Genomic DNA, 57,121 nt, shown 5'->3' on the forward strand with positions numbered 1-57,121 from the left:
TTCAGCCGACTCAAAATAACTTTGCCACTTTGCGAGAAGTTGGCAGTCCTTGGGAAAGTGCAGCCTTTCCGAATGCTCGCACCGGAGTACGTGCTCACATTCAATTGTTGAAAGCTTATGCCAGTTTAGAGCCATTCAGCCAAGACGTTGTGACGCCCCGATTCCGCTTTATCATCCGTGGCAGCGCCCCGCGAATTCAGCAGTTGAGCTTTTACTACTCTTCTGATCCTTCTTATGCAGAAGAAGTATTAGCAATACTGCAACAGCTTTATCAATATCAATTTGCGCGATCGCTCAGTCGGCAGAGCGGATGATTCAGATCAGAATGATCTTTCGGCTGATATGATGGCTCACATCTTACCTTCAACTCTTGGCGGCTGTCATGCGATCGCTTTATTTTCTCCTTCCTGGAACCGGAAAACGTTTTGCCTGCGGGGGTCTGTGGGCGGAGTTAAAGGCGTTTGAGCTTGCCAAGCAGATTTGCCCGGCTGAAATCGTCACATACCGCCAGCGTGAGCAAAATACACGTTTTTTAGATGATGTCCTTCAAGAAGATCTCAAGGATGTCATCTTTGTGATGAGTTGGGGATTTGATGTTGCGAAACTCGCAAAACGCTTGAAAAAGCACAACGCTATCTATCACGCACATAGTGCAGGATATGGTTTTACAGTTCCATCCAATGTCCCGATCGTAACTGTCAGCCGCAATACGTTAGGCTATTGGGGACAACGTGCGCCGCATTCACTAATTTACTATTTGCCAAATCAGATCTCTGATGAGTTTAGCAATCAGAATTTAAATCGCGATATTGATGTTCTAATTCATACTCGAAAATCATCAGAGTATCTCTTAAACCAGCTCATTCCTACTCTTCAAAAACGCTGCAAAGTGGAAATAATTAATACTCACGTGGATAGTCTTGCAGCCGTTTTCAATCGAACGAAAGTTTACTTATACGATTCTGCGGAATATTGGGCGCAGCAGAGAGTCAGCGAAGGCTTTGGACTGCAACCGATGGAAGCGATCGCATGTGGTTGCCAAGTATTTTCCAGTGTCAACGGCGGTTTATCAGACTATCTCGACCCAGGATTTAACTGTTATAAGATTGCGGCTTATTCGACTGAGTTTGATGTGCAGCGAATTTTAAGCGCGATCGAGCGACCTGCGCCTGTGATTCCTGAAAGCTTTTTGGCAGAATATCGCGGTCAAAATATTCTCGATCGCTTAGCAGTTATTTTGCGCGAAGTGAACGAGTTTTTTGATCACAAACAGACGCATCCCGCTACGATTGAACCATTAACGCGATCGCGCTTAGCGAAACTCGCTCTCCAGCGAATCATCGCTAAAATTCAGAAGAAGCTTCAGTAAAATCATGCCTCCAAAATTGCTCATTCAACTGGTTCGTTTTGGCTGGACAACTCTATGGCGAATCATGATGTCCAAGCTTGCGCCAAGAGACGCATCAGGTGCTTATATTCGTCCTGAGAGTGAATTTCGGAGCCAAAGCCTGATCGCCGCGCCAGGACGCTATCGATTATTCGTAGGTCTGGGTTGTCCTTGGGCACATCGAACTTTAGTGACTCGCGCATTGAAAGGGCTAGAAGACATTATTTCAGTCTCGATCGTGATTCCTTCTCCAGAAAATGGAGGCTGGATTTTAGAAAAGCCTGAGCTAGGCTGTACTACGTTGGCAGACCTCTATCGACGCGCAAAACCAGGCTATCAAGGTCGATCGACAGTTCCGGTCTTATGGGACTGTAAAACCAATACGATCGTCAATAACGAAAGTTCTGAAATTATCGTCATCCTCAACTCAGCCTTTAACGAATTTGCAAAGCATCCAGAACTTGATCTATATCCAGAAGCCTTACAACCAGAAATCGATAGCTGGAATGAGAAAATCTATCACGCAGTCAACAATGGCGTGTATCGTTGCGGATTTGCTCAAACTCAAGCAGCTTATGAAACTGCGTGTCGAGAATTATTTTCGATGTTAGATACGATCGATGAAGCACTTTCTACTCGTCGATATCTCTGCGGTGATACTTTAACCCTTGCAGATGTTCGCCTCTTCACTACTCTGTTTCGTTTCGATGTCGTTTACTATAGCCTTTTCAAATGTAGTATTCGCCGTATTCAGGATTATGATCATTTAAGTATCTATCTGAATGATTTCTATCAGCTTCCAGGCGTAGCAGAAACCTGTGACTTAGAATCTGTCAAACGAGACTATTACGGCAACTTATTCCCACTCAATCCTGGTGGAATTATCCCTTTAAGTGCTCAAAATCTTTAGCACTACAGATTGTCAAAAGACTTTCAGGACTTCAACTCTCTCGTTAGGAAGACGGTGTGCGATCGCAGATTTTCTAGGCTGGAAATCGTCGATCGCACCCAACGACCTATGCGAATTCATCATCTTAACTGTGGCTGTATGTGTCCTATCGGTGGAGCGTTGTTTGATGGTTTCAGTCGGGGTTTAACGTCACATCTTGTCTGTCACTGTTTGTTGATCGAAACGAACCAGGGGCTTGTTTTGGTGGATACTGGCTTTGGACTGCGTGATATTCAAGCACCTCGCAGTCGGCTCAGCCCATTTTTTATCGCGTTCAATAACATTCAATTCGATCGTCAATACAGCGCGATCGACCAAATCGAACGTCTAGGATTTTCGCCCGAAGAGGTTCGTCACATTATTCTCACGCATCTCGATTTTGATCATGCAGGCGGCTTAGAAGATTTTCCCAATGCAACTGTGCATGTGATGCAAACTGAGATAGAAGCCACTCGAGATCGCCAAGGTTTTATTGCTCATCGTCGCTATCGCCCCGGTCAATGGGATGAAGTAAAATCTTGGAAATTCTATGCGGCGAACGGCGAGTCTTGGTTTGGATTTGAAGCAGTCAGAGACTTAGAAGGATTGCCACCAGAAATTCTATTCATCCCCTTAACAGGACATACGCGAGGTCATGCTGGAGTCGCGATCGAGACTTCCGAAGGTTGGCTGTTACATGCAGGCGATGCTTACTTTTATCGCGATGAAATGAAGCCAGAGTATCACTGCACACCTGGTTTAAAGGCTTATCAATGGATGATGGAAGTCGATCGTAAAGCGAGATTGCTTAATCAAGATCGCCTGCGTCAGCTCACTCTGAGTAACGATGCCAAACTCTTTTGCAGCCATGATGCGATCGAGTTCAAAGCTTATGCTGAGCAATCTGCGAATGAGAATCGTTCAAGTAGCAGTGTATCTGGGCGATCGTGAGCCTTTCGTGTCTTAGAGAATGTTTGAAAAGATATCGTTCATTGCACTCACCCACCCCCGGACTGGAAGTCGGGGCTAGTTGAACGAAGTCCACTAAAGGGACTAAAAGCCCATCAAAATCAGGTCTTCAGTCCTTTTCAAAGGACTTCGCACCGTTAGCCCCGGACTGGAAGTCCGGGGCGAGATAGAACGGAGCAAGGAAACGATTGATACTTCTCAAACATACTCTTAGCAAATCAATAAAAAAGCGATCGCTCCACAAATGAAGCGATCGCTAACCTTTACTCAATCCAACCTAACTACACCGAAGCTTGCTGTCGCTGATACAACGACCAATACAAACCTTTCTTGCGCAGTAATTCTTCGTGCGTGCCTTTCTCAGCAATTACGCCCTTCTCCATCACCAGAATTAAATCTGCTTTCTTCAAAGGCGCAAATCGGTGAGCAATTAAGAAGACCGTTCGATTGTCCGAAATCGACTGCAAACTCTGTAAAACCTGTTGCTCGGTTTCACTATCTAAAGCACTGGTCGCTTCATCGAGTACCAAGATCGGGCTATTCGATAAGAACAATCGCGCCAAAGCAATCCGCTGCCGTTGTCCCCCCGACAGTGCAGTTCCCCGCTCTCCTACATTCGTCTCATAGCCCTGCGGCAACTCACTCACAAAATCATGCGCCGCTGCCATTCGTGCCGCAGCTACAACCTGTTCAGCCGTAATATCAGGACGACCCAAACTAATGTTGTCGATAATGTTGCCATTGAAAAGAAAATCTTCCTGCAACACAACTCCCATCTGACTCCGCAGCGAGTGCAGATCGGCACTCTTGATATCAAAGCCATCGACGAGAATCCGTCCGGCTTCTGGTAAATACAACCGCTGCAAGAGCTTTGACAGCGTACTCTTACCAGACCCACTTCGTCCCACAACGCCAACCAGCATTCCCGGTTGGACATCAAAGGAAATTCCTTTCAGCACAGGCTCTTGATTCGGGTTGTAGCGGAAAAAGACTTGATCAAATGAAACTTGCCCTTTCAACGTCGGCAACACCAACCCTGATCCCGGTTCTGCTTCCGGAGCAACATTAAGAATGTCGCCAATTCGATCGACCGACAACAACACCTGCTGCAAATTCTGCCAAAGCTGAACTAATCGCAACAAAGGCCCTGTCACCCGTCCAGACAACATCTGAAACGCCACCAACTGACCGACCGTGAGTTCTTGCTTAATAACTAAATGCGCCCCCACCCAGAGAATGAGTAAATACGAGAAATTGGTGAGAAAATCTCCCAAATTATTACTAATGTTCGAGGTCGTAGACGCTTTGAAACTCGTGCGAATATAGCGGGCAAATAACCCCTCCCAGCGATCGCGCGAAGGCTTCTCGGCACTATGCGCTTTCACCGAGTGAATCCCCGTCACCGTCTCCACGAGAAACGACTGACTATCCGCATTGCGGTTAAACGTCTCATTCAACCAATTCCGCAAGATTGGAGTCGTCGTTAACGTTAACGCTGCATACAACGGCAACACCGCTAAAGCGACCCCAGTTAACGGAATGCTGTAGAAAAACATTAAGGCTAGATACACCACAGCAAAAATCGAATCAAGCACAACCGTTAAAGCTGTCCCCGTCAAAAATTGCCGAATGTTCTCAAGTTCCTGAACCCGCGCAACGGTATCTCCGACCCGTCGCGACTCAAAGTATGCCAAAGGCAACCGCATCAAGTGACGGAACAACTGAGCCGACAGACTTAAATCTAATCGTCGAGCCGTGTGCGTAAAGATAAACAACCGCAGAATACCAAGAACTGCTTCAAACAACGCCACCGCCAGCAACGCCATCGCCATCACATCTAGTGTCGGAATGCTGCCCTGCACCATCACCTTATCAATGACGACCTGCGTAATTAGCGGAGTCGCCAAGCCCAATAGCTGCAACGTAAACGAAGCAAACAACACCTCGCCCAGCAGCACCTTATACTTCCAAACCGCAGGCAAAAACCAAGCGAGATTAAAGCGCTCTTGCTTCTGAACCGTCTCGACCTGCCAGAGTTGCCCGTCCCAGAACTGCTCCACGGTCGATCGATGAATCGCTTGCGGTGACATGATCGGATCATGTGGATCAGAGATCACAAAGCGATCGCCCCGCACGCCATACACCACAACCCAATGCGGCTCCTCAGTATCCCCCCACAGCATCAGCGCCGGAAAATCCAACAAGCGCGCATCTTGCCAACTCGACTGAATCCGGCGCAATTGCAGCCCGAGTTTCTCCGCCGCATCGACCACATTTGTCGGACGCTGCCCCCGCAACTGTCGCTGCACCCACTCCATCTGAACTGGATTCTGCAAATGGTTTGCCACCATCGTCAGACAAGCCGCCGCACTATTCATCCCAGGCACAAACGGGAAACCCGTTATCGTCTGCGGAGAAAGATCCGTTTGGGGCACGTAGCGCGCCCGTTGAATTGCCCAAAAGCGATCGATATCAGGAGTTTGTAACCCCTCCCACATCTGAGCGCTCCACAACACCGCCTGCACCTCACTGCTAGCAGCACGAGCTTTCCAGCCTGACAAATCCAACAAATCCCCAATCCATTCACCCGGATTTAAGACTCGTGAACTGTTGTCTTCTCCAACTAGGCGCACTTTTCCAGCCAGGATTAGCAATTGAATGCCCGCATCCTCACTCGACCAAAGCACGTCTCCTAACTTGTAGTGACGGACTTCGGCTCTTGATTTAAATTGCACCTGTTGTTCAGGATTGAGAAAACATAAGGGTGGAGATTCCCAGGGCAGATTGGCAGCAATATCGTTCGTCAGCATGAGCGCAAATGAATTTTAGGGGCTGAAACCGTCGGCAAGGCACTCTAATCTATCCGAAAAGAGCCGTTTATTTATTCAAGTCAGTCTAGTCGCTAACCTGAAGTTTCACCGTCATTTTTTGAATTTTTTCTGCAATCCAACGATCGAATAATTCCGTCGTCAGCATTTGCTTGAGTTGAGGATTGTCGAGCGTTGCCGGGAGAATATCTTCAACCCGAAACAAAGCCCAGCGTCCCTCTAATTCAATCGGGCCGACTAAATCACCTTTTTCAGATGAATCGATCACAGCCCTGACTGTATCCGGCATTGTCCCACGACTGACCGGACCCATCATGCCATTTGCAATACGATCATCGGCAATTGAATGCTCGCGCGCTAACGCTTCAAAGTTTTCTCCCTCGCTAATTTGCAGCTTTAACTCTTCTGCAATTTCTTTGCTTTCGACAATAATCCGAGACAGCACGACGCGATCGAGAAACACTTTGCGCTCAATAAAATACTCTTGCAGTCTTGGCTCGGTTGCCACGATCTTCAGCTTTTCATTCTTGAAATTGGTCGCAATTTGCTGATGGAACGTGGTGTAATCCAACCCGTTGCGACTGAGCCATTCTTGAAAAACGTTCGGATCGGTCAGTTTCTGTTGGAGGCGAAAATCGACCACAGCTTGCTCGATCACGGCTGGATTGATCTCCAGATCATCTCGATTTTTTACCTCGGTTTCCAAGACATATTGCCGGAGGATATCACCAATAAAGCCTTGCAGCTTACCGGAGGTTTGTAAATAGCGAAGGCACTCTCGGAGGCTGAGAGACTGCTCATCGATCGTCAGAAATGCGTTATTTTCCATAAGGTAATCCGTGCTGATGCAATATCCAAATCGATGGTAACGTGCCTAAATCTACTGAAATTTTGCCGCAAGTCCGTAAAATCTCAGCGATTTACCGCAAACCATTGCGATTAAACTAAAACTTTGTTCATCTAGAGTCCGCAATTTCAACTAATTCCCTGCCCCAATCCATGAAACTTTAAAAAAATACGCAGAGTAGGGAACCCTACATCGGCAAAATTTCACGTGTCCATTCTTCATCACAATCACGATCGCGGTAAAATCATAAAAAGATCTAAAGTCCGACCGGAAAACCGGGTTTTGTGGCATGATCAATCAGTACCTATCTGCGATCGACAGGAAATATAAAAGATTATGGCTCTCCGTTTAGGCGACACAGTTCCCAACTTTACCCAAGACTCGTCTGAGGGAACGATCAATTTTTACGACTGGGCAGGGGATAGCTGGGTTGTCCTCTTCTCGCACCCCGCTGATTACACCCCGGTTTGCACCACCGAACTCGGTCAAGTTGCAAAAATCAAGCCTGAGTTTGACAAGCGCAACGTCAAAGTGATTGCCCTCAGCGTCGATGATGCAGAATCCCACAAAGGCTGGATTAGTGACATCAATGAAACGCAAGCCTGCAGCGTCAACTATCCCATTTTGGCAGATGGCGACAAGAAAGTTTCCGAACTGTACGACATGATTCACCCGAACTCCAGCACGGGTTCGACGCTGACGGTTCGCTCTGTTTTCATCATCGACAACAACAAGAAGTTGCGTCTGACCTTCACCTATCCGGCAAGCACCGGACGGAACTTTGACGAATTGCTGCGGGTGATTGATTCGCTGCAATTGACTGATAACTACAGTGTAGCTACGCCTGCAAACTGGGTAGATGGCAATGACTGTGTGGTTGTGCCTTCGATCCCAACCGATCAGGCTCGTGAGAAATTCCCGAAAGGTGTCACTGAAGTGAAGCCTTATCTGAGAATGACTCCACAACCGAACAAATAAGCTTTGATCGCTGTGATTTTCAAGCTGGGTAAGACATTACCCAGTTTTTTTACGCCTCTTTCTTACACCTCAGCCAGGTTTGCGATCAAACGATCCACGCATTTTGACAACAACGTTTGCTCGTCTTCTGAGATATCCTGCATCATCATCTGTAATAATTCCAAGGCAGCCATCGGCAAAGTTTGTCTGAGTTCTAGCCCAGCATCAGTGAGCCAAATGCGCCAAATGCGCCGATCCTGAGCGTCACGCTCTCGCCGGATTAGCCCCCGCTCGCTCATGCGATCGAGTACCCCGGTGAGTGTGCCACCGACTTGTTGCAAATTCTCGCCAATGCTGGAGGTCGCTTGTCCATCCTCTTGCCACAGACAGCACAGCACGACCCAATGAAATGGAGTCAGACCAAAGGGTTCAAGAAGATCTTGAAACCGACGAGTGCCCAATTGAGCAATGAGCTTCATCCGATATCCCAAATTATTCGGCGCAAAAATCGCTTCCCACCCTTCAGCCGGATGGATGATCGGTGACTCTCCGAGATTTGCAATCATGCGATCGACAATCGTTGACAACTGTTCGCGATTTGGTATCGAAATCCCTTGCAGCGCCGCATCGCGAAGCTCAGTTGCAAGAGGCGGCAGAATTTCTTCAAATTTTCGTCCAGCATCGGTGAGCCAAATGCGCCAAATGCGCCGATCCTGAGCATCACGCTCTCGCCGAATTAGCCCTCGCTCACTCATGCGATCCAGAACTCCGGTCAGTGTGCCGCCAACTTGCTGTAAGCGATCGCCAATACTCGAAGTCGCTTGCCCGTCTTCTTGCCAGAGGCAGCACAGAACAATCCAATGAAACGGCGTAAGCTTATAGGGGTCAAGACGCTCCTGAAACTTGCGATTTGCGAGTTGCGATAGTAGTTTGATACGATAGCCAATTCCGTGCGGGGCAAGCAGGCATTTGAGATGCATTGGGATCGGTTCAACCTGGGAAGAAATCATTGATGTTAACTAAACTAAAAAGCGCTGGATTAAGGGATGGACTTGGGGTGCAAAAATCGGAGCGTCAGACATCAAGGGCAGACCGTAGCCGTTAAACAGCTAACCGCTGAGTAGAGAAATTTTAACGCCATAGGGGTCTGTATGCACAAAAGCGTTGCATAACTTTGACAGACTGTCGTATCCAAAACGGATATTGTAATTATCACCAAAAATGATTGATTCAGTCAGGTCTGCAACGCTTTATTACACGAAGTGCGTTGTAGACAAGGTTCAGAAATTCTCGCTTCGCTTTAATTAAGCTCAGTTTGTACATCTTGCCCTTGCAGAGGTTTGAGCGCGATCGTCGGCGGCTCAGTTGGAGGCAAAGACTGCGATCGTAGAACAATAGCCCCAATGATTAGCGTCAAAATGGGTATGCCGATCGACACCACACTCTTCAAGCTACTATTCATCCCCAGTAAATATTGAGCGCTACTTGCCAACCCAAACGCCAGAGTTGTTAGTCCAAACAGTCGCGCTTTCGGGATCAAGGCAGCAAATGTAATCAAAATCGAACAATACCAAGGCATTAACCACGAGGTCGCAAGAAGCATGAGGACTAAAGTTGTCCAGCCCATATCTTCTAACAACATCTGTGGCGTATTGTTCCAGCGTTTGTCGCTGCGATGGAGCTGCCAACCATAAAAGCCAAAAAATCCCGCCAGCGTCAGATTGGACAACAGGGCGAGAATCACGCGCTGCTGAGTAAGATCTAAGCGATCTGGATGAAAAATGCGAACGAGATCGAGGAAAAATTTCGCGATCGCCATCAGCGAAGACTGATACTGCCCCGACACACCCGGATTGAGGATACTTTGCCAAGCCGCTAGATTCGGCATGACCGTGAACACCAGCCCCGTGACAATTGCACCAGATGCCACAATCATGCCGAGCAGCCACCGCCAATGTCCTTGACGCAGTAAGGTTACAGCCACCCAGGGAGTCCAAATTATTGGTAGTGTTTTACTTAAAAAGCCACCCCAAAGGGCGACAAACGCCATCCAGTATTGCTGTCTTGCATAGGAAACCGCAAACAGCACGATGCTCGTCGAGACAAAAATATCAACATGCGCCGAACTCACCTGTTCCATTAACAGCAAGGGGTGGAGTAAATAGGCGATCGTAATCCTGCCACGCTCCGGAATCGGCAACCAACGCCAAATTAAATAGCCATTCAAGAGATGCAGCAGTAAGCAAATTAGCTTAAAAATATAAAGTGCCACGATTGGACTCATCGTGACAAAGACGGCTGAGAAAGTGAAAACAGCTTGAGAAATCAGTCCATACGTCGAAGTTTGTGCCCAATCGACATAAGGCGACAGTTCGGTAACGTATGCCCCGGCTCGGATCAAATAGGGATTGGCTCCATTGAGATTCATCAATCCCGAATGCAAATAGAGATAAGTATCATTGCCGAGCGGATAGGCAATGAAGGCAAGCATCCAGAAGGCAGAAGTCCGAATTAAGATTTGGCGAAAGCTCCAAGTGGAATGTATCCACGAGGTACTGAGAAGATTTGCCAGCCAGATCAGATAAATAATCGAAAGTGCCAGATAACTACCGCCGATCGCGAGTTGCGTTTTGAGGTCTGGAAACGTTGCGAATTTTCGCCCACCCGCCAGAACGTAATAGAATTTATCAATTCCTAGGGATAAAAGAACAACACTTAAAAAGGTTGTAAGGATTAACGCGATCGCCGTTAGTATTCTAGTTTTATTCACGGAATTTTAAGATCGAGTAAATTCTCCTTAATATACTACTTCACGAATTTGGTGGCATCGCGTTTTAGAATTGTGAGCTTAGGAGTCAGAGAAACGTGAGACAAAATCGCTGGGTACAGAAGTTGAGCATTGCTGGCGTTGCATTGATTGCGTTTCTAGCTGCAATGTTTTTGCTACTATGGCAGGCGACGAGTTCTCGTGGAGTCGCCAAGGTCTGCATGCCAATCTATGCGGCAGATGTGATGTGTTACGGACAGCGACAATTGATGACTTCACATAAGCCGACGACGATCACCGTCAGTCCTTTGGGTGGAATTTTAGCGGCAGGTTATGAAAGAGAGATCGAGCTATGGGATCTCAAGACTGGCAAAGCCCTACCCAGGTTACAGGATCACACGGATTTAGTCAGCGCGATCGCGATTAGCCCAGATGAGAAAATTTTGGCAAGCAGTAGTTTAGATGGAACGATCAAGCTCTGGGATTTACCCCATCATCGTTTAGTTTCGACCCTGAATGCGGGACGGGCTTCTAATTTAGCGTTTAGCCCGGATGGGCGCATGTTAGCGAGTTCGAGTGGAGTGCATCGTTGGGCAGATGGGGTGTTTAGTCCGCTGGGGGTGCAGATGTGGGACATTGCGTCGCGGCAACGGGTGTATGGTTTGGGGACTCAGCCAGTCCGCGCGATCGCGTTTAGTCCAGATGGGCATCTGTTAGCGGCAGGAGATCGGATGAAGACAGAACTCTGGCAGGTTCGAGATGGCGAACGACTGCAAACTCTGAATTCAGGCGAGGTGACAGGGCTAGTCTTCTGCCAAGATGGACAAACATTGATTACAGGAAGTAGTAAGCTCAAACTCTGGGATTTGCGGAATGGCAACCTGCTGCATGAGTTTGATGCGGGAGCTTCGGATATGGTACTCAGCCCGGATGGACAGACTTTAGCAACTTCATCGGGGGGATCGGTGCATCTGTGGCATCTATTTACAGAACAATCGTTGGGATCGTTGTATGCAACGTCCTTTAGTAGTTTGTTTGTGGAGTTTGCCTTGAAGGGACAAGCGATCGTGGCAGCGGGAACGGATGGAATTTGGCTTTGGCGAGATTTGCATTCTGAGACGGCAACTCCCTAAGTTTCATGAAGGGACTTGAACCAGAGGTTAGGGTTTGAATTAGCTCAGATAAAAATGGCTTGAACGAGTCTAATCACTCGCTCAAGCCGCAGATTTGAAACATTCGAGAAATAACCGGACGTTTACTGACAATTCAGAAGATTGCTACCAGGAACATTCACAAATCCGTTAGAAACCCAACCTGAAACGGGTTTTGCAATCTGCACCCATACCCGTCCACTTGCATCTGTCTTGGATGTCGTTGGCGTGGTTGAAACATTGACTTGAGAATTGAACGCAACACTCCCTACAACCGCAGTTGACACATCTGGCCCTTGACGCACGATCAAACCTTGCGTTTGTGTGACACGGCGGCAGGTCGATGGGGAAGGATTTGGATTCGGGTTCGGATTTGGATTACCACCAGGGCAGAGTCTCAGCGTTACCGTTTGCACAAAGCCTTTAGAGGGAGCGCTCACAGCAAGAAAACCATTTTCAGCTGTATTTTCCGCGATCGTCATTCTTTGGTTTTCAGGGACAGCGCGAACAACAGGACTAGCAGCAGAACGCTCTGCGAAAATGGCAGTAGACTGCTTTGCACACCGAACTTGACCGACGAGTTGTGCTTGAGCAGCAGGCATGATGAAAGGGGCTGTCAGTCCAGCAATTGTTAGGGCGGAAACCGAATGCTGCCAAAGATTTAATTTCATCGTATTAAACTCCTCACCTAGGGTAGAACCCTTTACCAGTGGACTATTTCGGGAATTATCCCACGGATAGCTCGAATTCTTGGCTTTTTCATAATGCTTTTAAACATTTCACAGAGATACCTCTCTTAAAGCGTAGTCATAATGAATTCAACTTGGTTATGATAGGGAGGTTATTCAAGGAATTTCATCTGATGGTCAAAGTTGTTGGCATTGCTGGAAGTTTAAGACCGGGTTCTTACAGTCAACTCGCTCTGAAAGTTGCGATTCAACGGGTTGCCGCTTTGGGAGCAGAGGTAGAAATTTTGGATTTACGATCGCTGAATTTGCCGTTCTGTGATGGTGGGAAGGACTATTCGGACTATCCTGATGTGGCAAAAATGAAGCAGGTCGTCAGCGAAGCGGATGCGATTATTTTAGCGACCCCTGAATACCACGGCAGTATTAGTGGCGTGCTCAAGAATGCGCTGGATCTGATGGGGTTTGTCGAGTTTACGGGCAAGGTAACGGGTGCGATTAGTGTTTTGGGCGGGCAGTCGAATAGTAATTCGCTCAATGATTTGCGAGTGATTTTGCGGGCGATTCATGCCTGGACAATTCCGGAGCAGATTGCAATCGGGCAAGCTTGGCAGGCATTTGGGGAAGATGGCAAGTTACTCGATGAAGACCTTTCGCAGCGGTTTGATGCATTTGCTCAGAGTTTAGTAGAGAACACTCGCAAACTTAGAGGTTAATTGCGATCGGGTTTGAGTGGTGAATGTTCAAAAGAGTGGGGGTAGGGAGCTAATTAGGAAACAATTCCCCACTCCCCACTCCCCACTGATGCGACAGAGATTTCATAGATTGATTCGTCGAGCGATCGCTAACGGTAAAATTAAGACTGTTCATAAACTTAGTTTTTGATATGACCGTAACCAGTGAACCCAAGCTCAGACTCGCTTCTCGGCTTGTGAATGGAATTTTATCGATCAAACCTGTGTTTGATTTGGCGAGATATCGTGCTCGAACGATGATGATCAAACGGGCAGAATCGATCGGGGTTCCCTGGACGAAGATTGTGGCTGATTTGCAAGCTCGCGATTGGTCAACGGAATTTAATCAAGTCAATAATCCTGATTTGAAATATCCAGAGTATTATGTGCGTTCTTTTCACGCCTACGAAGAAGGGAATTTAGGGTGGGAGCCTGCCACCGAAGTAGAAGTGGCTGCCTATGCGGTTCATGCAAGGATTTGGAGTGATTCGGGAAAAGATGGCGATCCCCGATTGCGTCAGAGCTATCACAACGTTTTGCAAGCTGAAATTTCTGAATCTCCAAAAGCGATCGTGGATCTCGGATGCAGCGTGGGAATGAGCACCGTTGCGCTACAAGACGCTTTCCCAGGTGCAACGCTCACCGGAGTTGATCTTTCCCCTTATTTCTTAGCCGTTGCGAAGCATCGAGTCGGAGAACGGGAAAACATTAACTGGGTACATGCCGATGCCGCAGCAACAGGTTTACCCTCTGGCTCGTATGACTTGGTTTCGGCTTGCTTGTTGTTTCATGAATTGCCGAAAAGTGCCGCGATCGACATTCTCAAAGAAGCCAGAAGATTACTTCGTCCGGGTGGACATCTTGCCATCATGGATATGAATCCCAACTCTGAAATTTATGCCAAAATGCCCCCGTACATTTTGACATTACTCAAGAGTACAGAACCTTATTTGGATCAGTATTTTGGGTTGGATTTGGAGAAAGAAATCGTTGAAGCAGGTTTCTCTAAACCGACTTTGACCTGCAACACTCCGCGCCATCGGACTTTGGTTGCCCAAGCTTGCTAAAGGCGCTAGTTTTCCTCTCAAGCCGCAGGAGTCGCGATCAGGGATGAGACGGCTTTGACCAATACATCCGGTTCCGTTGGCTTTGAGAGGTGCATTTGAAAACCTGCGGCTAAGGCTTGCTGCTGATTGACCTCGCCAGCGTAAGCCGTTAGCGCGATCGCTTTAATCGTCCCTCCTTGCTCTGGTGACTGCTTTCTAATTTGCTGAATCAGAGAATAGCCATTCATTTCTGGCATCCCAATATCGCATAACAAGAGATCAGGAATCGATTGGCTCATGAGACACAGTGCCTCTGCTGCCGAAGCTGCGACTGTCACTTTTGCGCCTGCTTGGATCAAGACAAATGATGCCAACTCTCGCATGTCTGCATCATCATCCACCACCAAGACGCAAATCCCGGTTAAATCTGCCGCAGCTTCTATATTCTCGATCTCAGAAGGGGTGTGCTCGATGTGGTTGAGCGGCAGACGAACAACGAAAGTCGCGCCTAGATTAGATCCGGGACTCTCTGCCCAGACGCTTCCACCATGCAATTCAACGAGCTGACGCACGATCGCCAGCCCCAACCCCAATCCCCCAAATTTTCGAGTCGTGCTGCCATCTTCTTGGCGGAAGTAATCAAATACATAAGGTAGAAACTCTGGATGAATGCCTCTGCCCGTATCTTGAACTTGAATGTGCACATGAGCGCCAACCTGCTCTAAGCGCACCTCGACTTGCCCGCCTGATGGCGTGAACTTCACAGCATTTGACAAGAGATTCCAAACGATCTGTTGGAGACGGTTTGTGTCGCCTAAAACGGCTCCTGAAACCGGATTGAGCAGGGTTTGAATGTGAATCTGTTTCGCTTCAGCCGCTAGGTGGACAGTTTCTAAAGCCGCCTCAACCGTCGTCGCCAGATTGACAGGCGCAATGTTTAACGTCATTTTTCCTTGCAAAATGCGGGAGACATCGAGCAAGTCTTCGATTAATTGCGCTTGCAGTTTCGCATTGCGTTCGATCGTTTCCAAAGCTTGGTTCGTTTTCGTGGCATCTAACCGTTTGCACCGCAGCATTTTTGTCCAACCGAGAATGGGATTGAGGGGCGATCGCAATTCATGCGACAACACCGCAAGGAATTCATCCTTGATCCGGTTTGCCGATTCTGCTTTGGTGCGATCGCGTTGGGTGGCTTGATAGAGTTGGGCATTGTCGATCGCGAGCGAGGCACGACGCGCCAATTCCTCAGCTAATTGCAAATCTGTCATCGTGTAGCGTCGTCCAGACTCAGCCGAGATAAAAGAGATGACCCCAATAATTCTCGCCTGAGTTCGGAGCGGCACAGCCATCACAGAACTAAACCCGACCTGCCGTAGAATCTCTAAATGCTCTGGATTACGAGCAGCCTGAACGAGCATTTCATCTAGGATCTCTGGCACAAAATCAGGCTCTCCAGTTCGCAGGGTTAAGGCTGCACCACGAGCCGCATTCGGGTCGAGTGGATACTTTTCTTGCAGCTGATGTGCCCATTCCAGTTTGGTAGGATTGATGTGAGCAACGGCAATCTGGTCAATGGTGCCATCCTCCTCAACGATGTGAACCGTACACCAGTCGGCTAATTCCGGGACGGTTAGCTGTGCGACTCGCTCCAACGTCGTTTGATAATCTAGGGAAGACGCTAGCACTGCACTAGTTTCGGAGAGAAACTGTTGGGCACGTTCTAACCTAACGCGTTCCGTGACATCGACCACATAGATCAAGACGCTTTCCACCTGGTGACTCGCGTTGACAGTCGGTAGATAGTAAACGTTGTAGTAACCGGGACGACGATCGTTGCGCCCCGGAGGATTTACGGCAAAGTTGGGTGAAATGAAGGGATCTCCCGTCGTGTAAATTCGCTCAAAGATTTCCACTAATCTGGGGTCGGTTTGACCAAACAGCGTCGAAATTGAATTGCCTAAATGTTGCTCACGGGTTAATCCGTTAATTTCAGCTAAGGATTCATTGATGGCAACATATCGTTGCTCGGCATCCAGTAAAGCTAAGCCAATCGGAGAGGTTTCAAAGATAGTCGCCAATTGCTGCTGTGCCGCTTCGGATTGGGCGCGAGCAAGGCGTTCGCGCTCTAACAGTTGTTCCCGTTCCTGCTCGGCTTGCTTGCGCTGCGTGACATCCAACACCAGCGACAATACCGACAGCATCCGTCCCGATTTATCTCTGAGACTGGAGTTGTACCACTCGCAATGCACCACGTTGCGGTCTTTCGTGTAATTGCGGTTGTACGAGAGAATATGCGGTTCCTCGCCATAAACTAATCGCTGACAGACATCAGCAACCGATTCCAGGTCTTCTTCAAAGACAAACGGAATCTCCATTAAATGTTTACCCAGTATTTCCTCAGCTTTCCAGCCCAAAATGCGTTCTGCACCAGCAGACCACCGAAGGACTCGAAAGTTATCGTCCCATTCCACAACTGCCATCGGCGTATTTTCGACGTGGAAATTGAGCTTTTGTAGCGTTTGATGCAAGGTCTCTTCCGCTTGCTTGCGCTCTGTAATGTCAATCACAACGCCAATCGAGTGCTTCGGTTGTCCTTGCGCATCATAGGAGAACTGTCCTCTCACATCGACCCAGTGAATCAAGCCGTCTGGCAAGCGCAGGCGATATTCGTGATGGTACTCTGTTCGTTCCGCGATCGCTTGCTGCCACTTTGTCTCTGTTTCTCCCAAGTCATCCGGATGCACGCGACTTGCCCAAAGTTCGTAGCTAGGCTTATCCTCATCAGGCTGTAGCCCCAGAATCGTGAAATGTCCTGATGACCAGAGGAGCGTATCTGCTTGCAAATCCCAGTGCCAAGTGCCCATCCGTCCCACTTTCAGCGCAAGTTGTAGGTGAGCTTCACGCTCTCGCAATTCTGCTTCTGCTCGCGATCTCTCTACAGCTAGCCAGGTTTTTTCAGCGATACGTTCCAGTAATTTCCCGTCTTCTGATGTCCACTGCCGAGGAGTAGCATGGTGCAACATCAACAATGCAAGGAACCGTCCTGCCTTCACGAAGGGGACGCACAGCAACGATTTGGTTTGTATTTCAGCAAAAGCAGCGGCTCTTGCTCCAGCAGTTCGAGAATCGCGATCGACATCATCAATCACAATCGTTTTGCCTTGCTGCAATTCAGCAATAATCTCAGACCCAAACAAACTCATCGGCAGTCTACCAACGACGCTCCTGACTTCATTGCAGTAGTCGCGATCGACAAGAACATATTCCTGGATTGGATCAATTTCACCATAAGTACAGCGAGTGACATTGAAATGGTGCCCAGTGGAGCTAACCACCTGCCACATAATTTCTTCAGAGTCTTGCAGGGCACGAATTGCATCATTCAATTCGATCAAGAACTGCTGTTGTCTTTCTTTGCGCTGAAGTTCTACCAGTAAGGCTTCTGCCTGCTGACGGGCTTGTACTTGAGCCGTAACTTCGATTCCATGAATCAAGATGCTATCGATACAACCATCAATGTCTCTTAGCGGCAGAAACACGAAATTGAAAAATCCTTCGACGACATTGCCGTCCCCATTCGGGTTCCAACGAGACAAGTACTCATCTCCTTGAATAATTTCCCCAGTCTGATAGACCCGATCGTAAATCTCAGAATATCCCTGAGCTGCCATTTCAGGAAATACTTCGTGTGCTCTCTTCCCCAAAATGTCTTCGGAACGTCCGGAGACAGCCAGAAACTTAGAGTTTGCCAGTTCAAAGACGTGATCAGAACCCGACAACACGGCAAACATAGCAGGCACTTGCATCAGAATGTCTCGCAGTCGCTGACGTTCATTTTCAGCTAATCGACGGCTAGCCTGCTCTTGTTTGAGAAGTCGATCGCGTTCAGCTTCGATTTGCTTGCGTTCGGTAATGTTGAGCGAGACCCCTAGCATCCGAATCGCATGTCCCGCATCATTGAGATAGACGCGCCCCTGACTTTTGAGCCAGCGAATTGCACCATCAGGACTGATCACTCGGTATTCCTGAGAAAAGGAGTGGTCACTCGCGATCGCCTGTTCCATCGCTTGCCTGACAAGGTGTCGATCGTCGGGATGAATTACCGCACGAAATGCTTCTGCGGTGCCCACATGCATCCCAAAAATCTCCAGCGCATTTGGAGAACACACCACTTGATTGGTCTCCAAATCGATATCCCAAGCAATCATGGCGGCGGATACGAGGGCAAGCTGTAAGCGTTCTTCTGTCTGCCGCAGGTTTTCTTCAACCTGTTTGAGGTGAGTGACATCTTGAAAGACCGCAACGGCTGCCAGGATTCGTTGCTGCTTATCTAAGATTGGACTGGAACTAACTGAAATAATGCTATGGCTACCATCTTCCTGGCGTAGCTCCATTTTCTCTTGCGTAATGACTTCCCCGGTTTTGAGCGATCGCACCAAAGGATACTCATCTGGTGCATAAATTTGTCCATTCGGGCGAAATGCTGCAAATGGAGTCACGGGAACATAGTCCTCTAGCTCATGGGACTGTTCAAAGTCATATTTGACAATTTGGTTGGCTTGTTCGTTTGCAAGCACCAACTTAGCAGTAGTAGCATCCGCGATGAAAACTCCCGCAGGCATCTGGTGCAGAACTGCTTCAAATTGCGCCCTTTCCGTTTCCAACGCTTGGAGTAATCGTTCCCGTTCTGCCTCTGCTTGCTTGCGTTCTGTCACATCCCGAAAATAAACGGCGAGTCCTTCTTGCGAGGGATAAGCATTGACTTCTAGCCAGGATTGAACGGGTTCGCCAAACTCTTCCCAGGTCAGTGCGACTTGTTCTGCTACGGCTTGATGCATTGCTCGATAGGCGATTCCGCCAATGAGTTCAGGAAAAACTTCATTCCAAACATGTTTACCCAGCAATTCTTCGGGTAATCGGTGCAGAATTCGAGCCGCTGCCCGATTGACATAGGTGTAGCGCCAGTCTCGATCGAAGGCAACGAAAGCATCGGCAATACTTTCTAGAATGGTTTCTACCTTGCGTTCATTGGTTTGGGCACTTATATTGAGCAAGCCTTCTAAGCGTGCCTCTAACTCCTGCTTCTGACATTTCAGAGCAGCAATTTCCTGCTGTTGCTCAAAAATTTGAGCTGGAAGCAACGCCGTTGAAGCGTTTGCATAGGTAGATTCGTTAGAATGCTCTGCTTCTAGACTGCGAGCAAAGTGTTCAATGACTTCAGAGCGAGACATTCCCCGTTTTTGTGCTTCTTTATCGAGCGATCGCCAAGCTGTACGGGTAAGAGAAATGCTAATGCGTTGTTTGGTTTCTGCATCCCAATTTTGAACAAACTTACCGGTAGCATCGCGCTTCATAAAGAGTCATCCGTAGGCGTAAACGGCGTACTTTATTAAATCCGAGGTGCGCTTCCTTACAAATCTCCCCTTAGAGTGAGCCTTTCCGTTTCAAACAAAGATTGTAGATAGTTGCGCCAAATCGAGCTAATGGCGTGAAGAAAGACAATTATTCACATCAAAAATCAAACCTCTTGTGCGACTTCATCCCACAACGATGTGGTCTGTCTCAAACTCAGATGATTGCCATTTCCGAGAATGAGATGATCGAGCAATGGAATTCCCAAAAATCGAGCACCTTCGAGCAATTGGCGTGTCAAATTGATATCCTCTGCACTCGGTTCCGTATTACCCGACGGATGATTGTGCGCCACGATTAACCGTGTTCCCCCTTGCCGAATTACTTCTCGAAAAATCTCACGCGGATGTGCTAACGTCTCGGTTGCAGTCCCGATCGTAATCACTTGAGTTGCAATTAAGCGATGCTTCACATCGAGAATCAGCACGGCAAATCGCTCTTGAGACTGCCACATCAGTTCATGACTCAAAGCAGCAGCAGCCACAGCCGGATCATCAATGACTGTTTTTTCGGGGGGTCGAGATTGATAGACTCGTTTGCCAAGTTCGATCGCGGCTAAGATCGTTGTCGCCTTCGCAGTTCCAACTCCTGACACTTTCGTCAGTTCTGAAATTGTCACTTCTCGCAATGCACTCAACGGATCGCGCTGATGCTGACTCAGGGTTTGCAAAATATATTGCCCTAGCCCTACAGCAGAAAGTTTTCCTGACCCCGTACTCAGCAAAATTGCTAGAAGTTCAGCCGTTGCAAGTGTTTTTGCACCTTGAGCGATCAGGCGTTCGCGAGGGCGTTCACTCTCTGGTAGGTCAGCAATCCGAATTGAATACGTCATGAACCGCGAAATATCACAATTTCTTCATTAATCCCTGACGGTAAATACAATGAGACACTAGCAGAACAAGCGATAATTTCTTCAGATAAAACGTAAGGGAATGTAAAACGTGAGACGGATTTCTGGATGGGTGATGGGGAGCTTGGTGTCAGGAATGATTCTATGTCCAGCGGTTAATGCAGCGCGATCGCAAGACTACACCGTGGCACAATTTCTCTCAGTTCTCAATGGATTAGGGTATGCGGTTCCACTGAATGCGCCAATCGACGATCCGAGAGTTCGGCAAGGCATTCGTGAGTTTCAGTTTCAGTTTCAACTCCCAGTTGATGAAACGTTGAACATTCCCACTCAAGACAAAGCAGCAGATATTGTGCGCACGCTACAACTTGGCTTAAATCGGACAGTTCGTCCCAATCCCGAGCTTCCGGGGAGCCAGTTTTACGGTAAGCAAACCGAAGAAGCAGTGAAAAAGTTTCAGCAGCAAAATCGCTTACCTGCGACTGGAATTGCCAATCTTGAAACTCGACGGCGATTGAATGACCTGCTCAATGATGCAGTTCCAAGAACAGAATCCCAAAACTCGCCACCTTCTCAACCTGCACTCCAATCTCCGGCGCTGAGCATTTATACTGATGCACAAATTAAAGCCATCCTGGCGGGGTTTGGCTATGACATCAATCAGAAAGCTCCGTTAACTGATGCCCCAACTCGGCGAGCTATTCGAGAGCTTCAGCAAATTTATGGGCTTTCTGAAACGGGATTGGTCAATCGCGCTACTGAAGAAAAGCTTTCGAGCGTGATGCGAAATCTGCGGAATAATTTGAAAGCGATTTTGCGGAGTGATTTCGCGATCGCACAATATTACGATTCAGCCACCCAAGCCGCGATCCGACAATTTCAAGCCCGTTACGGATTGAGAGTTACGGGTCTGGCAAATTTAGAAACTCGCAGTCGGCTCGACGATGAAGCGCGCAGATTGAGACGAAACTAATCTGCACCTCTGAGTTGATCGAGTTTTGCTCGCACTGCCTGAATATCTTGCCACATCAGCCATTTCGGTTGACCTTTCTCACGAGATTGGTTTCTGAGCAGATAAGCCGGGTGGAAGATTGGCATGTAAAAGCGATCGTCTTTTTCGATCCACTGTCCCCGAACTTTGGTGATTCCCTGTTTGATTCCGACTAGGGCTTTCATCGCTGTTGCCCCAGTTAAGAGAATAATTTTCGGATCGACCATGCGAATTTGTTCGGCCAAGTAGCCACTGCAAGCCGCTGCCTCATCCGTCGTTGGCGTGCGATTTTCAGGGGGACGACATTTGACGACGTTACAGATAAAGACATCTTCTTCGGTCGTGAGATTCACTGAAGCCAGAATGCGATCGAGCAACTGCCCCGATTTTCCGACAAAGGGCATTCCCGTCTCATCCTCAGTCTGTCCAGGCCCTTCCCCGACAATCATGATCGGCGCTTTCAGATTGCCACGTCCAATGACTGCATGAGTTCGAGACGCACCCAAGTCGCAGCGATGACAGCGATTACAATGTGCGCCCATCGCTTCCATCGTTTGATACGTCCCTGTTGGAATCGGAATCTTGGCACTCGTCGGAATCAACTCCGGGTCAAAACTGGGTGGAGCAGAGGGTTCAGCAGCAGGGATATCAAACAGGCTAATTTGTTCGTCGTTCGCCATGAATCGGATCGCGCAGAAATTTATTAACCCATAAATTCTAAAGGGAATTGCGATCGGATTGCGGCAATCGAAAGAAAGAAGACAGAGTTGAAATTCTGGATCTATGCTGAAGATATCCTTCAGGCAGGAGGAACCGATGTTTTCTTCTCAATTGTCTTCGGATACCGTTTTATTTGACGATCGCAAAGATGCGGGGGAACGGCTGGCGCATTTGGTGTTGGAACAAGCGCAGTCGGTCGATGGATCATTTATCGTTTATGCGTTGCCCCGAGGCGGGGTGGAAATTGGTGCGGCGATCGCGCAGGTTTTACATTGTCCACTGGATATTTTGGTGGCGAAGAAGATTACGCGACCTGAAAATCCAGAATTAGCGATCGGGGCAGTGACCGCAGATGGACAAGTCTTAAGGTCGGTTCATTCGAGAATTCCAGGGTGGGAGGATGCGCTAAATCGCGCTTTGGCGAAAGCAAAAGGTCAGTTTGAGCAATTTCGCGATCGTCCGAATGTCACGGCAACGGGGAAAATTGCGCTGCTCGTCGATGACGGGATTGCGACAGGAATGACGATTTCAGTCGCAGCGAAATCGCTACGAAAACAAGAGCCAAAAGAGATTTGGATCTGTGCGCCAGTTGCGCCGCAAGTGATGATCCGCCAACTTGAAGGGATTTGCGATCGCGTTTTAGTACTGGCAACCCCGGAACCGTTTTTAAGTGTGAGTCGATTTTATCGATCGTTTCCGCAGGTGGAGATGGAAAGTGCGATCGCGGACTTGAAAAGAACTTTGCAAAGCTGATAAAAGTTAGTGATGACTAACTCTTTGACGCGAGGGAGACAGATGCGGCAGTGGCGCAGTTTTTGGCACACGATCGAGTTTATGAGTCAGGATAATCCGCCTCAATTAGTTGAAACGTTGATGTTGGCGTTATCGATGCTGCTGTTTAGTGTCTGGATTTTTAATTCAGAATTGGCGTATTTGTTGCTGGGATTAGTGTTTACGGTGGGAGCTTGTGCGTCGATTTTGGTGCGCGAGGCGTTGATTCCAGCAGTACGTCCGCGTCCAACGCAGGTAATGGCGACTTTGCTGTTAGGAGTGAGCTTGTACGGGTTTGCGGATTTGCTGTTTGCAAGATAATTCGCGCGGTCAAAGGCGCGAATTCATATCAAGTCTTGGTAGGTTTTGATGACTTGTTGGGCGATCCCATCCCAACTGTAATTTTGTTGTGCAAAAATTTGGGCGTTTTTACCGCGTTGGATTTGTTCTACGCGATTTGCTAGTGCTTCTTTTAAAGCTTGCGTTAGGCTCTCCACATTGCATTGAGCGATCCAACCAGAGCGCGATCGCTCAATGTCTTGCCAGATATGAACCTGATCTGAAATCACGACAGGCGTTCCAACACTCATCGCTTCTGCGACTGCAATGCCGAAATTTTCGTAGTAAGACGGTAAGATAAACAAATCTGCTGCTTCGAGTAGCGCAGTTTTCTCACTGCCTGTGACGAAGCCGACGATCGAGGTTTTGTCTTTGAGTTGAGACTGTTGAATGCGATCGCGAATCGTTGCTTCGTAGCTTGGATCTTGAGGGTTGCCGCCAGCTAGGACAAAGTGAAAGTCTGAGTCGAGATTTTCCAGCGCGGGGAGTAAGAGATCTAATCCTTTTTTGGGATCGATTCGAGACATGAAAAGCAGAATTGGCTTGTTCGTGGGAATGCCATATTTCTCATGAATTGAATTCGATGCAGAAAGCGGCAAGCTGACTCCTAATGGCAACACGACATCGCGAGTCACTGTATTGAATCGCTCTGAAGTTTTCGCTTCTTGCTCGCTGGTGAAATGAATTGCTGCGGCTCCGGCTAAGTTGGGACGTTCTAGCACTGCTGCATAAAGACGCTTGAGCTGGCGTTTTTTCTGTAAGTCAGCCGGATCGAGGGTTCCGAGAGGTCGAAGAATGTAAGGTAGCTGCTGCGATCGCGCAATGGCGGCCGAGCACGAACTCACAGGAGAGAAGAGTGCGTGAATGTGTGCAAGATCGTAAGCTTTGGCGTTTTTGTGAAGCCATTGGAGAAGCTCGATCGAGAATTTATACCGTCGAAATGGGGAGCATCGAAAGTAGTAAATTTCATAGCCGTTTTGAGCAACGGGAACACCTAAAGGGACATCCAGTGGGGCTTGTCCGACATCACCGTTAGAGTTGGTTGTCGCGATTGTAATCTCGACACCAGCTTTTGCCAGTGCGCTTGAAAGCCCCAGCACCATTTGACTAGGCCCGCCATAAACTAAAGAGATTGATGGAACGATTTGTAAGATTTTCATGTGATTTTTAACCCCGCAGGAGTTGGTCATATTCCGCATGGGTTCCAATCCAAAACCATGCAATGTCGTCACCTTCTTCAAGTGCTAGTGCGCGATAGTGTAGCCCGATTCTGACTGACCAGAATTGCCCGACTTTTTTGAAGTGCAATAATGGATAGCGAGAATCCTGCTTGAGTAATTCGTAACAGCGATCGGCAAGTTCCTGAATTTCTTCGGGCAATTGTCGATAGCAGTACCAGAAATCAGGAGTCGCGCGATATCTCACAGGTCAGTACAGTTCTCTTCTCGTAAATGTTGTCGCGCTCGTTCAGCTAAGTGATTGAGCTTTCCGGCTGCTACATCTTCTTCAAATTGCCGATCCCACAGTTCTGCATCAAATTCAGCAAACCAGATCCGAAAAGCAGCGAGTTCTTCGGCAGACAATTGACGCACAGCCAGTTCGATTTCTTCTAAGTTCTTCATATGCTCAAACTTGGTCATCTATGGGATTCATTCTACCGATCCTATTTTTCAAAGCGATCGATAAAACTCCAACAACTCCTTCGCTAACGCCCGATTCGTATATTTCGCCATTGCTCTCTGATACCCTCGCTGTCCCAAATCCGTAGCGAACTCACGATCGTCGATTAATCGTGCTAGTCGATCGCTCAATTGCTCGACATTTCCTTCTGGAAATACCAAGCCGGCATCGGCAATCACATTCGGAATCTCGCCTGAATTCGAGCCAATCACTGGAACCTGACAAGCCATTGCTTCGATCAAGACATGTCCGAATTGTTCCTTCCAGCCAACTGAAGTTAATGTTTTAAACTGATACGTTGTTTCAGAAGGTAAAACTAAGGTATTCATCAAATTGATGTAGCGATAAACCTCGGCATGAGGAACACTTTCGATCCAAATCAAGCGGTCGCTAAATCCGAATTTTTCAGCTTGTTGTTGGATTTCTGCTTTGAGTTCACCTCGTCCGAGTAGAAGCAGTTTCCAATTGCGATCGCGAAGATTCTCCAATGCTTTCACTAACGTCAAAATCCCTTTCTCAGGCACAAATCGCCCAACAAATCCCACGACAAAGTCGTCCGGCTGAATCCCGAATTTTGCAGAAAGTTCCGGCTGAGACTGAGGGCAAAAGAGAGATTCATCAACACCAAGCTGCGGCATGATGCTCATTTTTTTTGTGTAACCGCGATCGCGTAAAATCTTGGCTCCGTCCTGATTTCCAACCACGATTCCGTCTGTATTTTTGAGATTGTATGTCTCAAGTAATGACACCGGAAACTGCAACGTATAAGGCAAATTCCACCAGGTAAAAAAGAGATTCTTGGCTTTCAAATTTAAGAGTCGATTCGCAGTAATAAACTGTGCATATGCAAAAGACTTAGACCCTTGCTCAACTTGAATAATATCGGGTCGAAACGACTTCAGTAGCGAAATTAAATCGGCTCCAAATGTGAGTAAGCCCTGATTATTTTGACTGAAATTAGAAATAGGAACAACTCGAAACGATCCTTCTTCGCGATAGCGAGTTTCGATTGTATCTTTCATCACGCCACCCGGTTTCCAACGTTTGGGAACGACGATCGTGACTTCGATTCCCGGTTCTAAATTTGCTAAAACTCGCAGCTTTTCACAATTGAGATCGACGATATAAGAATGACTCGCAACCAGAATTTTCATCGTTTCACCTCATCTCGTCGGCTATAAATTTGTCCGTCATCCCAGAGCGATCGAATGAGTGTCGCGATCGCGCTAAGAAATCCCAATGAATAAAAGCAAAATCTCGTGATGATTTTGAGCGGTGAACCACTTTTGTGACAAGGCGGACGACCCAACACATGACAGTCAAACAATCGGAAAAAGAAACGCGCAGCTTGCGAAACGGTTAGATTGTTCAATCCCATCAAAAAATGATTGTGATAGAAGGTCATCTGATATTTCAGCGACTTCGTACTGATATCGTGACAGCCGCCCGTTTCCTCACCCAAATGCACTAATGAAGCTTCTGGGTCATACCAAATCATCAAGCCCGTCTTCCGCAATTTCAAACAGAAGTCAGACTCTTCCCGAACGGCACTTCCCCGAAACCGCTCATCAAACCAAATCTGATGTTTCTCAAATACTTCGCGGCGATAAGACATATTGCACCCACGCGCGCTCAAAACCTGCTGCGGTTTCACAGTATGGACTAGATTTAAGTGATACCAAGCGATTCCAGGATCGTGTGCTTCGGGTGGTAAGTCTTGAATCTCTAGCCCTGGTGCAAAATCAGCCAGCTTCATACGATCGAAGACTCTGCCCGCAACTGCACCAATCTCTGCTCTCTGATAGTTCTTGGCATGTGCGGCTAGATATCCCGGTTCTAACTGCACGTCGTCATCAATGAAGAGAAGGATCTCACCTTGCGATCGCCGCACCGCATAGTTTCTCGCCCCTGGTAAGCTTGCCCAATCGAGCTTAAACCACTGGATTTTCCCAACTTCTGCTAGGTCTTCGAGGAACTTTTGCACATCGGGTTCATGTACAGGAGTTTGATCGACGACTAGCACTTCGTAGTGAGGATAATCTTGTTTTAGAACATCAATGATTGTGTCGCGCAGAGGTTCTTCACGCCCATACGTGGGAATGACGACCGAGATAAAGGGCTGAGTCATAACGGGGCTAGCAAACAACGCCGTTAGTGTTCCCAGAGTTGCAGACTCTAAACCCTAGACGAAAGAGGAATTCAAGACAATAACTTTGGATCGTCTTTCGGTGGATGCCATCCAACTTCTACCCAAGATTGTCGAGAATTTTGAATAAAGCCCTGATTGTGGTCATCATCATTCAGATCAAGTCTTTTACAGGTTGCTCGACCTATCGGAGTGACTCCTAAGATTCTCAAGCCATCGGCAGTCCAAATAAAATGCTTCTCCCAATCCTGAGTTCTGGGATTAAACAGAGGAACTTCTTGATTGGTTTCTGGATCAATACCCGTGATGAAGTTGTAGCGATAGAAGTTACAGCGTTGACACGCATAGGCAAGGTTATCGATCGCATCAGAACCGCCTAAAGATTGAGGAATTAAATGATCGATCGTGAATGGGGTCGCGCTGGTGCGTTCTAGGGAGTGGCAATATTCGCAGAGGAATTTGGCTCGTCGCCGGACAGATTGTCGAGTGAAGTCGTTGATTGCCACAATTCGGAAGCCAGTTTGGTATTCACAAAGCTAAAAATGCGATTGAGTTCTAATAATCCCATCATTTCGGCTTCTTCTTCTTCTGAAAGCGTTCGCTGTTTCCGTCCTTCAAGCAAAAACTCTAGCCGTGCCTGAAGTTCATCAGTGAAATAGAAAGGACGGAAGCGATCGCTCGGATTCAATTTAATTCCATCGAATAGCCAAGACGAGGGCTGCTTCATAACCTGATTCATGATGATCTCCTGCGAAAGCAGACATACTATTTTTGGTAATTTTCTATAGCTATTTTAGTATTTTCTTTGTCGGCAGCTTCGGAGAGAATGCCTGATCGCACGTTCGCCAGAATACTAATTTTAGTATTGATAACGATGAGTGCAATTTGACACGATCGCTAAATTTCTCGTGGATAATAAGCAGGTGGATTCCACTCGACGTTTGCCCCAGACGATGAACTGCCCCGATGACTTCACCTCTTTCATTGTTTTATTCCTATTCTCATCAGGATGAGGATTTGCGCGATCGACTTGAGACGCATCTTGCAACGCTGAAGCGACAGAATTTGATTCAGCAGTGGCACGATCGTAAGATTTTGCCGGGTGAGAAATGGGCGGGAAAAATTGATGAAAATTTGGAGTCGGCAGAAATTATTTTGTTGCTGATTAGCTCTGACTTTATTGCGTCGGCCTATTGTTTTGAGTTGGAAATGACGCGGGCGATCGAGCGACATAAGGCAAAGGAAGCGATCGTAATTCCGATTGCGCTTCGTCCTGCGGATTGTACAGGGCTACCGTTTGCTGAGATTCAAGGATTGCCGAAGAATTTTAAGCCTGTAACGACTTGGAACAATCAGGATGAGGCGTTTTTGAATATCGTGACTGGAATTCGGGCAGTGGTTCAGCACATTCAGGCACGAAAAGCGGTGCGATCGCTGAAAAATCCGTTTGAGCCGCTGAGTGGCAGGGTCGATGATCCGATGCAGTTTTTTGGACGCGATCGTGAATTGCAGCGAATTTTTGAATTGTTGGAAAGTCGCAATAGTGTGGCGGTGATTGGCGATCGAGAAATTGGCAAATCGTCTTTGCTGCGGGCGGTTTATCGCGATTGTCAGACACGGTTGGGGCGAGTGCCGATTTATCTGGATTTGAATTCGATCGAGAGTGATGAAGATTTTTATGAGGAGTTGTGTCATCAAGCAGGGGTGGCGACTTGTCAGGGGGCGCGGCTGAAGCGATCGCTCTCTGCTAAGCGGTTGGTCTTGCTGCTGGATGAGGTGGAGAAGATGACGTGGCAGGGGTTTACGCATGGACTGCGATCGCAGTTGCGGGGATTAGCAGAGGGGGCGGATGCGCCGTTGCGGTTGGTGTTGGCGGCGGGGAGTTCGCTGGATCGGTTGTTTCCAGATGGGCAGGATGGGATGACTTCGCCGTTGGCGGGGATTTGTTTGGAGGAGAGAGTGGGGAGATGGGGAGATAGGGAGATGGGGGAATTTGTGGCAAGAAGGCTGCGGGGATTGCCGATTCAGTTTACGTCGGAGGAGATTGAGCGATTGATTGAGGAGAGTGGGGGGTATCCGAAACGGTTGATGCGGGGAGGGTACGAGTTATTTCGGCAGTATCAATACAGGTAGGGGAGTGTTTTTGCTGAGAAGATGACGAGATTTGTGATGAATGGCTTGGCGTTCGTCGGTAAGGTTGGAAGGTTCGTGACGAATTGCGCGATCGACGTTGAGAAGATTGCGGGGTTCACGGAGAATGTTGCGAACGTCGTGATGACAGAGATGATGTTCTGAGTGTCGATCGTATAGTTTGTTGAATCGAGAAGATGTTTGTCAGAGAAGGCTCAAGAGGATGTTTGAAACGTTTCGTTCATCGCATTCACCCGCCCCCGGAATAAAATTCGGGGCTAGTTGAATAAAGTCTACTGAAGGGACTAACAGCCAATTAGAATGGGGTCTTCAGTCCTTTTCAAAGGACTTCGCACTGTTAGCCCCGACTTTCAGTCCGGGGCGAGCTAGAACGGAGCTACACAACCAAACAAGGAAACTACCCGAATTATTTCACTTCGCAAAGCTTTTCCCTACGAGCGAAACCTCTACGAACAATATCTCAAGAACGAATTAGGAGAAAGTTACGACTCAGCATACTGCATCGAAAAATTAGCGGTATCGATTTGGTCTTGCTCAGTCCAGTAGTCGCGTTGCTCGATCGCAGGTAAAATCTCGCGCACAAATCGATTCAGAACCATTGTAGCGAGGTGGAGTTGTTCTGTTGGAGAGAGCGTTTGAACAATCTCGTCATAGGCTTTTTGAGCCATTGGAGAGAGAGCTTGAATCATTTCGTTGTAATCCTCTTGAGCATCAGAGGACATATAAAATTCTCCTAGTCGTCATTCAGACAGCCTAACATTTCTATCGATCTCGATCGCCCAATCTATGAGCCAATCTCAACCCGTTCCTAAGCTTGATCTCGCCCCAAAGCTGCGTCGTCCGCTCTCGCTGTGGAACCCGTTGGATTATGTGCGCTTGTTGTACTGGGTGTTCTACTTTCCGCAGGCACTCCGATGGTATGTAAATGAATTTGCTTGGAAGGAGACAGACTTCAGTGATACCAAGCTTTGGCGCGAGAAGCTGCAATGGGTTTTTAACAATCCCATTCAAGCAAGACTATGGCTACAAGGGCTGATTCTGCAAATTGCGGCTCCTTTACTAATCTGCTACGTGCTAGAGATAGCAGGACTATCTGTAAGTTGGTCTGGCGTGGCTTTTGGCATGGCTTTTGGCATGGCTTTTGGCATGGCTTTTGGCATGGCTTTTGGCATGGCTGGAGGCGTAGCTGGAGGCGTGGCTGGAGGCGTGGCTGTTGGCGTGGCTGGAGGCGTGGCTGTTGGCGTGAGCGTGGCTTTTGGCATGGCTGGAGGCGTGGCTGGAGACGTGGCTTTTGGCGTGGCTTTTGGCGCGGCTGGAGGCGTGGCTTTTGGCGTGGCTGTTGGCGCGGCTGGAGGCATGGCTGTTGGCGTGGCTGGAGGCGTGGCTGTTGGTGTGGCTTTTGGCGTGGCTTTTGGCGTGGCTTTTGGCATGACTTTTGGCACGGCTTTTGACATGGCTGTTGGCGTGGCTGTTGGCGTGGCTGCTGGCGTGGCTTTTGGCGTGGCTTTTGATGTGGCTGTTGGCGTGGCTGTTGGCGTGGCTGTTGGCATGGCTGTTGGCATGGCTTTTGGCGTGGCTGCTGGCGTGGCTGCTGGCGTGGGTTTTGGCGTGGCTTTTGGCGTGGCTGTATTACGCCCTGAAAACTGGCTGTGGGGGTTGCGTCCTAGAATACGAAAACTTCGACAGCAACGTTGGTTACTCTCTCACATCACGCCTTTCCCCCTTCCTGCGGTTGAACAGCAAGTATTTGCCTGGATACAGCAAGATTGGAAAGCTGGCTTAAACGTTGCTAATGAACTCCTAAAGTACACTTTGCAATTTATAGCTGTCATTCGAGCGGTGAATTCTGCTCTTGCAAGAACTTCTCCTACAACTGCGATCGCTCAAGTTGCCTCTCTCTCTGACACGATTTGGGATCAAACAATCGTCAAATACGTTTCTGTTTCACTTAATGCAGCCCTAAAAGCTGAATTCATTAACAAGCTCTTCATCCTGCCAAAATTTGTCAAACGAAAATTACTCAAAAATATAAACACTAATTTCCAGATTGATTCACCTACCCGTGCTGCTGCGGTCGGTTTTTGGTTTCTCTACCAAAACCATGCCAAAGCCGCGATCGAAGCCTTCCAAGTCGTCGAAGATCTTCCCCACGGCAAAGAAATGCTTCTGCTCGCCACGATTCTTGATCGTGCCCAAATCTCAGACCTCAACGAAATCGCCTCTCTCCCCATCCCCCCATCTCCCCACTCCCCACTCCTCCGCCCCGAAAGCTGGAACGCGATCGCCGCCATCCGCCGCGCCTCCGAAGATATCCGCGTCGTCTGCAATGCCGCCTCTCGAACCGCTAGAGCTTTCGCCTCAAACCGCGCTTTAGGCGATCTCAACTCCATCCTCGAAGCCCCCGACCAACTCCCCAAAGCAGAACGAGACTTGATTTTATCGATCGCCCGAACCTGGCGCGATTCTCTTCTCAAATCCGTCGGCGAAATCGGCAGAATCGAAATCCTCAAACCCGTCCAAAACCCCTACGTCACAGGCGACCCCGTAGAAGGCAGCCTTTTTGTTGGACGCGATGACATTCTCAAACAACTCGAAGAACTCTGGTTCATGAGCGACCAGCTTCAATCCGTCGTCCTCTACGGTCATCGCCGCATGGGCAAAACCTCACTGCTTCGCAACATCAACGATCGCCTCGGCTCCAACACTCAGCTAATCTACGTCAACCTCCTCAACCTCGGCGAAGTCACCCAAGGCGCAGGCGAAGTCCTCCTCTCCATCTGCGACGAAATCGCCCAAGCCACAAACCACCCCGCCCCGTCTGACACCGATCTGATCAATCTCCCCTATCCCACCTTCCGCCGCTACCTGCAATCCCTCATCCAATCCCCCGAGTCCAAAGGACTGATCATCGCCCTCGACGAATTTGAAAAACTCGAAGACCTGATCAAAGCCAACAAACTCAGCCCCGACTTTCTCAGCTACCTGCGCGGACTCGTCCAAATGAGTCCCAAAATTGCCTTTGCCTTCGCCGGACTCCACACCCTCGAAGAAATGACCGAAGACTACTTCAGCCCCTTCTTTGCCAGCGTCATCCCGATTCGTTTGAGCTTCCTCGATCGAGCTTCCACCCGCCAACTCCTCGCCAACCCCTCCGACGACTTCCCCCTCGACTACGCCCCCGATCTCTACGACGAAATCTTCGACCTCACCGCCGGACAGCCCTACCTCGTCCAACTCCTCGGCTTCCAACTTGTCCGCCGCTACAACGCCCAAGTCTTCGAGCAAGGACGCGACAGATCCCACCAATTCTCGATCGACGACCTCACCGCTATTACCGAAAGCTCCGACCTCTACGACAACGGACGCTACTACTTCACCGGAGTCTGGCAACAAGCCGCCCAATCTCCCCCCGGACAGCAAGACATCCTCAAAGCGATCGCTCACCAAGGTCTATCCCGCGATGTTCTCTTACAACACTTCGACCCCGCGCAATTTGATACCGCGATCGAAGCCCTTCGCCGTCACGATGTCGTTCACGAAGTGAATCAAACTTGGTGCATCAAAGTCGAACTCTTTCGGCGTTGGGTCGTGAAATATGCGATCGAAAATCATTAACAACATAGAGGAAATCAGACAATGGATAAACTAACTGAATATCCCAAGCTGATTAAACAGATCTTGTCAGGCTATGTAGAACTCTGCAATCGCCGTCCGAATCCAGAAATCGAAACATTCTTAATTGTGGATGAACAGAAAGCTCACTACATCTGGATGAATTTAGGTTGGCAGAACGGAACACGGGTTCTTGGATCAACGGTTTACATTCGACTGCGAGATGAAAAAATTTGGATCGAAGAAGATTGGACAGAAGAGGGAGTCGCGACCGATCTCGTGCGGGCTGGAGTCGATCCAGCAGATATTGTCTTAGCCTTTCATGAACCTAAGATGCGCCAGTATACAGATTTTGCAGTTGCATCCTAAACTCACTTGTTAAAGATCAAATCGAGTCGTTGTTGTGAGGATTTGAGAGCAGCTTCGGGAGTCGCACGATCGAGTAATGTCGCTTCGATCGCGCGTCCCAAATTGTCAGAAATCCGATTATATCCAGGGAAAATCGGACGCGATTTACCAAATTTTGCTTGATTTAGGAAGACATCAACCGCCGGCTGCTTCGAGCGAAACTCCTTGTAAGCTTGGCTTTCACGAGATTTTAAATTAGTTGGAAGATAGCCAGTCCCGATCGCCCATTCGGTCTGAAACGCTTCGCTCATGACAAATTCGGCAAATTTTAATGCGGCTTGTTCTCGTTCTGGCTTGGATTTGAAGAGGAATAAATTCTCGCCTCCAATAACGGTTGCAGGTTGCTTTCCAGACGGAATCGGTAACACTCCGAAATCAACTTTTGTAGCTTGCAGTTGCCCAAGTGTCCAAGGCCCTGAAAGCTGCATTGCGACTTTGCCAGCAAGGAAGCTGTCTAGTTCATAGCCGCGTTCGGGTTGAGAGAGAATTGCGGAGCCATCTTGCATTAAGTCGCGCCAGAAGTTGAGAGCAGCGATTGCTCCCGAATTTACAATATTTAACTGCCTTAAATGAACTGAACTCACATCTGCTCGTCCATCCATTATCATCTGTTGACCGATATTTGATGAAGAGTTTGAGGATTGCTGCTTTGTTGTTTCATTTAATTTTTTCAAAACGACTTCAGCAATTTGAGGAGTTGCCAGTTCCCCACCGCCGCTAAACATAAAGGGAAGCCAAGTAAAAACTGTCCATTCACCTTTGCCTAGCGGTAAAAGCATTCCGAATCGGTCGGCTTTTCCATCTCCGTTTGTATCGCGGGTCAGTTGTTTAGCGACGGTGCGAAATTCTGACCAAGTTTTCGGCAAGGCTTTCACCCCTGCGGCTTTGAACAGACTAGGACGATAGTAGATTCCAACATTGTTTGTACTAAAAGGAACTGACCAAGTTTTGCCATCAAACTTGGTTGTATCAGATAGAGCCGGATCAAGATCAGCTTGGACAGGCGGATGAAAATCGTCGAGCGATCTCAGTGCATTCAATTCAACCAATTGCCCAGTAATCATCGGCGCAAACCACAACATATCAGGAGCCGCATTCCCAACCACTGCCGACAGAATTTTGGGCATTTGTTGGTCGCCTTGTCCGACGTAGAGCGATTCGACTTGAATATTGGGATTTTGCTGATTAAAGCGATCGACGAGTTTTTGCAGCACATCCCGATTCGGAGGCGGATTCACCCCTTGCCACAAAGTCAGGTAAATCACGCCCGATGCCTGAGTCGATTGGCAACTGCTGAGGCACAGACTGAGACAGACCATTCCCATGAAGAAGATTGATTTCAGCAGGCTTGCAAACCGAGACGGCATGATTAGGATGAAAGAATGACTTCAGATTACAAGTGTATGAGGAAATTGCTTTCTTGTTCGATCGCGATCAGTTTAGTTTTCTTCACGTTAGGCTGTCGATCGCAGTCGGATCGCAAAATTGAAATTACATTAAGCGGATGGCAAAGTAATCCGAATGAAGGGAAATTACTCGACAAAGTTATTCGAGAATTTGAGGCGAAGAATCCAACGATTCGAGTCAAACGAGAAGTGATTAATAGCCAATATATGGATGTAATCCGAACTCGTTTAATTGGTGAAGTTGCGCCAGATGTCTTTTATCTCGAAGCATTTGAAGCACCGACATTAATTAAATATGGCGTATTAGAACCGCTCAATTCATATATCAAACCAGATTTTAAACTGGACGATTTTGAACCCAATCTATTAAACGCATTTAAGCAAGGTAATACCGTTTACGGAATCCCAAAAGACTTTTCAACACTCGCTCTTTTTTATAATTCAACTGAGCTAAAAAATGCTGGATTCTCGAAACCTCCAAAAACTTGGAGCGAGTTGACAGATTATGCGAAGAAATTAACGATCGATAAAAACAAAGATGGAAAAATCGATCAGTACGGAATCGGAATCGCTCCGGAATTGCCGCGTCAAGCTTTTATGATCAAAGCCTTTGGCGGCAGTCTAGTTGATCAGAATAACAACGCTGCATTTGCAAGTTCAAATGGCATTCAAGGCTTGCAGCTTGTAATCGATCAGTATCGCCGCGATCGCTCTGCTGCGCAACCCTCGGATGTCGGCGCAAACTCAAACAGCGAGGCTTTTGGGCAAGGTCGGGTTGCAATGGCGATCGAGGGTGCTTGGGCAGTCCCTTACTTAAAAGAAACATTTCCAAATCTGGAATTTCAAACTGCAGAGATTCCTACGATTAATAACCGAAATGGAACAATGATTTTCACAGTCGGATATGTAATGAATCGCCAATCCAAGCATAAAGATGCAGCTTGGAAATTGATTCAATATTTAACAAATCAATCCGGAATGAAAGCTTGGGCAAATCAAGGCGTTGCGCTGCCTTCTCGTCGCTCAGTTTTAGCAGAATTAAAATACGATCGTAATCCAATCTATGCGCCACTTGTCGCAGGCGCAAAATATGGAACAATCTGGCAAGCAGGCGAAACTCTGCCAACGATTATGACTAATTTTGATAATCAGTTTGTTAGTGCCTTATTAGGACAACAAACTTTGCCCAATGCAATGAATCGCGCTCAGGAAACTGCCAACCGTGAAATCTATTTATCAAACTAAGAAACTTAGAGAAGCTGTATCAGGTTATGCATTTATGACCCCAACTATCATTATTTTGGGTGTCTTTTTGATGCTGCCTGTCATTTATGCGATCGTTCTTGCTTTCTACAAAGTTCAATTGCTCGGCGAAGTCAATTACAACTTTACCGGATTGAAGAATTTTATCCGAATTCAAGATGATGAAAGAGTTCGCATTGCTTTACTTAATACGATTCAATATGTCTTGATTGTTGTCCCAATTCAAACAATTCTCGCACTGATTTTAGCGCTGTTATTGAATGCAAAGATCCGAGGAAAAAGCTGGTTTCGAGTTGCATTTTTTCTGCCCACAGTCACGTCATCGGCTGTGCTAACGCTGATCTTTATGTGGATTTACAACTCGAACGGATTACTAAATGGATTTCTAAGCGCGATCGGGCTGCCTACTTACAACTGGTTAGGCGATCCACAAGTTGCACTCAAAGGCATCATGTTGATGAATATTTGGGCAACTGCACCGCTATTTATGGTGATTTATTTAGCCGCACTTCAAGACATCCCGGAGAGCTTATATGAAGCCGCTTCAATTGATGGAGCAACAGCCTGGGAAAAGTTTTGGTGTATCACATTGCCCTTTCTAAAACCTGTCACATTCTTTGTGATCACGATGGGAATTATTGGGACATTTCAACTATTTGATCAGTCTTATATTTTCTCAAACGGATCGGGTGGCCCTGACAATGCAACTTTAACCATTGTTCTTTTGATTTATCAGTACGCCTTCAAAAGTTTAGACATGGGATATGCGCTGGCATTAACTCTAATTCTTGCTTTGGTGATCATGACTGCAACTTTGATTCAGCGCGCTTTATTTAAAGAAGAGAGATTAGATTCATGAAAACAAAATGGTTGATTTGGGTGATGTATGCGGGGCTGATTCTTTATGCGATCGTCACTTTTATTCCCTTTCTCTGGGCACTTTCCGCTTCATTCAAACCCCTCGCTGAAATTTCCGGGAGCGGCTCAAACTTTATCCCAAAGAATTTCACATTCGAGAATTATCAGCAGATTTTTTCGCGCGAACCTTTGTTCGGAAGATGGCTATTAAATAGCGCGATCGTAGCTGTGATCGTCGCAGCTTTCAATCTTTTATTTAATTCAATGGCAGGCTATGCCCTGGCTCGAATTCGATTTCCAGGAAATCGCTTATTTTTCTTTCTAATTCTGGCTGTATTAGTTGTCCCGGCTCAAATTACACTCTTACCTAAATTTCTCATTCTCAAATCGTTAGGCTGGCTGAATTCCTACCAGGGTTTAATTATTCCAACTGCCGTTAATGCCACATTCATTTTCATGATGCGACAGTTTTTTATTAACTTTCCAAAAGAGTTAGAAGAAGCTGCTGAACTGGACGGACTGAATCGATTTGAGACATTCTTTCAAATTGTTTTACCGCTTGCAAAACCTGCACTTGCGGCACAAACTATTTTTATTTTTATGGGGTCGTGGAATGAATTTCTGCTACCGCTGGTCGTCATGTCTAACCCCGAAATGTTTACTTTACCAATCGGTCTAAATGCCTTCAAAGGTCAATACATTACCTACTGGAATTACATCATGGCAGCCTCAATGGTATTCACTCTACCTGCTCTCGCAATCTATGCCTTTTTCAATCGCTATTTCATTCAAGGTGTCACCTTCACAGGCGGCAAATCCTAGCCGAAATTTCTGCTCATCCGATATCCTAAGAATCGCACCGTTTCGATTTTCAGGTTATGGCAGGACATAGTAAGTGGGCAAATATTAAGCGGCAAAAAGCGAGAGTAGACGCGAAAAGAGCCAATGTCTTTACCAAGGTTTCGCGCGAAATTATTGTAGCGGCTCGAAATGGTGTACCTGACCCCGCAGGCAATTTTCAGTTGAGAACCGCGATCGAGAAAGCCAAAGCCGCCGGAATCCCAAACGACAATATTGAACGAGCGATCGCTAAAGGTGCTGGCAAACTCGGTACAGATGCGCCACTCGAAGCAATTCAGTATGAAGGCTACGGGGCAGGCGGAGTTGCTGTTTTAATCGAAGCGCTAACCGATAACCGCAATCGAACTGCGGCTGATTTGAGAGAGGCATTTAGCAAAAACGGCGGAAACTTAGGTGAAACTGGCTGCGTGAACTGGATGTTTGAGCAAAAGGGAATTGTCGAACTGTCCTTTGCTCCTCAGAAACGAGGTCGTAAGCTCGAAGCAGTAGAAATTGACGAAGACGCACTTCTCGAAGCCTGTCTTGAAGGCGGTGCAGATGCCTATGAATTGATTGAAACCGAAGACGGTCAAGCCGCAGAAGTGTTTACCGAAGTCGGAAATTTAGAAGCGCTCAGCCAAGCTTTGAAAGAACAAGGGTACACCGTAGCGCAGGTTGAACTGCGTTGGATTCCTCAGAATACGATCGAAGTTACCGACCCCGATCATGCGCGATCGCTCCTCAAACTCATGGACGCACTCGATAGCTTAGATGACGTTCAGAACGCCACCGCCAACTTCGACATTGCTGAAGACCTGATGTTGGCAGCCCTGTGAACTCTCAACTTCTAAAAAAAAGCCCCGATGGAGATTTGGATGCCCCCATCCATCGCCCTTCGGGGTATCTGTGCTCTATTCGATGAATAGAATAAAGTTTTACCCTCTCCTGCACTTCGCCCACAACGTTCGCCTGACTGGGTGATTCTCAAAATTACTCAAATCGTATCTCAGCGCAATTACGGAATTTTCCCTAAAATGTGAGGCGGAAGAAATTGCCGATCGCACTTGCTCGTCTTGGAACTCTACGCGACAATAGGATGTAAAGTTTCGTATCGTGCGCTCAGATATGCAATTGCCTGAATTTGATATTGCGATCGTCGGAGGCGGAGTTGTCGGGACAACCTTCGCTTGTGCCTTGAAAGATTCCGGATTCCGAATTGCACTGATCGAAGCCGAACTCACATCGCAAGCTGTATCCCGCGCTCAAGCCTACTCAATTTCGCTCCTCTCCAGTCGAATTTTTGAAGGTATGGGCATTTGGCAAGAAATTCGCTCTCAGGTCGAAACCTACAAGCGGGTTCAGTTAACCGATGCAAATTCTCCCAATGCTGTGAAGTTTGCACCCAATGACATTGGGACAGAAACGCTCGGCTATGTCGCTGAGCATCGCGTATTAATTTCCGCACTGCATCAATTGCTCAAATCTTGCTCGAATGTCGAGTTGTTCTGCCCTGCTAAAGTCGTGAAAACTGAATTTCAAGCGAACGGAGCAACCCTTGATGTGATACTAAATGGAGAGATCCAGCAGATCCGATCGCATTTAGTTATTGCAGCAGATGGATCACGATCGCCCCTCCGTCAACAAGCCGGAATCAAAACATTTGGCTGGCAGTACGGGCAAGCTTGCGTTGTTGCCACGCTCAAACTCGAATCACCTCACGACAACACAGCTTACGAATGGTTCTGGAGTACAGGTCCTTCTGGAATTTTGCCGCTGACTGACGATCGCTATCGAATTGTTTGGACAACCAACAGAGCCGAAGCTGAGAAATTAGTGGCATTAGACGATCGTCAATTTATCGAAACGTTCCAACAACGCTACGGCTCAAAATTTGGCACACCCCAAATCGAAGGAAACCGTTATCTATTCCCGATTCAACTCATGCACAGTCGGCGCTATGTCCTGCCGCAACTCGCATTAATTGGCGATGCAGCCCATAGTTGTCATCCCTTAGGAGGGCAAGGCATCAACATGGGAATTCGAGACGCGGCAGCGCTGGCTCAAGTTCTACAAACTGCACAAAAACGCGGTGAAGACATTGCCAGTTTGAAAGTGTTGCGGCGATATGAGCGCTGGCGACAGTGGGAAAATCTCATCATCTTGAGCATTACCGACATCCTCAATCGGACATTCTCGAATCAGATTTTTCCGATTGTTCAACTCCGTCGGTTTAGCTTATGGTTTGTGCAGAATATCCCGCCGATACGATCGCTGGTCTTTCGCATTATGTCCGGCTTAACAGGACGTGCTCCCCAACTTGCCCAACGATAACCATAGCTTTGAAAAATTAGATTTGAGAGTGAATCCGCTGGTGAATTGGAACTCGGATCAAAAACTCAGCACCTTCTCCTTCACGGGAGAAATACTCTAGCTTCCCGTGATGTTTTTCTACAATCAACTGATAGCTAATTGACAGTCCCATGCCTGTACCTTTGCCAATCGGTTTGGTTGTGAAAAACGGATTGAAGATTTTTGCTCGAACTGTTTCAGAGATGCCAGAACCATTATCTGCGATCGTAATTTCCACTGAATCTCCGATCACGCAGGTTTGAATTGTAATTTGAGGTTGGCTGACTTCTTCTAAAGCATCGATCGCATTACTGAGAAGATTCATAAAGACTTGATTGAGTTGCCCTGCCAAACATTCAACCTGAGGGAGTTGCCCGTAGTGGCGCACGATTTGAATTTCTGGACGGTTGGGCTGTTGTTTCAAGCGATGCTGCAAAATTAAGAGCGTACTTTCAATTCCCTCATGCAGATCGACTCTTTTGAACTCAGCTTCATCAAGTCGAGAAAAATTACGGAGCGACAAAACGATTTCTTGAATCCGATCTGTTCCAATCTGCATCGAGTCTAGAATCTTCAGCAAATCTATTTGAATAAAGTCAAGGTCTGCGTCATCTGAAGCCTCCTGAATTTCTATGACAGGATTTGGATAATGCTGTTGATAGAGATGCAAGATGTGGAGAATATCAGCGATGTATCCTTGTAAGTGCGAGAGATTGCCATAGATAAAAGAAACCGGGTTGTTAATTTCATGAGCAACGCCTGCTACGAGCTGCCCTAAAGAAGACATTTTTTCAGCTTGAATCAGTTGAGCCTGCGTGTCCTGTAATTCTCTCAGCAATCGTTGTAATTGTTCTGACTCTCTTTGCAGACGAGTATTGGTTTCACGTAATTCTTGAGTTCGCTGAGCGACCTGTTCTTCTAGGTGTTTTTTGCTGCCTTGGAGTTGACGCTCTGCTAGATATTGCTGAGTTACATCTCGCAAAACTAATACTGACCCCTCTTCATGCTCCAAGATACCCTGCTGATCGATTTCAACAAATGCCCAGGAAATCTCTAGAATATGCGTTTGCTCAGACGCTTGAAATTCATAACACTGTGTTCCCCTTTGATGAGTTTCTAAAGCGATCGTGACAGGATGCTGGCTCATTTCCACAGCTTCGCCTTCTAGCCAGAGTGGAAGCTTATGCGCAAGTGAAGCACTCAACAGCATCAACCTCGGTTGACCCAAAAGCACCTCTAATGCTTCATTGCACCACTTAATTCGCCCCTTACCATCTGTCCAGACAATGCACTCCTTAACAGCACTAAGAGCGATTTCCATCTTACTGAGGGTAGAACGAAGGTGTCTCAACTGATAATCTTCGTTAGCCATCTACTTTAATTCCGTGTTAAGGATGCTCAAGTGCATTGCAGCAAGGATTTTCTCCCTTAAGGGGTGACGACACGACTGAACGGTAGAAAGGATGCCGGATAGCAGCATTGAGAGACAGAAAAAATGAGGTGATTCCACTTGTTTCACCCCATCAATCTAAAAGATGTTGCCCTCATTCTATCAAACCTGTTTACAATCGCAATTAACGGAAGCGCAATTTGTGACGCTAGAAATCTTGGTCGAACTGTTGCAAAAAGAGCGAAGAATTACGATTGAACGGATAGCGACCCTGTTTCCGCAACCGATTCTATTTGAGAGCAGACGGCGGAATATTCAGCGATTCTTGAGTCTGCCGCAACTGACTCCACAAGCGATCTGGTTTCCGATTGTCAAGCAGTGGATCAAACGACATTACTCAGGTAGAACTCCGCTTCACCTGGTGGTTGACCGGACGCAATGGCAAAACCATAACTTGATCATGGTGAGTCTTGTATACCAGAAGCGGGCAATCCCATTGCACTGGATGTGGCTGAACAAGCAAGGACAGAGTTCGCTGGCTGAACAACGAAAAGTGTTATGTCCGGTATTTCATCTGTTGAAAAAGTATCGCTTCATTTTGCTCGGAGACCGTGAGTTTCACAGTATCGAGCTTGCTGCTTGGTGTGTGGAAAAACAAGTCAAATTCGTGTTCCGTTTACCGAAAAGTACGACCATCAAACCGAATGACAGCGATGCGTTTACTCGCCTCGACGATTTGCCACAAACGCCCGGAATCACTGAGCAATATCTGCACATTCAAGTCACGCAAAATCGCGGGTTCGGCAAGCATAATTTAGTCTTGCGCCAAAAACGCGCCTACCGTCAATCGAATTCTGATGCTTGGTATCTGCTGACCAATCTCGTCGGTGCCGAACAAACTCTGAAAGCTTACTCTAATCGCTTCTCCATTGAGCCGCTGTTCAAAGACTACAAATCCGGTGGCTATCATCTCGAAGATTGCCATGCCGATTCACGCCGATTCAATGCACTACTGGTTCTGATTGCCATTGCTTATTCGCTCTCAACGCTTCAGGGACGACGCATTCGCCAAAAGCAAGTGCAATGCTACGTCGGTCGAGTCAAGGAGCCGAAGCGAACCCGAAACCGACATAGCAATTTCTGGATTGGCTTGTATGGCAGGTTGTGGATTGAACCCTTGCAATTGTGGTCAACTCTGGCGACCAAGTTGATGGCACTCAAGCCGCAAAAACGTCCCTTTTTTCAGCGAGGTCTCAATGCCATTTCCTTGATCCAGTCTGCTCTCTAGCTTCGTTGTCACCCCTTGAGATTTTCTCCCCCAACATCTACTTCTACACTCAGGCTCGATGATCGTTATAGTGGACGCAAAGTTGCTGCAAATAACCATTGTTCGCCCTGCTTTTCTGCAACGATAAAATGCTCAGACTCAATTTCTTGATTGTCTTTCGTGACAGCCTTTAGGTTTAAGGGGTGATTCAGGACTTTTGAGTGTCCCGTTGCTGAAAAGCGTGCAAATCCTAAGTTGTGAGCATCTTGAAAAAATGGCGGGAGAATTACGGTGAGCGGTTGTCCAATAATTTCTGTTGATGTCCACCCAAAAATGCGTTCAAAGTGTGAATTGACATCAACCACATTTCCTTGCTGATCGGCAACAACCACCGCTAAGTCACCTTGCTTTAGTTCTGCAATGGTAGGAGGAGTTTGAAGCATTTGAATATACCAAATGAGTACTGAATTCAACGAATTATACTCTGGGTTCCAGAATTGTAATCACCATAATTTATCAGGTAAATCTTCTACTTAACCATCATGAGGACACCTTGTATTAGAAGTACTTCTTTATACTAAATACATAGATCGCCTGGTTAAAGCATCCCTGGCGTGGGCATTATTGAGTTCGAGCTAAAGATGAGAGCAGTTCCCGATTGAGCCATAGGATGTCTAACAACCGTAAGACGATCGAATGAAGATAAACTCACTGAATCAGGCAGATACCACGGGAGATCTGATTGCGATTATTGGTGCAGGCGCTAGAGGCTTAAGTGTTTTAGAACGAATTGTTGCATTCGCCAGAGCCGATCAGTTTTTAGCTCCGATTGTTGTTAAGGTTTTCGATCGTGATCCCTTTGGTGCGGGCTGCCACTCAGTCCATCAGCCCGAACATTTGTTGGTGAATACAATTGCTAGTCAAATCACTGTCTTTTCTGATCCAACTGTTCAAGGCTCAGGATTTCAGCTTGCAGGTCCTTCCTTCTATGAATGGCTTTGCGATCGAGATCGCTCTAGTTCTCCCCCTGATCCAAATGCCTACTATCCAAGAAAGCGACTGGGAGAGTATTTAGCCTGGAGCTTTGACTACTTGTGCAGCTTAGCACCCACCACCGTTAAGATTGTCACAGTTTCAAAGTATGTCGTCGCAGCATCGCCGATCGTGGCTTCAGAAGGGACAATCTGGAAATTAAAAGATGAGTCGGGTGACACTCATTTTGTTCGATACACTTTTCTCACCACAGGTCATGAGCAGGAGCCATTAACTCCAGAGCAATCCGAACAGCGATTGTTTCCGGTCTATCCTCTAGATCCAGCGGTTCAAGGAATTCAGCCTGATGAAACGGTCGCGATCGAAGGTCTAGGACTCTCAGCGTGTGATGTGATCTCGATGCTGACGATCGGACGAGGCGGTAAATTTAATCGCGAGCAAAATGGTCAAGTCTGCTATCAAGCTTCGGGTCAGGAACCAAAAATGATTGGCTTTGCCAGATCCGGGCTGCCGATTACGGCGCGCGCCCGGAATGAGAAAGAAGTGCGTGAGCAGTATCAAGCTCGCTTTCTCACCCGATCAGCGATCGCTCAACTCAAAGCAAAACATGGGCAACTCGATTTTCAAACGCAAGTTCTCCCATTGCTCTTAGCGGATATGGAATTTGTATACAGCAGAACTTATGTGCAAAAACACAAAGGTTTTACTGCTGCTCATCAGTTCTCGAATTCCTATCTTGCTGCCACACAGAGACAACGGCGATCGCTGATCGCTGCTGAGATTCCATTGCATCAGCACTTTGACTGGCAGCGCTTAGTCAATCCAATTCCCCCTCAAAGCTTATCGACATATGAGCACTACAAAACCTGGTTAGACAGCTACTTGCACGAGGATTTAAGTTCCGCGAACGAAGGCAATCTCTCGAACCCGTTTAAAGCAGCTTGCGATGTGCTGCGAGATCTGCGAGATAATTTGCGCTACGTCGTTGATTTTGGGGGACTGACTGAAGACAGTCACCGTTGGTTTGTCCAGACCTTTCTTCCTGTTATGAATCGCCTAGCAGTTGGTCCACCCAAAGCAAGACTTGAAGAAATGCTTGCCCTGCAATCCGCCGGAATTCTCAAACTTGATTTAGGACCTCATCCACGCTGTCAGTTTGATCAAACTCGGCGGCGATTCGTGATTCAAGGCATGTTTGAGCAGGTTGAAGCCCACGCGTTAATTCGTTCTCGAATTGCGATGCCTCCTCCTCAAGCCAGTGCGAACCCCCTGCTTCGCCAGTTGATTGCAGATGGAATCTCTCGACCTTTTATGAATGGGCAGTTTCATCCGGGTGGCTTAGATGTCTCCAGCGATCTGAATCTGATTAGTCCAGCGAATGTTATATATCCGAACTTTTGGGTTTTAGGCACGCCGATCGAAGGACCGAAATTTTACACGTTCATCTTGCCGCGCCCGTTTGTCAATTCGACAGCGCTCTTAGATGCCGATCGCGTTGTCCAAGCACTGCGTGATCAACTCACAATCACCAAGTCAGGTTCAGTCGCTGTATCAGCGTTAATTTGATTGCACTCTATACCTCCAGTCATCAAGTGAAGAGTTTTTATCGATCGAACTTTTGGTTCGCTGGTTTAGCGGCAACCTTTACAGGTAACGGTATTGGGCGATTTGCTTACATCACACTGATGCCTGTGCTGATTCAAGCTAACTGGTTTTCTCAAGAAGCAGCAGCCCAATTTGGCGTTGCAGCATTATTAGGTTATCTATTGGGGCCTTTCCTGATTCGGCGTTTTGGCTCGCAAGTAAACCGTGCAACTTTGATGCGGATAGCGATGCTGTGTTGTTCTAGCAGCTACTTTGCCTGTGCTTTTCCGCAAATGGGGTTTGGATGGTTTTATAGTTGGCGATTTCTTTCAGGCGTGGGTGGAGCGATTTTGATGATTTTGGCTGCTCCTATGGTTCTTCCCCACGTTCGCCAGGACAGGCGGAGTCGCGTTGCTGGAGTCATCTTTTCGGGGATTGGGTTAGGTGCTGCCTTGTCTGGACTGCTGATTCCAGTATTGGTACAGATTCATATCAAGGTTGCTTGGGTGGCGATGGGGCTAGCTTGCGCTGGGCTAACACTGATGACCTGGAAAACCTGGGCTGAACTGGAGGTTGCTCCAAATCCCTCCACGGTGACTCCGCCTGTGATGAAATCGCACTCTCTGAACCGGGGAATCGGGTGTCTCTTGATTGCCTATGCGCTGAATGCGGTCGGTTTTTTGCCGCATACCTTGTTCTGGGTTGATTTTCTAGTTCGAGATTTAGGGTTCTCACTGGCATCAGGAGGACTGTCCTGGGCATTATTCGGCATTGGTGCGGCTGTCGGCCCGCTCTTGACCGGAGTGATGGGAGATCGGTTGGGAGTGCGTCGGTGCTTGGTGCTAGGTTTTGGGCTGAAAGCACTGGGGGTTATGATACCTCTGTTGACACAAAAGCTTTGGATGTTGCATGGTTCTGCGTTTTTAGTTGGGATGTTTACGCCAGGGATTGTGACACTGGTTTCGACGTATTGTTTGCAGTTAGTGGGTACACAGGAACATCATCGGGCTTGGGGAGCGATGACGTTCTCGTTTGCTTTGACGCAGGCGATCGCGGGTATGGGGATGGCAATTCTACTGCGTCAAGTGAGTTCTTATCTTCCTCTCTATGCGATCAGTGCGATCGCGCTGGTCATCTCGACGGTTTGTATCCTGTGTATTCCTCAACCCGCTTCGATTCGCGCTCCAGAGTCCATTTAAGCGATGAAACTTTATCTGAATACGACTTCTCCCTTTGCCCGATGGGTATTAGTTTGCGCTCTAGAATATGCAGTTCCCGATTTGGAATTAATCTGGGTCAACCCGTGGGATACTCCCGAAACGCTAACTAGAGTGAATCCATTCTCTACGGTTCCAGTGTTGCAGATGAATCAAACTGAAGCTTTATATGAAAGTAGTATTATTGTTCGCTATCTGATTCCAGCCTCGATCGCGCAATCACCCTCTCTACAAGAATTGCAGCGATTAGCCCTGGGTAAAATGCTGCTGGAAACTGCTTTTCGTCATACCAGTCTAAAACGCTATGCTCCAGCGGGTCTGCCTCCCCATCCTTTGATTGAACAGACGGAACGAGGACTGACGCGAGTCTTACAAACTTTATCGGTTCAAGATTTACCGAGCTTTTCAGCCCAACAGCGACCAGATGTAGCAAGTTTACAGATCGCGATCGCGTTAGATTACATTTCCTTTCGCTGTCCAGACTTATTTGTCTCTTCCGTCGCTCAATCGCTACAGGAGCAACTTCATGCCTATCAGTTGCGTCCTAGTTTTGAGTTCACGACTCCTTCCGCACTGGCAGCTCAATCCGCATCTATCCCGCTCGATGAATCGAGCTGTTCATAAAAACGGTGAGCAAGATTAAGCAAACATGTGAGCAGGCAGGCAACAGAGAGACGGAATGGTAAAAAGGACGTAAGTCGTTGTTCAATCAGTCGCGATGCCGAAAGCCGTTGTTTTATTGTCCGGTGGTCTAGATTCAGCAACCGTCGCTGCCCAAGCGATCGCAGATGGATATGATGTGATCGCGCTTTCATTTCGCTATGGTCAGCGCCACGATCGCGAACTGCAATCTGCTCAGGATATTGTCCAGCATTTGAAACTCTTGCAGCACTTCATTGTGGATGTGAATCTTGCCCAATGGGGCGGGTCAGCTCTAACAGATTCAGCCATTGAAGTTCCAATCACAGGCGTTCAGCCTGATGAGATTCCGATTACTTATGTGCCTGGGCGAAACACGGTGTTTATTGCGATCGCGCTGTCTTTGGCAGAAGCTCAAAACGCAGCAGCAATCTATTTAGGCATTAATGCTATCGATTATTCAGGTTATCCAGATTGCCGTCCTGAATATCTTGCCGCGTTTCAGACGCTCGCTCAACTCTCGTCTAAAGCAGGATTAGAAGGGAATGCGCCGAAATTAATTGCACCCTTGATTACCGATTCCAAGACCGACATTGTGAAACGGGCGGTGAAATTAGGCGTGCCGATCGAGAAAACTTGGTCATGCTATCAAGGCGAAACCGAACCTTGTGGAATCTGTGACTCTTGCCGAATTCGCGATCGCGCCTTGATCGAAGCAGGCTATCCAGAATTCGCAACAGCATCAGGAAGAGAATTCTATCAAAACTATTAAGAAAACAATTCAAAATAAGTGCTTGAAATCATGAATAAAAGCTTAAATCTAAATGAAAGTAATCTTCCATTCATTGATGAATAAAGTTGTGATGAAATCTAAAAAAATGGATCGTCGATTGCATCTAAGATCGACTAGATTTTTGCTCAACGATTCTTGAAAGTATTGGTGTAAGCCATTTGTAGCGCAGGTAACCTTCAGAATTCATCTTTTTTAGTGAATGACCAGTCTGAGTGTTTCTAAGGAAATTGAAGATTCGTTCTATAAAGTTTACAGGAAAGATTTCTAAAAGCTTAAAAGCTAAGAAAAACCGAAGCATAAAAAACAATAAATGAGGATTCAAACCTAATCCTTGAAAGATTTTCAGCGAATTTCATCTAAAAAGAACCCAATTCGGCAGCCGCTATATTAAAACTCTAGCTTTGTAACTCTGTCATGGTTTTTCCGTCCACTTATATCCTACTGTTAGCTCCTCAACTTGAAGAATTAGACGGATTGGAATCGTTACTTCAACAAGTAGTACTCGACGTTGAAATTGTAGAGAACGCCGATCAAGCGCTTGCGAAGGTTACTCAGAATCCCCCTTGCTTGATCATTTTGCAAGAGCATCTCCGCTCCGAAACCGTCATTCATCAACTCAGACTGCTCTCTAATGCCGATCGCACAACCCTTGTCATCGTCACCGAAACCGATTCTCCAAGCTGGCTCCATCAAGAACAACGACCAGACGTAGATGGGTTCTTGGTCAAACCCCTCAGTACTGAGGTTCTGTTCTCCTTAATTCACTCCGCCTCTGCCAGACACTACTGTCATCCTGTTTGAGATCTGCCCATTGACAGATTTCTCTAATTTATCTTCAGAAAGGTATAAAAATATCTGATTCTCTGTCCCTGTTCATCAGAGAAAGCTGACGAACAATAAATCCTCGTTATCTATAATTAAGTGGCATCAGATCTCGGTAATTTCACGCTTTTCGTCGAATTCAATCCCCAATTCTGGTGAGTACCCTGATTAATTAAGCTAATCTTTGGTATGTTTCAGTCTTCAAAAGATCGGCTACCGTTATCAACAGAGATAGATAGATTTACATCTTTTGGAGGACGCATCAAGAAATTAAGCGGAGATTACATCAAGATTTTGCGCTAGATTTAAATTAGATTCGATGCCCCCTGCAAGAGACCCCAATCTTCTGCAATCTGGAGAATGCCTGTGCAAACCCAACAAAAGAGCCGCTACATCAACGGTAATGCGCTCTATCGAAATGGCAACGTGAACGCCAAGCACAGCACATTTAACCAAAATTGCAAATAAAGAAATCAGAAAGAGGGTGCAACTTTTGTGAGAAAGGCTACAATCGGGGAGACATTCCAAACATTTAGAAATAATGATCTCAAAAAATCGCGAGATGCCAACCGTATTTCCTCGGAAAATAAAAGTGGCAAGAGATTTTGAATGATCATTGACGCGATCGCTCTACTGCATACCAGCCAGATTGAATCGTGAGAGGTTTCTCGCGAAAGTCGTCGCCTCTGGTCAGTTAGACTGCATCGACCAGATCAGCCTCTGGAATTTCAGTGCTGGGACATTTTACTTCATTACTTAAGGAGCATGAGGAACGCGGCATGACCCAAGCCAAAGACTTACTTGTTGAAGAAGCATTCGACCCTTCAGAAGTGCTAGACGTAGACGTAGATCTAGACGACCTTGAGGATCTCGACGATTCCGATCAAGCGGATGACGATGAAGAGGGGAAACCCGGTAAGGGACGTGCCACTCGTCGCCGGACTCAAGCTAAGAAAAAGCATTACACCGAAGATTCGATCCGGTTGTATTTGCAAGAAATTGGTCGGATTCGCCTGTTGCGCGCCGACGAAGAGATCGAATTGGCACGGAAGATTGCTGATTTGCTCGAACTCGAGCGGATTCGGTTCCGACTTGCAGATAAGTTAGATCGCGAACCAACCGACGCAGATTGGGCACAAGAAGTCAAAATGCCGCTGCAACAGTTCCGACATCGCCTGCATTTGGGTCGTCGCGCCAAAGATAAGATGGTGCAGTCGAACCTGCGACTGGTTGTATCGATCGCGAAGAAGTATATGAATCGCGGCCTGTCGTTCCAAGATTTGATTCAAGAAGGCAGCTTGGGTCTGATTCGGGCGGCTGAGAAGTTTGACCACGAAAAAGGGTACAAATTCTCGACGTATGCGACCTGGTGGATTCGTCAGGCGATTACGCGAGCGATCGCGGATCAGTCGAGAACGATTCGCCTTCCGGTTCACTTGTACGAAACCATTTCTAGAATTAAGAAGACAACGAAATTGTTGTCTCAAGAAATGGGACGCAAGCCGACTGAGGAAGAAATTGCAACTCGGATGGAAATGACCATTGAGAAGCTGCGTTTCATTGCCAAGTCTGCTCAGTTGCCGATTTCGTTGGAAACGCCGATCGGGAAAGAAGAAGATTCTCGCTTGGGTGACTTTATCGAATCGGATGGCGAAACTCCGGAAGATCAAGTTTCTAAGAATTTGCTCCGTGAAGATCTCGAAGGCGTTTTGGCAACACTCAGCCCCCGTGAGAAGGATGTGTTGCGCCTGCGTTACGGTTTAGACGACGGTCGGATGAAGACCCTCGAAGAAATCGGTCAAATCTTCAATGTGACTCGCGAACGGATTCGTCAAATCGAGGCGAAGGCGTTGAGAAAACTACGTCACCCGAATCGGAATAGTGTTCTGAAGGAATACATTCGATAAGGTTTAAAGTTCTTTGGTTGCAAGCCCGATGGCATTGGTCATTGGGCTTTTTTATTGGGGAGTTAGGAGGCAAAGGATCTGTCGCGCTAATAAATTGATTCGGTATTACACAAATATTTTCAAGTGGGTACGAGGCGCTGATAGGTTTCAAAGCGATATCCATCTTGCTGATCGAGGTTCAGCAATTCAAAATCTGAAAGACGATCGCGCCATTCGCAAAAGAACACATCACCGGAATAATTCCCTTCGACGATCGTTAACTCCATGCGATCGACTACATCTAAAGCCTGCCGATAAATCGATGCACCACCGATGATAAATCGTTTCGCATCTGTACATTCCAAGGCTTGCGACAGCGATCGCACAAATTCCACTCCCTCTGCCTGTAAACTCTGCGAAGAGATGATAATATTTCGACGGTCAGGGAGGGGACGTTTTCGGAGATCAAATTCCCAAGTTTTTCGACCCATAATAACGGTATGATGCAGCGTGAGTTGTCGGAACCGTTTGAGATCTTCAGGAATTGACCACGGGAGTTGACCACGATCGCCAATGACCCCATTGGTTTGCGCGATCGCGGCAATCAAGATAATTTCAGACATCTAACAGATTTGGGTCTATTCACTACGACGCTTTTCCACCTGGTTTTGCGGTCGATAATTTACTCAATTCATCACAAACGAGATAAATTGTTGCAATTGATGATTACAATCTGTGAATCCTATAGCAAATTATCCACTTGTTTCTTATGGACTGTAAATGGATACAGAGAATTATCTAAATCACCCAACATTTGGGTTGCTCTTCCGGGTGTGTTTGGTGGAAGAGAATCGAGAATTATTCAGTACGCTTTACGCGCAAAGATTATTCTTCTTGGTGTTTAACAGTTCTGACGGATTGGAATTTGAGCCGATCGGACGCACCGATGCGAAGATGCTCGTTGAAGCTCGCATGAGAATCTTACGACGAACCGGGATGAACAAGGAGTACGATCAACTTCAGATAATCCATAAACGCACTTTCCAATGACCGATTTGATCGATCGTATTGCCCAATTTCGCGCCTCAATTCCACCCCAGGTTCGAGTCATTGCCGTGACGAAAACGGTTTCGATTGAGGCAATGCGAGCAGCCTATGCTGCCGGAATTCGAGATTTTGGCGAGAATCGCGTGCAGGAAGCGGAAGTAAAACGCGCAGCACTGGCTGATCTCACTGATGTGACTTGGCATTTGATTGGGCACTTACAGAGTAATAAGGCGAAAAGCGCGATCGAGTTGTTTGACTGGATTCAATCAGTGGATAGCTTGAAATTGGCACAAAGGCTCGATCGTTTGGCGCAAGAACAAAATCGTCATCCGCAGATTTGTTTGCAAGTGAAGCTGTTAAGCGATCCCAATAAAGCAGGATTCTCTGTGGAGGAACTTTGGCAAGCGTTGCCCCAGCTTGCTGCTTTACCGAATTTGCAGATTCGGGGCTTAATGGTTATTCCGCCCCTTGATCTAGAGCCATCTGAAACATTGAAAGTCTTTCAGCATGCAAAAGAGTTGGCAGAAAAGATTCAGATTCAGAGCCATCTTCAACTGGATCAGCTTTCAATGGGCATGTCAGATGACTATGGTTTAGCCCTACAAGCAGGTGCAACAATGATTCGCCCAGGACGGATCTTATTCGGGGCAAGACGCTAAAATATTGTGCCAATTTTCAATATCTATGAGAGCGTATATAGTCCGCGAGCAGTGAAATCATGCCTAACGAATTGAAACTGCAAATATATGATTCCGGCTAGTAACAAATACTACTAAGCCTTCTGGTGAATTCTCGCAAAGTGAAGCGATAAATTTGGCTTGTATTTTAATTGGCTAGGTTACATCAGACTGGATATATACGCCGGAATTCTAATGAAAAGCGATCGCTTTTTCGATCAGGAAAATTCTTGGTGCTAGGCGATCAATGCGGAAATCTCAACAGTTTGGAGTGGCTGGAAGGGTTTACGGCTCCGAATTGCAACAAAATTCAAAGAAAATTTCGGAAAATTGATCCAACTTTCAAAAGTATCGATACAATTGCACCCGGAGGGCAAAAAACTCCAAGGAAAGTATGCAACTCTGATGGCTGGATGTATACTAATTCATCAATCTCGTTATTTGTGCAGCAGTATAAGAACTTATCTAAGCTGTCAAACAACAAAATTGAATTTGCTTTCCGGCAAAGCAGCTTGGAAATGACAATCCAGTAATCAAATTGAATTCAGTGGTGACTCTGCTACTCTCAATGATTTGACCGTAACTTTTCAGAAAACTCGAACTTATTCGGATGGAGCGTGAACAGTGAGTATTTTCAGCAAATTACGTGATTTTGTCGGACTCAACGAACCGGTTGAGTACGAATACGAATATGACGAGATGGACGGGCAAGAGTATCAGTCTCTCTATCAAGAAGAGGCGGCTCCCGCGCCTGCTCCTACAGCAGCAGCTGAAGAACCCCAATCGCGACGGGATCGTTTTCGCAGTCGAGCTGTGGGAATTGGTAATGAAACAACTGGTGTAGGAACTGCTATGAACAATGTGATTGGAATGCCCGGTGCTGCAAATGGAATTTCGGAAGTTGTGGTGGTTGAACCCCGCACGTTTGAAGAAATGCCGCAAGTGATTCAGGCTTTGCGTGAGCGCAAGTCTGTGGTGCTGAATTTGACCATTATGGATCCGGATCAAGCTCAACGCGCAGTTGACTTCGTGGCAGGTGGAACTTACGCGATCGACGGTCATCAAGAGCGCATTGGCGAAAGCATCTTCTTGTTTACGCCAAGCTGTGTGCAAGTCAGTACGCAAGCAGGTGTCTTGAATGAAGTGCCTCAGCCTGCTCCGGCTCGCCCGCGTACCTCGACTCCGACTCCGGCTTGGGGGGCTGAACCAAGAGCTGTTCAAGGTTAATTGCAGCACTGGATCAAGGGCGAAAGATATGGTAGATCTGTAGCCCTCTTATCCATTTCGTGCGAGGGCAGTAGATTGGTTAGAAAATTTGGCATGATTGGCGGCGGGATGATGGGCGAAGCGCTCTTGTCCCGCCTTGTTGCTCAGAAGGTGTTTGAGGCAGACGCGATCGTTGTGAGTGAGCCTTCTCAAGCGAGACAGGAACTTTTAGCGCAACAGTACAACGTTCACGTCACGAATGAGAATCGGCAAGCGGCAGAGTCGGAGATCGTGCTGCTGGCAGTTAAGCCTCAGATTTTTCCCAAAGTTGCTCAGGAGTTAGCAGGACAAACGCGATCGGCGTTAGTGATTTCGATTTTGGCAGGCACAACCTTGAAGCAGTTGGAGGCAGCGTTTCCAGGGCAGCCTGTGATTCGAGCGATGCCGAATACGCCAGCCGCAGTTGGAGCGGGCATGACTGCAATCGCGGGCGGTCAACATGCTGAGAAACATCATCTAGAGCAAGCCACTGAGATTTTAGGCACCGTTGGCAAAGTCGTAGAAGTGCCAGAGTCGATGCTGGATGCAGTCACAGGATTATCGGGATCGGGGCCAGGATATATTGCGATCGTGATTGAAGCGTTAGCAGATGGCGGTGTGGCAGCAGGATTGCCCAGAGCGATCGCGATGGAATTGGCAATTCAAACCGTCAAAGGAACCGCGCAGCTTTTAGACGAAGAGGGAATTCATCCGGGAGTCTTGAAAGATCGAGTGACGAGTCCAGGTGGAACGACGATCGCGGGAATTGGAGAGTTAGAGAGAAATGGGGTGCGATCGGCGTTTATTCAGGCAGTGAAGGTGGCGACAGAGCGATCGAGAGAGTTGGGGCAATAAGTTGGGCAATTAGGGAGATGGGGAGATGAATTTTGGAAGTTCTATCTTTCTCTCTATCTTCCTGACCTTCATTTTCCCTTAACGTTCGCTACAGCACTCGTCAGAATTTGTTATCCTCAAGGGCAATTGCCGACATAGGCGCTTCCTCAATCCTCAAGATGAAAGGAGAACTGTTATGGCGACCTTGGATGAGATTAGAGCCGCGATTGATAGCTACCCTCCTGTTCTAACTTCTGGCGCATTGATGCGGATTGCAGAAAAAGAAGGATGGCGGGAAGATCGCAGTGAGGGGGGTCATCGGGTTTTTATCTATCCAGATGAGCCGAGCTATGGGCACATCACTTTTAAGTGCCATCAAGAAGGAGCGGATTGTAATCGGATTGTGACGCGGCGAAGATTGACTGAAATCTATCAACCCGCATTAGATCGCGCTGCAGAAGATGCGGAACGACAAGAAAGATTGAGACAGACGATTAATCAGCTAGAAAGTGTGCTCGCCCAGTGTGAAGCGGATTTTTCGTTGAAAGCTCACCGAAAGTTGGAAGAACTGCAAAAAAGAATCGATCAATACGAAAGTGATTGTCTAGATGAATGCGAACAGACCATGCAGCAGTTTGTCGATGATTGTCAGCAGGGAGCCTTGGCTGAGAAAGAACAAGAAGTACAACAACTGAGTCAAGATCTCGTTCTTGCTCGCCAGCAAGTCGAACAATTACAAGCTGAACAACGATCGCTGAATCAATCTCTCTCAGTTGCAGAGCAAAAAGGTGATGAGTTGCGTCAATCCTTGGCGATCGCTCATCGCACTGTAGAAACAAAAGAACGGGATTTAGCGATCGCTCAATCTCAGATCGCCGCGCTCAAGCAAGCTTTGCAGGAGAAAGAGGCACAAATTGAACTAACTAAGAATCAAGCTCATAGCCGTTTTGTTCGGCTGAAGCGAAGCATGATGTTGGTCTGCTTCGTGTTGATGGGATTAGTCGGAGCATTGATGTTCCGAGCCTGGTTCTCGGCTGTCCCAATTCAGCGATAAAACAAAACCCCGCTTTCCAGAAGGACGCAACGGGGCAAAAGACGCAGTTAGGAGGTATCTATATAGCCTTCACCTTAACCAAAGAAATTCCGAAATCCCGTTCTCTTAAGGTGTTCTTAACGTCTCGGAATAAATTTGGTAGGGAGATGGGAAGCGGTTGACTAGTAAAAGCTAAATCATTTGAGCTTGCCGCATACGGCTGAGAAAAGTATGTAGTCGATCGCTGTTTGGATTTGTCAAAACTTCCCGTGCTAGTCCTTCTTCAACAACTCGACCTTGATCAAGGAACATTACTCGATTCGCGACATCTCGCGCAAACTGGATTTCATGAGTCACAACCACCATTGTCATGCCTTCTTCAGCTAATCGACGCATCACTGCTAGGACTTCACCGACTAGCTCAGGATCAAGGGCGCTCGTTGGCTCATCAAAGAGCATAATTTGAGGCTCCATACAGAGACTTCTGGCGATCGCAACTCGCTGCCGTTGTCCGCCTGAAAGCTGCTCTGGATACATCTCTGCTTTGTCTGCTAAGCCAACTTCTTGAAGATAGTACTTTGCCCGCTCTTTGCTCTCGCTTCGAGAAATCTTGAGAACTTGTTGAGGAGCTAAGGTGAGATTCTCTAGCACACTCAAATGTGGAAAGAGATTGAACTGTTGAAAGACCATTCCGATTCGCGATCGCACCTCTTTCAACTCCCGTGATGAAAGCTGTGGCTTAGAAATTTCTAAATCACTGATCACAATCTTTCCGCGATCGACCGTTTCCAATCGATTCAAACATCGCAGCAGAGTACTTTTACCGCATCCCGACGAACCAATAATCGATAGAACTTCACCCGCATCCACATAGCCACTGATACCTTGCAGTACAGGCAGCGATCCGAAACTCTTCTCTAGGTTGTCAAACTGAATTGCGTGCTTCATGGGAGTAAAATAAAACGCGATCGAGAAGGCTGACATGTCCCTCCAGACAGAATTATCGCGATTGAGAATCATTCATTAATATATAGGAAAAAACTAAACGTACTTCCTATGAAATGGCGTGCAATTGCTTTAGCTCTGATTTGTACATTGTTCGTTGTCTTGAATCCGCTGCGATCGCTCAGTCAGCCCGTCCTCAATATTGCGGTCGAGCCTGTGTATGCCCCATTTGAGTTTCGTAACGGAGCGGGAGAGCTTCAAGGATTTGATATTGATTTGATTCGAGAGATTGGTAAAGTCGCCGGGTTTGGGGTGCGATTTCAGAATATTTCTTTTGATGGAATTATTCCATCCTTACAGGCGGGAACAGTTGATGCAGCGGTCGGGGCAATGACGATTACACCTGCAAGGTCAGAGGTCGTTTCATTCTCGCGCCCTTACTTTAAGGCAGGACTCGCGATCGCGTCTCCAAAAAGTCAGCCTATTGGTTCGCTAGAAGAACTGAACGGCAAAACGATCGCAGTGCAAATCGGAACGACAGGAGCGCAAACTGCACAGAAGATTCCGAATGCTCAGATTCGGACGTTTGATGCCTCTGTGATAGCTCTGCAAGAACTGAAAAATGGCAATGTTGCGGCTGTGGTTCATGATGC

At 47.3% G+C, this 57,121-nt stretch carries 54 protein-coding genes (2 of these 54 cut by a window edge); 33 read left to right on the forward strand and 21 right to left on the reverse strand.

What is annotated here, in order from left to right:
- The 4 genes from LEPBO_RS38290 to LEPBO_RS38295 all read left to right on the forward strand — a co-directional run.
- On the forward strand, nucleotides 1-314 hold the end of the coding sequence (locus tag LEPBO_RS38290; protein ID WP_017290432.1) for an N-acetylmuramoyl-L-alanine amidase. It extends 1,165 nt beyond the left edge of the window; only the last 314 of its 1,479 coding nucleotides appear in the window; its start codon lies off the left edge, out of view; its stop codon occupies nucleotides 312-314.
- 56 nt (nucleotides 315-370) lie between these two features.
- Entirely contained in the window at nucleotides 371-1,369 is a 999-nt protein-coding gene (locus LEPBO_RS0125530; protein ID WP_317135193.1) for a glycosyltransferase, read from the forward strand.
- Between the two features lie 4 nt (nucleotides 1,370-1,373).
- A complete protein-coding gene (locus LEPBO_RS0125535; protein WP_017290434.1) occupies nucleotides 1,374-2,297 on the forward strand; it encodes a glutathione S-transferase family protein in 924 nt (307 codons plus the stop codon).
- A gap of 108 nt (nucleotides 2,298-2,405) precedes the next feature.
- Entirely contained in the window at nucleotides 2,406-3,266 is an 861-nt protein-coding gene (locus LEPBO_RS38295; protein WP_051077825.1) for an MBL fold metallo-hydrolase, read from the forward strand.
- 299 nt (nucleotides 3,267-3,565) lie between these two features.
- Here LEPBO_RS38295 and LEPBO_RS0125545 read toward each other — a convergent pair whose 3' ends face one another.
- Together LEPBO_RS0125545 and LEPBO_RS0125550 are read right to left on the reverse strand one after the other, a co-directional pair.
- Nucleotides 3,566-6,094: a type I secretion system permease/ATPase gene (locus LEPBO_RS0125545; RefSeq protein WP_017290436.1), complete on the reverse strand. Its 2,529-nt coding sequence runs from the start codon at nucleotides 6,092-6,094 to the stop codon at nucleotides 3,566-3,568.
- Nucleotides 6,095-6,179: 85 nt separating this feature from the next.
- Nucleotides 6,180-6,941 carry a peptidylprolyl isomerase gene (locus tag LEPBO_RS0125550; protein WP_017290437.1) on the reverse strand — a complete coding sequence of 254 codons (762 nt, stop codon included), beginning with the start codon at nucleotides 6,939-6,941 and terminating at the stop codon, nucleotides 6,180-6,182.
- A gap of 354 nt (nucleotides 6,942-7,295) precedes the next feature.
- On the opposite strand from LEPBO_RS0125550, the gene LEPBO_RS0125555 reads away from it, so the two are divergent.
- Entirely contained in the window at nucleotides 7,296-7,937 is a 642-nt protein-coding gene (locus LEPBO_RS0125555) for a peroxiredoxin (protein ID WP_017290438.1), read from the forward strand.
- A gap of 62 nt (nucleotides 7,938-7,999) precedes the next feature.
- Here LEPBO_RS0125555 and LEPBO_RS45115 read toward each other — a convergent pair whose 3' ends face one another.
- Both LEPBO_RS45115 and LEPBO_RS0125570 read right to left on the reverse strand, forming a co-directional pair.
- Nucleotides 8,000-8,926, reverse strand: a complete 927-nt coding sequence (locus LEPBO_RS45115; protein WP_071596188.1) for a MarR family winged helix-turn-helix transcriptional regulator — start codon at nucleotides 8,924-8,926, stop codon at nucleotides 8,000-8,002.
- Nucleotides 8,927-9,216: 290 nt separating this feature from the next.
- Complete coding sequence (locus tag LEPBO_RS0125570) at nucleotides 9,217-10,686, reverse strand: hypothetical protein (RefSeq protein ID WP_017290440.1); 1,470 nt, start codon at nucleotides 10,684-10,686, stop codon at nucleotides 9,217-9,219.
- A gap of 95 nt (nucleotides 10,687-10,781) precedes the next feature.
- Between LEPBO_RS0125570 and LEPBO_RS38300 the strand changes: the two genes are divergently transcribed.
- Entirely contained in the window at nucleotides 10,782-11,816 is a 1,035-nt protein-coding gene (locus tag LEPBO_RS38300) for a WD40 repeat domain-containing protein (protein WP_017290441.1), read from the forward strand.
- Between the two features lie 122 nt (nucleotides 11,817-11,938).
- Here the strand turns inward: LEPBO_RS38300 and LEPBO_RS40350 are convergent, their stop codons facing one another.
- Nucleotides 11,939-12,505, reverse strand: coding sequence for an SH3 domain-containing protein (locus LEPBO_RS40350; protein ID WP_017290442.1), 567 nt, complete (start codon nucleotides 12,503-12,505; stop codon nucleotides 11,939-11,941).
- Nucleotides 12,506-12,696: 191 nt separating this feature from the next.
- Between LEPBO_RS40350 and LEPBO_RS0125585 the strand changes: the two genes are divergently transcribed.
- Both LEPBO_RS0125585 and LEPBO_RS0125590 read left to right on the forward strand, forming a co-directional pair.
- Nucleotides 12,697-13,236, forward strand: coding sequence for an NADPH-dependent FMN reductase (locus LEPBO_RS0125585; protein ID WP_017290443.1), 540 nt, complete (start codon nucleotides 12,697-12,699; stop codon nucleotides 13,234-13,236).
- A 170-nt stretch (nucleotides 13,237-13,406) separates the two neighbouring features.
- Nucleotides 13,407-14,321 carry a methyltransferase domain-containing protein gene (locus LEPBO_RS0125590; RefSeq protein WP_017290444.1) on the forward strand — a complete coding sequence of 305 codons (915 nt, stop codon included), beginning with the start codon at nucleotides 13,407-13,409 and terminating at the stop codon, nucleotides 14,319-14,321.
- A gap of 17 nt (nucleotides 14,322-14,338) precedes the next feature.
- Here LEPBO_RS0125590 and LEPBO_RS0125595 read toward each other — a convergent pair whose 3' ends face one another.
- A complete protein-coding gene (locus LEPBO_RS0125595) occupies nucleotides 14,339-19,654 on the reverse strand; it encodes a PAS domain S-box protein (protein ID WP_017290445.1) in 5,316 nt (1,771 codons plus the stop codon).
- A gap of 164 nt (nucleotides 19,655-19,818) precedes the next feature.
- On the reverse strand, nucleotides 19,819-20,544 hold the full coding sequence (radC, locus tag LEPBO_RS0125600; RefSeq protein WP_017290446.1) for a RadC family protein: 726 nt from the start codon (nucleotides 20,542-20,544) through the stop codon (nucleotides 19,819-19,821).
- Between the two features lie 109 nt (nucleotides 20,545-20,653).
- On the opposite strand from radC, the gene LEPBO_RS40355 reads away from it, so the two are divergent.
- A complete protein-coding gene (locus LEPBO_RS40355; RefSeq protein ID WP_144056273.1) occupies nucleotides 20,654-21,535 on the forward strand; it encodes a peptidoglycan-binding domain-containing protein in 882 nt (293 codons plus the stop codon).
- Here the strand turns inward: LEPBO_RS40355 and LEPBO_RS0125610 are convergent.
- The gene (locus LEPBO_RS0125610) at nucleotides 21,532-22,233 is read right to left on the reverse strand and encodes a uracil-DNA glycosylase (RefSeq protein WP_017290448.1); all 702 of its coding nucleotides are present in this window, start codon (nucleotides 22,231-22,233) and stop codon (nucleotides 21,532-21,534) included. The two genes, LEPBO_RS40355 and LEPBO_RS0125610, sit on opposite strands and share 4 nt — an antisense overlap.
- A 136-nt stretch (nucleotides 22,234-22,369) precedes the next feature.
- On the opposite strand from LEPBO_RS0125610, the gene LEPBO_RS0125615 reads away from it, so the two are divergent.
- Both LEPBO_RS0125615 and LEPBO_RS0125620 read left to right on the forward strand, forming a co-directional pair.
- Nucleotides 22,370-23,026 (forward strand): phosphoribosyltransferase, encoded by a 657-nt coding sequence (locus LEPBO_RS0125615; protein ID WP_017290449.1) that lies wholly within the window; start codon nucleotides 22,370-22,372, stop codon nucleotides 23,024-23,026.
- 12 nt (nucleotides 23,027-23,038) lie between these two features.
- Complete coding sequence (locus LEPBO_RS0125620) at nucleotides 23,039-23,365, forward strand: hypothetical protein (RefSeq protein ID WP_197693235.1); 327 nt, start codon at nucleotides 23,039-23,041, stop codon at nucleotides 23,363-23,365.
- A 23-nt stretch (nucleotides 23,366-23,388) separates the two neighbouring features.
- Here the strand turns inward: LEPBO_RS0125620 and hpsP are convergent, their stop codons facing one another.
- The 7 genes from hpsP to LEPBO_RS0125650 all read right to left on the reverse strand — a co-directional run bounded on the left by hpsP (nucleotide 23,389) and on the right by LEPBO_RS0125650 (nucleotide 27,948).
- Nucleotides 23,389-24,543, reverse strand: a complete 1,155-nt coding sequence (gene hpsP, locus LEPBO_RS0125625) for a hormogonium polysaccharide biosynthesis glycosyltransferase HpsP (protein WP_017290451.1) — start codon at nucleotides 24,541-24,543, stop codon at nucleotides 23,389-23,391.
- A gap of 7 nt (nucleotides 24,544-24,550) precedes the next feature.
- Entirely contained in the window at nucleotides 24,551-24,808 is a 258-nt protein-coding gene (locus LEPBO_RS0125630; RefSeq protein ID WP_017290452.1) for a ParE family toxin-like protein, read from the reverse strand.
- Nucleotides 24,805-25,023 carry a hypothetical protein gene (locus tag LEPBO_RS0125635; RefSeq protein WP_017290453.1) on the reverse strand — a complete coding sequence of 73 codons (219 nt, stop codon included), beginning with the start codon at nucleotides 25,021-25,023 and terminating at the stop codon, nucleotides 24,805-24,807. Before LEPBO_RS0125635 ends, LEPBO_RS0125630 begins: the two co-directional genes overlap by 4 nt.
- A 30-nt stretch (nucleotides 25,024-25,053) precedes the next feature.
- Nucleotides 25,054-26,217, reverse strand: coding sequence for a hormogonium polysaccharide biosynthesis glycosyltransferase HpsO (hpsO, locus tag LEPBO_RS0125640; RefSeq protein ID WP_017290454.1), 1,164 nt, complete (start codon nucleotides 26,215-26,217; stop codon nucleotides 25,054-25,056).
- Nucleotides 26,214-27,191 (reverse strand): hormogonium polysaccharide biosynthesis glycosyltransferase HpsN, encoded by a 978-nt coding sequence (gene hpsN / locus LEPBO_RS0125645; protein ID WP_017290455.1) that lies wholly within the window; start codon nucleotides 27,189-27,191, stop codon nucleotides 26,214-26,216. Before hpsN ends, hpsO begins: the two co-directional genes overlap by 4 nt.
- A 71-nt stretch (nucleotides 27,192-27,262) precedes the next feature.
- Entirely contained in the window at nucleotides 27,263-27,715 is a 453-nt protein-coding gene (locus LEPBO_RS41205) for an HNH endonuclease (RefSeq protein ID WP_036044903.1), read from the reverse strand.
- Nucleotides 27,640-27,948 carry a hypothetical protein gene (locus LEPBO_RS0125650; RefSeq protein ID WP_036044905.1) on the reverse strand — a complete coding sequence of 103 codons (309 nt, stop codon included), beginning with the start codon at nucleotides 27,946-27,948 and terminating at the stop codon, nucleotides 27,640-27,642. Before LEPBO_RS0125650 ends, LEPBO_RS41205 begins: the two co-directional genes overlap by 76 nt.
- A 227-nt stretch (nucleotides 27,949-28,175) precedes the next feature.
- Here LEPBO_RS0125650 and LEPBO_RS40360 point away from each other — a divergent pair, with 227 nt between their 5' ends.
- Nucleotides 28,176-29,342 carry a TIR domain-containing protein gene (locus tag LEPBO_RS40360; RefSeq protein WP_017290458.1) on the forward strand — a complete coding sequence of 389 codons (1,167 nt, stop codon included), beginning with the start codon at nucleotides 28,176-28,178 and terminating at the stop codon, nucleotides 29,340-29,342.
- Between the two features lie 21 nt (nucleotides 29,343-29,363).
- A complete protein-coding gene (locus LEPBO_RS43025) occupies nucleotides 29,364-29,504 on the forward strand; it encodes a hypothetical protein (RefSeq protein ID WP_017290459.1) in 141 nt (46 codons plus the stop codon).
- A gap of 338 nt (nucleotides 29,505-29,842) precedes the next feature.
- Here the strand turns inward: LEPBO_RS43025 and LEPBO_RS0125665 are convergent, their stop codons facing one another.
- Entirely contained in the window at nucleotides 29,843-30,082 is a 240-nt protein-coding gene (locus tag LEPBO_RS0125665; protein ID WP_017290460.1) for a hypothetical protein, read from the reverse strand.
- 64 nt (nucleotides 30,083-30,146) lie between these two features.
- Between LEPBO_RS0125665 and LEPBO_RS38335 the strand changes: the two genes are divergently transcribed.
- Together LEPBO_RS38335 and LEPBO_RS0125675 are read left to right on the forward strand one after the other, a co-directional pair.
- On the forward strand, nucleotides 30,147-32,975 hold the full coding sequence (locus LEPBO_RS38335) for an AAA family ATPase (protein ID WP_017290461.1): 2,829 nt from the start codon (nucleotides 30,147-30,149) through the stop codon (nucleotides 32,973-32,975).
- Nucleotides 32,976-32,996: 21 nt separating this feature from the next.
- Entirely contained in the window at nucleotides 32,997-33,341 is a 345-nt protein-coding gene (locus LEPBO_RS0125675) for a XisI protein (RefSeq protein WP_017290462.1), read from the forward strand.
- A 2-nt stretch (nucleotides 33,342-33,343) separates the two neighbouring features.
- Here the strand turns inward: LEPBO_RS0125675 and LEPBO_RS0125680 are convergent, their stop codons facing one another.
- The gene (locus LEPBO_RS0125680) at nucleotides 33,344-34,747 is read right to left on the reverse strand and encodes an ABC transporter substrate-binding protein (RefSeq protein WP_036044908.1); all 1,404 of its coding nucleotides are present in this window, start codon (nucleotides 34,745-34,747) and stop codon (nucleotides 33,344-33,346) included.
- Between the two features lie 15 nt (nucleotides 34,748-34,762).
- On the opposite strand from LEPBO_RS0125680, the gene LEPBO_RS0125685 reads away from it, so the two are divergent.
- From LEPBO_RS0125685 to LEPBO_RS0125705, 5 genes are all read left to right on the forward strand, one after another.
- The gene (locus LEPBO_RS0125685; protein ID WP_206757497.1) at nucleotides 34,763-36,031 is read left to right on the forward strand and encodes an ABC transporter substrate-binding protein; all 1,269 of its coding nucleotides are present in this window, start codon (nucleotides 34,763-34,765) and stop codon (nucleotides 36,029-36,031) included.
- 34 nt (nucleotides 36,032-36,065) lie between these two features.
- Complete coding sequence (locus tag LEPBO_RS0125690) at nucleotides 36,066-36,908, forward strand: carbohydrate ABC transporter permease (RefSeq protein ID WP_017290465.1); 843 nt, start codon at nucleotides 36,066-36,068, stop codon at nucleotides 36,906-36,908.
- The gene (locus LEPBO_RS0125695) at nucleotides 36,905-37,729 is read left to right on the forward strand and encodes a carbohydrate ABC transporter permease (RefSeq protein WP_017290466.1); all 825 of its coding nucleotides are present in this window, start codon (nucleotides 36,905-36,907) and stop codon (nucleotides 37,727-37,729) included. The genes LEPBO_RS0125690 and LEPBO_RS0125695 overlap by 4 nt, the downstream gene beginning before the upstream one ends.
- Before the next feature lie 56 nt (nucleotides 37,730-37,785).
- Nucleotides 37,786-38,583, forward strand: coding sequence for a YebC/PmpR family DNA-binding transcriptional regulator (locus tag LEPBO_RS0125700; protein WP_017290467.1), 798 nt, complete (start codon nucleotides 37,786-37,788; stop codon nucleotides 38,581-38,583).
- 289 nt (nucleotides 38,584-38,872) lie between these two features.
- Entirely contained in the window at nucleotides 38,873-40,078 is a 1,206-nt protein-coding gene (locus LEPBO_RS0125705) for an FAD-dependent hydroxylase (protein ID WP_017290468.1), read from the forward strand.
- A gap of 16 nt (nucleotides 40,079-40,094) precedes the next feature.
- On the opposite strand, the gene LEPBO_RS44560 is transcribed toward LEPBO_RS0125705, so the two are convergent.
- Nucleotides 40,095-41,468, reverse strand: a complete 1,374-nt coding sequence (locus tag LEPBO_RS44560) for a PAS domain-containing sensor histidine kinase (RefSeq protein WP_017290469.1) — start codon at nucleotides 41,466-41,468, stop codon at nucleotides 40,095-40,097.
- A gap of 163 nt (nucleotides 41,469-41,631) precedes the next feature.
- Here LEPBO_RS44560 and LEPBO_RS0125715 point away from each other — a divergent pair, with 163 nt between their 5' ends.
- Entirely contained in the window at nucleotides 41,632-42,774 is a 1,143-nt protein-coding gene (locus tag LEPBO_RS0125715; RefSeq protein ID WP_017285525.1) for an IS4 family transposase, read from the forward strand.
- Nucleotides 42,775-42,839: 65 nt separating this feature from the next.
- Here the strand turns inward: LEPBO_RS0125715 and LEPBO_RS0125720 are convergent, their stop codons facing one another.
- On the reverse strand, nucleotides 42,840-43,196 hold the full coding sequence (locus tag LEPBO_RS0125720) for a PAS domain S-box protein (RefSeq protein WP_017290470.1): 357 nt from the start codon (nucleotides 43,194-43,196) through the stop codon (nucleotides 42,840-42,842).
- 253 nt (nucleotides 43,197-43,449) lie between these two features.
- Between LEPBO_RS0125720 and LEPBO_RS0125725 the strand changes: the two genes are divergently transcribed.
- The 6 genes from LEPBO_RS0125725 to rpoD all read left to right on the forward strand — a co-directional run bounded on the left by LEPBO_RS0125725 (nucleotide 43,450) and on the right by rpoD (nucleotide 50,708).
- Nucleotides 43,450-45,312, forward strand: coding sequence for an FAD/NAD(P)-binding protein (locus tag LEPBO_RS0125725; RefSeq protein ID WP_017290471.1), 1,863 nt, complete (start codon nucleotides 43,450-43,452; stop codon nucleotides 45,310-45,312).
- Between the two features lie 26 nt (nucleotides 45,313-45,338).
- The gene (locus LEPBO_RS0125730; protein ID WP_036046624.1) at nucleotides 45,339-46,529 is read left to right on the forward strand and encodes a YbfB/YjiJ family MFS transporter; all 1,191 of its coding nucleotides are present in this window, start codon (nucleotides 45,339-45,341) and stop codon (nucleotides 46,527-46,529) included.
- A gap of 3 nt (nucleotides 46,530-46,532) precedes the next feature.
- Nucleotides 46,533-47,171: a glutathione S-transferase family protein gene (locus tag LEPBO_RS0125735; RefSeq protein WP_017290473.1), complete on the forward strand. Its 639-nt coding sequence runs from the start codon at nucleotides 46,533-46,535 to the stop codon at nucleotides 47,169-47,171.
- Nucleotides 47,172-47,265: 94 nt separating this feature from the next.
- Nucleotides 47,266-47,958, forward strand: a complete 693-nt coding sequence (queC, locus tag LEPBO_RS0125740; protein ID WP_017290474.1) for a 7-cyano-7-deazaguanine synthase QueC — start codon at nucleotides 47,266-47,268, stop codon at nucleotides 47,956-47,958.
- A gap of 435 nt (nucleotides 47,959-48,393) precedes the next feature.
- Complete coding sequence (locus LEPBO_RS0125745) at nucleotides 48,394-48,780, forward strand: response regulator (RefSeq protein ID WP_017290475.1); 387 nt, start codon at nucleotides 48,394-48,396, stop codon at nucleotides 48,778-48,780.
- Between the two features lie 800 nt (nucleotides 48,781-49,580).
- Complete coding sequence (gene rpoD / locus LEPBO_RS0125750) at nucleotides 49,581-50,708, forward strand: RNA polymerase sigma factor RpoD (RefSeq protein ID WP_017290476.1); 1,128 nt, start codon at nucleotides 49,581-49,583, stop codon at nucleotides 50,706-50,708.
- Between the two features lie 119 nt (nucleotides 50,709-50,827).
- Here the strand turns inward: rpoD and LEPBO_RS0125755 are convergent, their stop codons facing one another.
- Nucleotides 50,828-51,310 carry a dihydrofolate reductase gene (locus LEPBO_RS0125755; protein WP_017290477.1) on the reverse strand — a complete coding sequence of 161 codons (483 nt, stop codon included), beginning with the start codon at nucleotides 51,308-51,310 and terminating at the stop codon, nucleotides 50,828-50,830.
- A 157-nt stretch (nucleotides 51,311-51,467) separates the two neighbouring features.
- On the opposite strand from LEPBO_RS0125755, the gene pipX reads away from it, so the two are divergent.
- The 5 genes from pipX (at nucleotide 51,468) to LEPBO_RS0125785 (ending at nucleotide 55,544) form a co-directional block, all read left to right on the forward strand.
- Complete coding sequence (gene pipX, locus LEPBO_RS0125760) at nucleotides 51,468-51,737, forward strand: transcriptional coactivator PipX (protein ID WP_017290478.1); 270 nt, start codon at nucleotides 51,468-51,470, stop codon at nucleotides 51,735-51,737.
- Nucleotides 51,734-52,393 (forward strand): YggS family pyridoxal phosphate-dependent enzyme, encoded by a 660-nt coding sequence (locus tag LEPBO_RS0125765; RefSeq protein WP_017290479.1) that lies wholly within the window; start codon nucleotides 51,734-51,736, stop codon nucleotides 52,391-52,393. Before pipX ends, LEPBO_RS0125765 begins: the two co-directional genes overlap by 4 nt.
- Nucleotides 52,394-53,035: 642 nt before the next feature.
- Nucleotides 53,036-53,638: a cell division protein SepF gene (locus LEPBO_RS0125775; protein WP_017290481.1), complete on the forward strand. Its 603-nt coding sequence runs from the start codon at nucleotides 53,036-53,038 to the stop codon at nucleotides 53,636-53,638.
- A gap of 75 nt (nucleotides 53,639-53,713) precedes the next feature.
- Nucleotides 53,714-54,511: a pyrroline-5-carboxylate reductase gene (gene proC / locus LEPBO_RS0125780; protein ID WP_026148928.1), complete on the forward strand. Its 798-nt coding sequence runs from the start codon at nucleotides 53,714-53,716 to the stop codon at nucleotides 54,509-54,511.
- Between the two features lie 175 nt (nucleotides 54,512-54,686).
- A complete protein-coding gene (locus LEPBO_RS0125785; protein WP_017290483.1) occupies nucleotides 54,687-55,544 on the forward strand; it encodes a type II toxin-antitoxin system HicA family toxin in 858 nt (285 codons plus the stop codon).
- Between the two features lie 171 nt (nucleotides 55,545-55,715).
- On the opposite strand, the gene LEPBO_RS0125790 is transcribed toward LEPBO_RS0125785, so the two are convergent.
- Entirely contained in the window at nucleotides 55,716-56,471 is a 756-nt protein-coding gene (locus tag LEPBO_RS0125790) for an amino acid ABC transporter ATP-binding protein (RefSeq protein WP_036046625.1), read from the reverse strand.
- A 108-nt stretch (nucleotides 56,472-56,579) separates the two neighbouring features.
- Between LEPBO_RS0125790 and LEPBO_RS0125795 the strand changes: the two genes are divergently transcribed.
- Nucleotides 56,580-57,121, forward strand: the 5' end (the start) of a protein-coding gene (locus tag LEPBO_RS0125795) for an ABC transporter permease subunit (protein ID WP_017290485.1). 952 nt of this gene lie beyond the right edge of the window; 542 of the gene's 1,494 nt are visible here — the first part of the coding sequence; the start codon lies at nucleotides 56,580-56,582; its stop codon lies off the right edge, out of view.

This window comes from Leptolyngbya boryana PCC 6306 (assembly GCF_000353285.1).
GTDB classification, from domain to species: domain Bacteria; phylum Cyanobacteriota; class Cyanobacteriia; order Leptolyngbyales; family Leptolyngbyaceae; genus Leptolyngbya; species Leptolyngbya boryana.

What these genes read in the sequence shown, in the direction of transcription:
- LEPBO_RS0125535 (WP_017290434.1), top strand. Translation starts at nt 1,374, where the DNA reads ATGCCTCCAAAATTGCTCATTCAACTGGTTCGTTTTGGCTGGACAACT.
- LEPBO_RS38295 (WP_051077825.1), top strand. Translation starts at nt 2,406, where the DNA reads ATGCGAATTCATCATCTTAACTGTGGCTGTATGTGTCCTATCGGTGGA.
- LEPBO_RS0125545 (WP_017290436.1), bottom strand. Translation starts at nt 6,094, where the DNA reads ATGCTGACGAACGATATTGCTGCCAATCTGCCCTGGGAATCTCCACCC.
- LEPBO_RS0125550 (WP_017290437.1), bottom strand. Translation starts at nt 6,941, where the DNA reads ATGGAAAATAACGCATTTCTGACGATCGATGAGCAGTCTCTCAGCCTC.
- LEPBO_RS0125555 (WP_017290438.1), top strand. Translation starts at nt 7,296, where the DNA reads ATGGCTCTCCGTTTAGGCGACACAGTTCCCAACTTTACCCAAGACTCG.
- LEPBO_RS45115 (WP_071596188.1), bottom strand. Translation starts at nt 8,926, where the DNA reads ATGATTTCTTCCCAGGTTGAACCGATCCCAATGCATCTCAAATGCCTG.
- LEPBO_RS40350 (WP_017290442.1), bottom strand. Translation starts at nt 12,505, where the DNA reads ATGAAATTAAATCTTTGGCAGCATTCGGTTTCCGCCCTAACAATTGCT.
- LEPBO_RS0125585 (WP_017290443.1), top strand. Translation starts at nt 12,697, where the DNA reads ATGGTCAAAGTTGTTGGCATTGCTGGAAGTTTAAGACCGGGTTCTTAC.
- LEPBO_RS0125590 (WP_017290444.1), top strand. Translation starts at nt 13,407, where the DNA reads ATGACCGTAACCAGTGAACCCAAGCTCAGACTCGCTTCTCGGCTTGTG.
- LEPBO_RS0125595 (WP_017290445.1), bottom strand. Translation starts at nt 19,654, where the DNA reads ATGAAGCGCGATGCTACCGGTAAGTTTGTTCAAAATTGGGATGCAGAA.
- radC (WP_017290446.1), bottom strand. Translation starts at nt 20,544, where the DNA reads ATGACGTATTCAATTCGGATTGCTGACCTACCAGAGAGTGAACGCCCT.
- LEPBO_RS0125610 (WP_017290448.1), bottom strand. Translation starts at nt 22,233, where the DNA reads ATGGCGAACGACGAACAAATTAGCCTGTTTGATATCCCTGCTGCTGAA.
- LEPBO_RS0125615 (WP_017290449.1), top strand. Translation starts at nt 22,370, where the DNA reads ATGTTTTCTTCTCAATTGTCTTCGGATACCGTTTTATTTGACGATCGC.
- LEPBO_RS0125620 (WP_197693235.1), top strand. Translation starts at nt 23,039, where the DNA reads ATGACTAACTCTTTGACGCGAGGGAGACAGATGCGGCAGTGGCGCAGT.
- hpsP (WP_017290451.1), bottom strand. Translation starts at nt 24,543, where the DNA reads ATGAAAATCTTACAAATCGTTCCATCAATCTCTTTAGTTTATGGCGGG.
- LEPBO_RS0125635 (WP_017290453.1), bottom strand. Translation starts at nt 25,023, where the DNA reads ATGACCAAGTTTGAGCATATGAAGAACTTAGAAGAAATCGAACTGGCT.
- hpsO (WP_017290454.1), bottom strand. Translation starts at nt 26,217, where the DNA reads ATGAAAATTCTGGTTGCGAGTCATTCTTATATCGTCGATCTCAATTGT.
- hpsN (WP_017290455.1), bottom strand. Translation starts at nt 27,191, where the DNA reads ATGACTCAGCCCTTTATCTCGGTCGTCATTCCCACGTATGGGCGTGAA.
- LEPBO_RS0125650 (WP_036044905.1), bottom strand. Translation starts at nt 27,948, where the DNA reads ATGAATCAGGTTATGAAGCAGCCCTCGTCTTGGCTATTCGATGGAATT.
- LEPBO_RS40360 (WP_017290458.1), top strand. Translation starts at nt 28,176, where the DNA reads ATGACTTCACCTCTTTCATTGTTTTATTCCTATTCTCATCAGGATGAG.
- LEPBO_RS43025 (WP_017290459.1), top strand. Translation starts at nt 29,364, where the DNA reads ATGACGAGATTTGTGATGAATGGCTTGGCGTTCGTCGGTAAGGTTGGA.
- LEPBO_RS0125665 (WP_017290460.1), bottom strand. Translation starts at nt 30,082, where the DNA reads ATGTCCTCTGATGCTCAAGAGGATTACAACGAAATGATTCAAGCTCTC.
- LEPBO_RS38335 (WP_017290461.1), top strand. Translation starts at nt 30,147, where the DNA reads ATGAGCCAATCTCAACCCGTTCCTAAGCTTGATCTCGCCCCAAAGCTG.
- LEPBO_RS0125675 (WP_017290462.1), top strand. Translation starts at nt 32,997, where the DNA reads ATGGATAAACTAACTGAATATCCCAAGCTGATTAAACAGATCTTGTCA.
- LEPBO_RS0125680 (WP_036044908.1), bottom strand. Translation starts at nt 34,747, where the DNA reads ATGCCGTCTCGGTTTGCAAGCCTGCTGAAATCAATCTTCTTCATGGGA.
- LEPBO_RS0125685 (WP_206757497.1), top strand. Translation starts at nt 34,763, where the DNA reads ATGACTTCAGATTACAAGTGTATGAGGAAATTGCTTTCTTGTTCGATC.
- LEPBO_RS0125690 (WP_017290465.1), top strand. Translation starts at nt 36,066, where the DNA reads ATGACCCCAACTATCATTATTTTGGGTGTCTTTTTGATGCTGCCTGTC.
- LEPBO_RS0125695 (WP_017290466.1), top strand. Translation starts at nt 36,905, where the DNA reads ATGAAAACAAAATGGTTGATTTGGGTGATGTATGCGGGGCTGATTCTT.
- LEPBO_RS0125700 (WP_017290467.1), top strand. Translation starts at nt 37,786, where the DNA reads ATGGCAGGACATAGTAAGTGGGCAAATATTAAGCGGCAAAAAGCGAGA.
- LEPBO_RS0125705 (WP_017290468.1), top strand. Translation starts at nt 38,873, where the DNA reads ATGCAATTGCCTGAATTTGATATTGCGATCGTCGGAGGCGGAGTTGTC.
- LEPBO_RS44560 (WP_017290469.1), bottom strand. Translation starts at nt 41,468, where the DNA reads ATGGCTAACGAAGATTATCAGTTGAGACACCTTCGTTCTACCCTCAGT.
- LEPBO_RS0125715 (WP_017285525.1), top strand. Translation starts at nt 41,632, where the DNA reads ATGTTGCCCTCATTCTATCAAACCTGTTTACAATCGCAATTAACGGAA.
- LEPBO_RS0125720 (WP_017290470.1), bottom strand. Translation starts at nt 43,196, where the DNA reads ATGCTTCAAACTCCTCCTACCATTGCAGAACTAAAGCAAGGTGACTTA.
- LEPBO_RS0125725 (WP_017290471.1), top strand. Translation starts at nt 43,450, where the DNA reads ATGAAGATAAACTCACTGAATCAGGCAGATACCACGGGAGATCTGATT.
- LEPBO_RS0125735 (WP_017290473.1), top strand. Translation starts at nt 46,533, where the DNA reads ATGAAACTTTATCTGAATACGACTTCTCCCTTTGCCCGATGGGTATTA.
- queC (WP_017290474.1), top strand. Translation starts at nt 47,266, where the DNA reads ATGCCGAAAGCCGTTGTTTTATTGTCCGGTGGTCTAGATTCAGCAACC.
- LEPBO_RS0125745 (WP_017290475.1), top strand. Translation starts at nt 48,394, where the DNA reads ATGGTTTTTCCGTCCACTTATATCCTACTGTTAGCTCCTCAACTTGAA.
- rpoD (WP_017290476.1), top strand. Translation starts at nt 49,581, where the DNA reads ATGACCCAAGCCAAAGACTTACTTGTTGAAGAAGCATTCGACCCTTCA.
- LEPBO_RS0125755 (WP_017290477.1), bottom strand. Translation starts at nt 51,310, where the DNA reads ATGTCTGAAATTATCTTGATTGCCGCGATCGCGCAAACCAATGGGGTC.
- pipX (WP_017290478.1), top strand. Translation starts at nt 51,468, where the DNA reads ATGGATACAGAGAATTATCTAAATCACCCAACATTTGGGTTGCTCTTC.
- LEPBO_RS0125765 (WP_017290479.1), top strand. Translation starts at nt 51,734, where the DNA reads ATGACCGATTTGATCGATCGTATTGCCCAATTTCGCGCCTCAATTCCA.
- LEPBO_RS0125785 (WP_017290483.1), top strand. Translation starts at nt 54,687, where the DNA reads ATGGCGACCTTGGATGAGATTAGAGCCGCGATTGATAGCTACCCTCCT.
- LEPBO_RS0125790 (WP_036046625.1), bottom strand. Translation starts at nt 56,471, where the DNA reads ATGAAGCACGCAATTCAGTTTGACAACCTAGAGAAGAGTTTCGGATCG.